The 57,671-nt window shown below is 63.1% G+C and carries 52 protein-coding genes (1 of these 52 running past the window's edge); 27 read left to right on the plus strand and 25 right to left on the minus strand.

Annotated elements, in window-relative coordinates:
* A partial coding sequence (locus tag G8767_RS14770; protein ID WP_166810575.1) for an Hsp70 family protein occupies positions 1 to 1,494 on the minus strand: 1,494 nt, incomplete at its 3' end.
* Positions 1,495 to 1,828: 334 nt separating this feature from the next.
* On the opposite strand from G8767_RS14770, the gene G8767_RS14775 reads away from it, so the two are divergent.
* The 5 genes from G8767_RS14775 to G8767_RS14795 all read left to right on the plus strand — a co-directional run bounded on the left by G8767_RS14775 (position 1,829) and on the right by G8767_RS14795 (position 9,967).
* A complete protein-coding gene (locus tag G8767_RS14775) occupies positions 1,829 to 4,138 on the plus strand; it encodes an IniB N-terminal domain-containing protein (RefSeq protein ID WP_166810576.1) in 2,310 nt (769 codons plus the stop codon).
* A 123-nt stretch (positions 4,139 to 4,261) separates the two neighbouring features.
* A complete protein-coding gene (locus G8767_RS14780; protein ID WP_095972480.1) occupies positions 4,262 to 6,130 on the plus strand; it encodes a dynamin family protein in 1,869 nt (622 codons plus the stop codon).
* Positions 6,127 to 7,611 carry a dynamin family protein gene (locus G8767_RS14785; RefSeq protein ID WP_206029390.1) on the plus strand — a complete coding sequence of 495 codons (1,485 nt, stop codon included), beginning with the start codon at positions 6,127 to 6,129 and terminating at the stop codon, positions 7,609 to 7,611. The genes G8767_RS14780 and G8767_RS14785 overlap by 4 nt, the downstream gene beginning before the upstream one ends.
* 104 nt (positions 7,612 to 7,715) lie before the next feature.
* Positions 7,716 to 9,299 (plus strand): MFS transporter, encoded by a 1,584-nt coding sequence (locus G8767_RS14790; RefSeq protein WP_166810577.1) that lies wholly within the window; start codon positions 7,716 to 7,718, stop codon positions 9,297 to 9,299.
* Between the two features lie 23 nt (positions 9,300 to 9,322).
* Positions 9,323 to 9,967, plus strand: a complete 645-nt coding sequence (locus tag G8767_RS14795) for an NAD(P)H-dependent oxidoreductase (protein ID WP_124567338.1) — start codon at positions 9,323 to 9,325, stop codon at positions 9,965 to 9,967.
* A 5-nt stretch (positions 9,968 to 9,972) separates the two neighbouring features.
* On the opposite strand, the gene G8767_RS14800 is transcribed toward G8767_RS14795, so the two are convergent.
* Positions 9,973 to 10,977 carry a TIGR03617 family F420-dependent LLM class oxidoreductase gene (locus tag G8767_RS14800; RefSeq protein ID WP_166810578.1) on the minus strand — a complete coding sequence of 335 codons (1,005 nt, stop codon included), beginning with the start codon at positions 10,975 to 10,977 and terminating at the stop codon, positions 9,973 to 9,975.
* Complete coding sequence (locus G8767_RS14805) at positions 10,974 to 11,549, minus strand: hypothetical protein (protein ID WP_240952327.1); 576 nt, start codon at positions 11,547 to 11,549, stop codon at positions 10,974 to 10,976. Before G8767_RS14805 ends, G8767_RS14800 begins: the two co-directional genes overlap by 4 nt.
* Before the next feature lie 262 nt (positions 11,550 to 11,811).
* On the opposite strand from G8767_RS14805, the gene dnaK reads away from it, so the two are divergent.
* From dnaK to G8767_RS14850, 9 genes are all read left to right on the plus strand, one after another.
* Positions 11,812 to 13,665: a molecular chaperone DnaK gene (dnaK, locus tag G8767_RS14810; RefSeq protein ID WP_003944365.1), complete on the plus strand. Its 1,854-nt coding sequence runs from the start codon at positions 11,812 to 11,814 to the stop codon at positions 13,663 to 13,665.
* A complete protein-coding gene (gene grpE / locus G8767_RS14815; RefSeq protein ID WP_095972475.1) occupies positions 13,662 to 14,258 on the plus strand; it encodes a nucleotide exchange factor GrpE in 597 nt (198 codons plus the stop codon). The genes dnaK and grpE overlap by 4 nt, the downstream gene beginning before the upstream one ends.
* Positions 14,259 to 14,280: 22 nt before the next feature.
* Positions 14,281 to 15,453: a molecular chaperone DnaJ gene (gene dnaJ / locus G8767_RS14820; RefSeq protein ID WP_095972474.1), complete on the plus strand. Its 1,173-nt coding sequence runs from the start codon at positions 14,281 to 14,283 to the stop codon at positions 15,451 to 15,453.
* A complete protein-coding gene (locus G8767_RS14825) occupies positions 15,453 to 15,860 on the plus strand; it encodes a helix-turn-helix domain-containing protein (protein ID WP_020906601.1) in 408 nt (135 codons plus the stop codon). Before dnaJ ends, G8767_RS14825 begins: the two co-directional genes overlap by 1 nt.
* A gap of 332 nt (positions 15,861 to 16,192) precedes the next feature.
* Positions 16,193 to 17,407: an ABC transporter substrate-binding protein gene (locus G8767_RS14830; protein ID WP_095972473.1), complete on the plus strand. Its 1,215-nt coding sequence runs from the start codon at positions 16,193 to 16,195 to the stop codon at positions 17,405 to 17,407.
* Positions 17,404 to 18,261 (plus strand): branched-chain amino acid ABC transporter permease, encoded by an 858-nt coding sequence (locus G8767_RS14835; protein WP_166810579.1) that lies wholly within the window; start codon positions 17,404 to 17,406, stop codon positions 18,259 to 18,261. The genes G8767_RS14830 and G8767_RS14835 overlap by 4 nt, the downstream gene beginning before the upstream one ends.
* Position 18,262: 1 nt before the next feature.
* A complete protein-coding gene (locus G8767_RS14840; RefSeq protein ID WP_166810580.1) occupies positions 18,263 to 20,113 on the plus strand; it encodes a branched-chain amino acid ABC transporter ATP-binding protein/permease in 1,851 nt (616 codons plus the stop codon).
* Complete coding sequence (locus G8767_RS14845; protein ID WP_050656301.1) at positions 20,113 to 20,832, plus strand: ABC transporter ATP-binding protein; 720 nt, start codon at positions 20,113 to 20,115, stop codon at positions 20,830 to 20,832. The genes G8767_RS14840 and G8767_RS14845 overlap by 1 nt, the downstream gene beginning before the upstream one ends.
* A 132-nt stretch (positions 20,833 to 20,964) precedes the next feature.
* Positions 20,965 to 22,140 carry an NADH:flavin oxidoreductase gene (locus tag G8767_RS14850; RefSeq protein ID WP_124567335.1) on the plus strand — a complete coding sequence of 392 codons (1,176 nt, stop codon included), beginning with the start codon at positions 20,965 to 20,967 and terminating at the stop codon, positions 22,138 to 22,140.
* A 91-nt stretch (positions 22,141 to 22,231) separates the two neighbouring features.
* Here the strand turns inward: G8767_RS14850 and G8767_RS14855 are convergent, their stop codons facing one another.
* Positions 22,232 to 22,693 (minus strand): hypothetical protein, encoded by a 462-nt coding sequence (locus G8767_RS14855; protein WP_095972469.1) that lies wholly within the window; start codon positions 22,691 to 22,693, stop codon positions 22,232 to 22,234.
* Between the two features lie 176 nt (positions 22,694 to 22,869).
* On the opposite strand from G8767_RS14855, the gene G8767_RS14860 reads away from it, so the two are divergent.
* A complete protein-coding gene (locus G8767_RS14860) occupies positions 22,870 to 23,529 on the plus strand; it encodes a response regulator transcription factor (protein ID WP_166810581.1) in 660 nt (219 codons plus the stop codon).
* 7 nt (positions 23,530 to 23,536) lie between these two features.
* Here G8767_RS14860 and G8767_RS14865 read toward each other — a convergent pair whose 3' ends face one another.
* A complete protein-coding gene (locus tag G8767_RS14865; protein ID WP_166810582.1) occupies positions 23,537 to 23,977 on the minus strand; it encodes a hypothetical protein in 441 nt (146 codons plus the stop codon).
* Positions 23,978 to 24,285: 308 nt separating this feature from the next.
* Here G8767_RS14865 and G8767_RS14870 point away from each other — a divergent pair, with 308 nt between their 5' ends.
* The 4 genes from G8767_RS14870 to G8767_RS14885 all read left to right on the plus strand — a co-directional run bounded on the left by G8767_RS14870 (position 24,286) and on the right by G8767_RS14885 (position 27,973).
* The gene (locus G8767_RS14870) at positions 24,286 to 25,911 is read left to right on the plus strand and encodes an NAD(P)/FAD-dependent oxidoreductase (protein WP_166810583.1); all 1,626 of its coding nucleotides are present in this window, start codon (positions 24,286 to 24,288) and stop codon (positions 25,909 to 25,911) included.
* Entirely contained in the window at positions 25,908 to 26,705 is a 798-nt protein-coding gene (locus G8767_RS14875; RefSeq protein ID WP_166810584.1) for a mycofactocin-coupled SDR family oxidoreductase, read from the plus strand. The genes G8767_RS14870 and G8767_RS14875 overlap by 4 nt, the downstream gene beginning before the upstream one ends.
* Positions 26,706 to 26,709: 4 nt before the next feature.
* Entirely contained in the window at positions 26,710 to 27,540 is an 831-nt protein-coding gene (locus tag G8767_RS14880) for a mycofactocin-coupled SDR family oxidoreductase (RefSeq protein WP_029538560.1), read from the plus strand.
* Between the two features lie 130 nt (positions 27,541 to 27,670).
* Positions 27,671 to 27,973 (plus strand): hypothetical protein, encoded by a 303-nt coding sequence (locus G8767_RS14885; RefSeq protein ID WP_166810585.1) that lies wholly within the window; start codon positions 27,671 to 27,673, stop codon positions 27,971 to 27,973.
* Positions 27,974 to 28,170: 197 nt separating this feature from the next.
* Here G8767_RS14885 and G8767_RS14890 read toward each other — a convergent pair whose 3' ends face one another.
* Positions 28,171 to 28,821 carry a hypothetical protein gene (locus G8767_RS14890; protein WP_166810586.1) on the minus strand — a complete coding sequence of 217 codons (651 nt, stop codon included), beginning with the start codon at positions 28,819 to 28,821 and terminating at the stop codon, positions 28,171 to 28,173.
* A gap of 170 nt (positions 28,822 to 28,991) precedes the next feature.
* On the opposite strand from G8767_RS14890, the gene G8767_RS14895 reads away from it, so the two are divergent.
* Entirely contained in the window at positions 28,992 to 29,978 is a 987-nt protein-coding gene (locus G8767_RS14895) for a tellurite resistance/C4-dicarboxylate transporter family protein (RefSeq protein ID WP_166810587.1), read from the plus strand.
* On the opposite strand, the gene narI is transcribed toward G8767_RS14895, so the two are convergent.
* From narI to G8767_RS14925, 6 genes are all read right to left on the minus strand, one after another.
* Entirely contained in the window at positions 29,952 to 30,683 is a 732-nt protein-coding gene (narI, locus tag G8767_RS14900) for a respiratory nitrate reductase subunit gamma (protein ID WP_019749403.1), read from the minus strand. The genes G8767_RS14895 and narI overlap by 27 nt on opposite strands.
* A 1-nt stretch (position 30,684) precedes the next feature.
* Positions 30,685 to 31,356 carry a nitrate reductase molybdenum cofactor assembly chaperone gene (narJ, locus tag G8767_RS14905; protein WP_166810588.1) on the minus strand — a complete coding sequence of 224 codons (672 nt, stop codon included), beginning with the start codon at positions 31,354 to 31,356 and terminating at the stop codon, positions 30,685 to 30,687.
* Complete coding sequence (gene narH / locus G8767_RS14910; RefSeq protein WP_019749405.1) at positions 31,353 to 33,011, minus strand: nitrate reductase subunit beta; 1,659 nt, start codon at positions 33,009 to 33,011, stop codon at positions 31,353 to 31,355. Before narH ends, narJ begins: the two co-directional genes overlap by 4 nt.
* Positions 33,011 to 36,688, minus strand: coding sequence for a nitrate reductase subunit alpha (locus G8767_RS14915; RefSeq protein ID WP_166810589.1), 3,678 nt, complete (start codon positions 36,686 to 36,688; stop codon positions 33,011 to 33,013). Before G8767_RS14915 ends, narH begins: the two co-directional genes overlap by 1 nt.
* 170 nt (positions 36,689 to 36,858) lie before the next feature.
* The gene (locus G8767_RS14920; protein ID WP_124567328.1) at positions 36,859 to 37,470 is read right to left on the minus strand and encodes a uridine kinase; all 612 of its coding nucleotides are present in this window, start codon (positions 37,468 to 37,470) and stop codon (positions 36,859 to 36,861) included.
* Positions 37,467 to 37,901: a nucleotidyltransferase domain-containing protein gene (locus tag G8767_RS14925; protein WP_166810590.1), complete on the minus strand. Its 435-nt coding sequence runs from the start codon at positions 37,899 to 37,901 to the stop codon at positions 37,467 to 37,469. Before G8767_RS14925 ends, G8767_RS14920 begins: the two co-directional genes overlap by 4 nt.
* Before the next feature lie 119 nt (positions 37,902 to 38,020).
* Between G8767_RS14925 and G8767_RS14930 the strand changes: the two genes are divergently transcribed.
* Positions 38,021 to 38,506: a flavodoxin family protein gene (locus tag G8767_RS14930; protein WP_019749410.1), complete on the plus strand. Its 486-nt coding sequence runs from the start codon at positions 38,021 to 38,023 to the stop codon at positions 38,504 to 38,506.
* Here G8767_RS14930 and G8767_RS14935 read toward each other — a convergent pair.
* The 3 genes from G8767_RS14935 to G8767_RS14945 form a co-directional block, all read right to left on the minus strand.
* Complete coding sequence (locus tag G8767_RS14935) at positions 38,479 to 38,724, minus strand: hypothetical protein (protein WP_019749411.1); 246 nt, start codon at positions 38,722 to 38,724, stop codon at positions 38,479 to 38,481. The two genes, G8767_RS14930 and G8767_RS14935, sit on opposite strands and share 28 nt — an antisense overlap.
* Positions 38,724 to 39,110, minus strand: coding sequence for a nuclear transport factor 2 family protein (locus tag G8767_RS14940; RefSeq protein WP_095972459.1), 387 nt, complete (start codon positions 39,108 to 39,110; stop codon positions 38,724 to 38,726). The genes G8767_RS14935 and G8767_RS14940 overlap by 1 nt, the downstream gene beginning before the upstream one ends.
* Positions 39,111 to 39,222: 112 nt before the next feature.
* Entirely contained in the window at positions 39,223 to 39,723 is a 501-nt protein-coding gene (locus tag G8767_RS14945; RefSeq protein ID WP_019749413.1) for a flavin reductase family protein, read from the minus strand.
* A 226-nt stretch (positions 39,724 to 39,949) separates the two neighbouring features.
* Between G8767_RS14945 and G8767_RS14950 the strand changes: the two genes are divergently transcribed.
* Positions 39,950 to 40,651 (plus strand): PadR family transcriptional regulator, encoded by a 702-nt coding sequence (locus G8767_RS14950; protein WP_019749414.1) that lies wholly within the window; start codon positions 39,950 to 39,952, stop codon positions 40,649 to 40,651.
* A gap of 1 nt (position 40,652) precedes the next feature.
* On the opposite strand, the gene G8767_RS14955 is transcribed toward G8767_RS14950, so the two are convergent.
* The 5 genes from G8767_RS14955 to G8767_RS14975 all read right to left on the minus strand — a co-directional run bounded on the left by G8767_RS14955 (position 40,653) and on the right by G8767_RS14975 (position 45,680).
* A complete protein-coding gene (locus G8767_RS14955; RefSeq protein WP_206029392.1) occupies positions 40,653 to 41,435 on the minus strand; it encodes an IclR family transcriptional regulator in 783 nt (260 codons plus the stop codon).
* 192 nt (positions 41,436 to 41,627) lie between these two features.
* A complete protein-coding gene (gene bphC, locus G8767_RS14960) occupies positions 41,628 to 42,539 on the minus strand; it encodes a biphenyl-2,3-diol 1,2-dioxygenase (RefSeq protein WP_019749416.1) in 912 nt (303 codons plus the stop codon).
* A 39-nt stretch (positions 42,540 to 42,578) separates the two neighbouring features.
* A complete protein-coding gene (locus tag G8767_RS14965; protein WP_019749417.1) occupies positions 42,579 to 43,760 on the minus strand; it encodes an acyl-CoA dehydrogenase family protein in 1,182 nt (393 codons plus the stop codon).
* 51 nt (positions 43,761 to 43,811) lie between these two features.
* Positions 43,812 to 45,008, minus strand: a complete 1,197-nt coding sequence (locus G8767_RS14970; RefSeq protein ID WP_166810591.1) for a Rieske 2Fe-2S domain-containing protein — start codon at positions 45,006 to 45,008, stop codon at positions 43,812 to 43,814.
* Positions 45,009 to 45,134: 126 nt separating this feature from the next.
* Positions 45,135 to 45,680: a hypothetical protein gene (locus G8767_RS14975; RefSeq protein WP_019749419.1), complete on the minus strand. Its 546-nt coding sequence runs from the start codon at positions 45,678 to 45,680 to the stop codon at positions 45,135 to 45,137.
* Between the two features lie 222 nt (positions 45,681 to 45,902).
* On the opposite strand from G8767_RS14975, the gene G8767_RS14980 reads away from it, so the two are divergent.
* Positions 45,903 to 47,477 carry an AMP-binding protein gene (locus G8767_RS14980; RefSeq protein WP_166810675.1) on the plus strand — a complete coding sequence of 525 codons (1,575 nt, stop codon included), beginning with the start codon at positions 45,903 to 45,905 and terminating at the stop codon, positions 47,475 to 47,477.
* A gap of 23 nt (positions 47,478 to 47,500) precedes the next feature.
* Here the strand turns inward: G8767_RS14980 and G8767_RS14985 are convergent, their stop codons facing one another.
* Together G8767_RS14985 and G8767_RS14990 are read right to left on the minus strand one after the other, a co-directional pair.
* Positions 47,501 to 48,184 (minus strand): response regulator, encoded by a 684-nt coding sequence (locus tag G8767_RS14985; protein WP_166810592.1) that lies wholly within the window; start codon positions 48,182 to 48,184, stop codon positions 47,501 to 47,503.
* Complete coding sequence (locus tag G8767_RS14990; RefSeq protein WP_234036708.1) at positions 48,181 to 49,863, minus strand: ATP-binding protein; 1,683 nt, start codon at positions 49,861 to 49,863, stop codon at positions 48,181 to 48,183. The genes G8767_RS14985 and G8767_RS14990 overlap by 4 nt, the downstream gene beginning before the upstream one ends.
* Positions 49,864 to 50,031: 168 nt before the next feature.
* On the opposite strand from G8767_RS14990, the gene G8767_RS14995 reads away from it, so the two are divergent.
* Complete coding sequence (locus tag G8767_RS14995) at positions 50,032 to 51,039, plus strand: tripartite tricarboxylate transporter substrate-binding protein (RefSeq protein ID WP_124567322.1); 1,008 nt, start codon at positions 50,032 to 50,034, stop codon at positions 51,037 to 51,039.
* Positions 50,936 to 52,519 (plus strand): CitMHS family transporter, encoded by a 1,584-nt coding sequence (locus G8767_RS15000; RefSeq protein ID WP_206029393.1) that lies wholly within the window; start codon positions 50,936 to 50,938, stop codon positions 52,517 to 52,519. Before G8767_RS14995 ends, G8767_RS15000 begins: the two co-directional genes overlap by 104 nt.
* A gap of 6 nt (positions 52,520 to 52,525) precedes the next feature.
* On the opposite strand, the gene G8767_RS15005 is transcribed toward G8767_RS15000, so the two are convergent.
* A complete protein-coding gene (locus G8767_RS15005) occupies positions 52,526 to 53,713 on the minus strand; it encodes a nitric oxide synthase oxygenase (RefSeq protein WP_019749425.1) in 1,188 nt (395 codons plus the stop codon).
* 235 nt (positions 53,714 to 53,948) lie between these two features.
* Here G8767_RS15005 and G8767_RS15010 point away from each other — a divergent pair, with 235 nt between their 5' ends.
* The gene (locus G8767_RS15010; RefSeq protein WP_029538575.1) at positions 53,949 to 55,109 is read left to right on the plus strand and encodes a globin domain-containing protein; all 1,161 of its coding nucleotides are present in this window, start codon (positions 53,949 to 53,951) and stop codon (positions 55,107 to 55,109) included.
* A gap of 3 nt (positions 55,110 to 55,112) precedes the next feature.
* On the opposite strand, the gene G8767_RS15015 is transcribed toward G8767_RS15010, so the two are convergent.
* Positions 55,113 to 55,859, minus strand: a complete 747-nt coding sequence (locus G8767_RS15015; RefSeq protein WP_003944435.1) for an FAD-binding oxidoreductase — start codon at positions 55,857 to 55,859, stop codon at positions 55,113 to 55,115.
* Positions 55,860 to 55,875: 16 nt separating this feature from the next.
* Positions 55,876 to 57,072, minus strand: a complete 1,197-nt coding sequence (locus G8767_RS15020; RefSeq protein ID WP_200314233.1) for an FAD-binding oxidoreductase — start codon at positions 57,070 to 57,072, stop codon at positions 55,876 to 55,878.
* A gap of 182 nt (positions 57,073 to 57,254) precedes the next feature.
* Between G8767_RS15020 and clpB the strand changes: the two genes are divergently transcribed.
* Positions 57,255 to 57,671, plus strand: the 5' portion of a protein-coding gene (gene clpB / locus G8767_RS15025; protein ID WP_095972451.1) for an ATP-dependent chaperone ClpB. It continues 2,136 nt past the right edge of the window; the window shows 417 of its 2,553 coding nt (coding positions 1–417); the start codon lies at positions 57,255 to 57,257; its stop codon lies off the right edge, out of view.

Consider the following 57,671-nt stretch of genomic DNA (forward strand, 5'->3'; position numbering starts at 1 on the left):
GGCGCCGGGTGCGGCAGGTGCAGGCGCCGACTGGGCGGTCTCGCCCGGTGCGGGCGCGGATCCAGCCGGTGCGCCGGCAACCGGCACTGCCCCTGGCGCCGTCGTCGAACCCGCTGCGGCAGAGGGAGATCCGGGCTGATTGTTCTGAGTACCGTTGTTCGCAGTCGTGGATCCGGTGCCTGCTGCTTCGGCTGCCGTGGTGCTGCCGGGAGTAGAGCCCGGTGTGGTCGAAGCGGTGGACGAGGTGGAATCGTTGGTGGTGTTCGCCGAACTGGACGGAATGTTGATCTTGTCCATGGCTGTTCCGATTCCGAGTCCGCCTGCGGCGAGCACGATGAATGCTCCCACCACTGCAGCAACGACACCCACTCTCGACGAGCGTCGAGTCGCCGTGTTCTCTTCTTCGGTCGGCTCGGCAATCAACGGCGTGGAGAAGGTGGGAACCGGTGCGGGCTTGCGCGACGGCTCGACGGGAATCACTGCAGTGGCGGCGGCCGGCACGTGCGAGTCTCTGGCGTCGAGTGCGAGGGCCGCGGCGCCGGACGCCGCGCACGACGCTGGATCGGCGTCGGCGATCACCGGGACACGAAGCTCCGCAGACAACAGTTCGGCGACTAGGGGAATGGACGAGCTTCCTCCGGCCAGAACAACCTGATTTACGTCACTGGACTCGACGCCGGCAGATCGCAGGCTTTCACGCACCAAAGCCACCGATTCGGTGAGGGCGGGCCGGATCAGATCCTCGAGCTCGGAACGGACGAGTCGGATGTCGCTCAGGGCGCCGGGAAGCGCCACTCGGGCAACGGTTTCCGTCTCGGTGGAAAGCTCCTCCTTGGCTGCGCGGGCATTCTCGCGCAGAGTTTCCAGCGCGGCAATCGTCTCGGGAGCAAACGGATCAAGGGTTGCGAAGTGGTCGGAAACCGCATCGAGCAGGTGCACGGTGACGAGGTGATCGAATTCGTCGCCGCCGATGTCCTCGCTGCGCAGTGGCTTTCCGAAGATTTCGCTCCGTCCGCCGGTCGTGGACATCATCGTGACGTCGAGCGAGCGAGCGCCGAGGTCGTAGACGACGGTCAGACCGTCGTTGACAGCGGTTCCGGAAGCGGCAAGCCACGCCATGACGGCCGCAGGTTCGGCGACGAGAGTAGCCCCGTGCACCCCGGCATCGTCCAGCGCGGACTCCATGGTGCGTGTTGTGTGGCGGTTCCACGCCACCGGGTGAGCCAGGACAACGGTTGTCGCTTCATCGCCGTCCGCCTGGCCCACGAGCGCGCCTACCGCTGTTGCCGCGAGAGCCTCGCCACGGTACTCGGTACCGTCGGCGGCAAGTATCGGAATGGGGTCGCCGACGCGCTCGACAAATCCGGTGACGACGGATCCGTCGTCCAATTGCAGTGCACTGGGTAAGCGGACCTGTTGCGTTTCACCGGTCGAGCCGTCGGTGACAGCTACGAGAGTGGCCGAACCGATGCTGATGCCGAGCCCTGCCGCCATGAACGAACTCCCCTGGTCGTGGGCGACAGAAGGACTGTCGCGGTTGTCTGCGATGTCGGTTTCAGGACCAAGATCGTTACCGGATCGGAGGCGTCGCGAAGAAGTAGGGGGCCGATCCCCTAATCGGGGCAAATCCCCTAATCCGACCGGGCGTAGCCCATAGGGGACTTCCCCGTCCGCCCCTGCAGATGAGGGGGGTGCACCCCGTTGGCCCCCACCGCAAAAGTTCTTAGCGTTGATTCCACTCGCTACCTCTGGCAGCGCACCAGTTTCCGGATCACCGGCAACAACCCACCGGCAACAACCCGGTCAACGAACTTCAGGAGAACCCGCCATGGCAACGAACGCCGTACTCGAATTCATCCTCGGGCTACTTCGTGACGACGAGGCAGCTGCCAACTACTGCGCCAACCCGACTGCGGCCCTCAATGCTGCCGGTCTGTGCGATGTCAGCCCCGCCGACATCGTCGCGGTCGCTCCGCTGGTCGCCGAGTCCGGCCTCTTTGCCGGTGGCGGCGCCGACCTGTCCGCGATCGTCAACGCCGGCGCGTCCGCTGCCGGTGCAATCGGCGGCGGACTCGGAATCGGCGGCGGCCTCACCGGTGGTCTCGGTGGCGGTCTGGGCGGCAGCCTGGGTCTCGGCGCCGGCGCGGGCCTCGGAGTCGGAGGAGCCCTCGGCGGCCAGTTCGACCTGGTCGGCGACTTCGCAGCAGCCCTCAGTGCTGCGCTTGCCATCGGCGGCGAGATCAGTGCCGACCTCGGTGCAGCCTTCGGCGCTGTCATCGAAGCCGGTCTCGGTCTGGGCGGTGCACTCGATCTCGAGGGAGCTCTCGATCTGGGCGCACAGCTCAGCGCGGCTCTGAGCGGTGCCCTCGGGGTGACCGGCGGCCTGACCGCGGAACTGGGAGCAGCCCTCGACGCCGCGATCGGCGCGGTCGGCGGACTCGACCTGACGGCAGGGCTCAACGGAGCTCTCGCACCCGTCTTCGCCATCGGTGGCGATCTCGGAGCCGATCTCGGACTGGCTCTCGGTGGACTCCTCGGCGGCGCAGCAGACCTCAGTGGTCTTCTCGACATCGGCGGCGAACTGGGGGCGAGCCTGACCGGCGCTCTGGAATCCGCCCTTGCCTTCGGCGGCGGCCTGGATCTGGCCGGCGCTCTGACGGGCGACCTCAGCACGGCATTGTCCGGCGCGCTCTCCGGTGTCCTGGGAGCCGGCGGCACGATCGGCGCCGATCTGGGTGCATCGCTCGGCGGCGTCCTCGGAGCGATCACGGATGTCGGCGTCCTCACCGATATCGCAGGCGGCCTCGACCTCGGTGCTGCCCTGAGCGGCGCACTCGGCGGCGCACTCGGCGTCGGTGGCGGATTGGAAACTGCACTCGGCGGCGCACTCGACGCAGCACTGGGCCTCGGCGGAGGACTCGACCTTGACGCCGTACTCGGCGGCGGCGCGGACCTCGGCGCTCAGCTCAGCGCAGCACTCTCCGGTGCCCTCGGCGCCGGCGGAACGGTCGGAGCCGACCTGGGCGGCGCACTGGGCGGATTGCTCGGGGGAGCACTCGACATCGAAGGCGGTCTCGGAGCAGACCTCGCAGCGGCTCTGGGCGGCGGCGCGAATCTGTCGACGGCTCTCGAAGGCGTCCTCGGTTCGGCGCTCGGCGTCGATGCCGGGCTCGCAGGTGGACTCGGCGGCGCCCTCGACGCGGCGCTGGGCGCAGGTGGACTTACCGGAATCGACCTCGGTGGTGCACTCGGCCTGGGCGGCGAAGCAGGCTTGGCCGCCGGTGTGGCTGCGGCTCTCGACACCGCTCTCGCAGGTGCAGGTGGCTTGGGTGCTGTCGGTTCCGTGGGCACGGACCTCACCGGCGCGCTGGACGGTGCGCTGGGCGCCGGCCTCGGGCTGGGGGGCTCACTCGACAGCGTTCTCGGTGCCGAAGGTGCACTCGGTGGAGCGCTGGACACGGCACTGAACCTCGGCGGAATCGACACCGGTTCGATCGGCGCCGACCTGCCTTCCGTCGACCTCGGCGCAGTGAACCTTGGCCCGATCTCCGCTGAACTGCCTTCCGTCGACCTCGGAGGTATCGCGGCGGACGGACTGAACCTCGGTGCTGTGACCGGCGATCTCGGAGCGACGGTGGGCGGTGCTCTGGACGCAACAGCAGGGCTCGACGCAACCGCAGGTCTCGACGCAGCCACGAACGCGGCAGCCGGTTTGGGAGGGTCGCTCGGCGGAGCATTGAGCGGGTCGCTCGGCGGAGCACTGAACGGCGTCACCGATCTCGGTGGATCGCTCGGCGGGGCTGTCGGAGCAGCTACCGACGTGACGGGTTCGATCGGTGCCGACGCAGCCGCGGCTGCTGGTGGCACCGTCGACGGTGGCGGTACCGTTGGCGGCGGCGGCGTCGCTGACCTGGGTGGATCACTCGGTGGAGCAGTCAGCGGAGTGTCCGACCTGACGAGTTCGTTGACCGGTGCGCTGAACCCGTGGTCGTCGATCGATGCGACCGATGCTTTCGGTTCGGGCTCCGATTCGGGACTGAGCGCCGATACCGGGCACTCGCTCTTCGCCGAGGATTCGGTTGCAGCGCCGGTCGATCACATCGACCCGGTTGCGGTTGTCGATCACCTGCATCCCTGATCTGCTGACGCAGGAACTGAAATCGGTCAAAATGACCTGATGTAACAAATCCGGCCCTGCGCGCGCTATGCGTTCGCAGGGCCGGATATTCGAGTCGGGAAGAATTGCGGGTCAACGAAGCTCATGAGTGATTCAGCGAGTCAGGTAAGCAGTCGGAAGGCGCGCGTCGCGTCGTCGACGGCGTCGTTGCTCGAACGAACAGCAGTCGTGGCGAAGGATTTCGGGCGAACGGATCTGGTGCGCCGACTCGAGAATGCGCAGGTCAGAGTCAATGATCCGCGTATTCGTATCGTGGTGGTCGGACCCCTCAAGCAGGGCAAGAGCCAGTTCGTCAATTCTCTGCTCGGCATCGACGTGTGCTCGGTCGGTGACGACGAGACCACTGCCGTGGCGACGGTCGTTCAGCACGCGGAGACCGCGGTCGCCGAACTGATTCTCGCCGATCCGGGTGCGGCGCCCATTCGGGTGCCCCTCCCGCTCGAAGAACTGATGGGGATCACCCCGGCCACGCCTCGCGCCGAAGGGCGTGAAGTTCTGCGTGTGGAAGTGGGTGTTCCCAGTCCTCTGTTGGCCGACGGTTTGGTTCTGATCGACACCCCCGGTGTCGGTGGTCATGGAAATCCTCATGCTGCAGGAACATTGGGATTGATCACTGCGGCTGATGCAGTGTTGGTTCTGTCGGACTCCAGCCAGGAGTTCACCGAACCGGAGCTGGGATTCATCCGCCAGGTCGTCAATCTGTGTCCTGCGGTAGCCGGGTTGATCAGCAAGACCGATCTGTACCCGCACTGGCGGCAGATCCTCGACGCCGATCGCGGACATCTCCAGCGAGCCGGGTTGGACTTGCCGGTCATTCCGATCTCCTCGGTACTGCGGTCGCACGCTCTGAGGCTGGGGGACAAGGAACTCGAAGCGGAATCCGGATTTTTGGACCTCTATCAGTTCTTGCGGGACAACGTCGTTGCGCGTGCCGAGTCGAACACTCGACGCGCCGTTGCGATGGACGTCCGTTCCGCGGCAGCGCATCTGACGTTGGAGATGGGCAGTGAGCTTGCGGCGTTGAAGGATCCGTCGACAGCTCAGGCAGCGGTTGCCGGCCTGCAGCGTGCTCGGGCAGCGGCCGAGGAACTGCACAAGAAGACCTCACTCTGGCAACAGAGCCTCGGCGACGGCATCGCAGACCTCGCCGCCGACATCGATCACGACCTCCGGGACCGGTTGCGCCGGGTCACCCGCCAGGCCGAGGAGACTGTCGACGAAGGCGATCCCGGTAAGGACTGGGACGTAGTAGGGGAGTGGCTCGAACAGGAGATTGCCACCGCCATCGGAGACAACTTCGTGTGGGCTCACGATCGAGCTCAATGGTTGGCAGAGGTTGTGGCGCAGCACTTTGCAGAGACCGGCGACGTCGCGCTCCCGCATCTCGACGTTGCCGACACCGACGGTTTCCTGGAACCGGTTGGCGCGTTGTCGGACCTCGAATCCGGCCGAATCGGGATCACTCAGAAGGTCCTGGTCGGCATGCGCGGCTCGTACGGCGGCGTCCTGATGTTCGGCTTGATCACCACGATGATGGGCATGGCACTGGTCAACCCGATCTCGATCGGAGCCGGGGTTCTGCTGGGTACCAAGGCTTATCGCGAAGACAAGCAAGCGCAGGTGCTCAAGCGTCGGGCCGAGGCGAAAGCGGCTATCCGACGGTTTGCCGACGACGTCAGCTTCCAGGTGGGCAAGGAGTCGAAGGATCGCCTCCGCCTGGTGCAGCGGCTTCTGCGGGATCATTTCACCGACATCGCCGAGCAGGCGCTGCGCTCGATCAACGAATCCCTCCGCGCCACGCAGGAAGCCGCGCAGTTGGAGTCGAGTGAACATGCAGCTCGTATCAAGCGTCTGGAGACCGACATGCGCGTCGTCGCAGAGCTTGATGCCGTTGCCGCAACGCTGATCGGCGAAACTCCCGCTCCTGCTTCGGCAAAGGTGACCAACGCATGAATGCCGCGACTGCGCTGACCGCCGTGGAGTCGGCACACGCACTGATCGACCACGCCAGACGGGTCTACGCGGACCAACCGCAGACGCGAGCCCAGTTGGAAGAATGTGCGGCCAGGCTCGACGAGCCACTCCGAGTGGCGCTCGCCGGCTCCCTCAAGGCGGGTAAGTCGACGCTGCTCAATTCGCTTGTCGGACAGGATATAGCGCCGACCGACGCGACGGAGTGCACGCGCGTCGTCACCTGGTATCGGAACGGGACAACGCCGCAGGTGACCGCGACGGCCGAGAACGGTGCCGAGTTCAACGTGCCGGTTACGCGCCGCGACGGCAGGCTCACGTTCGATCTGGGGGAGTACACCGCAGACTCGGTGGACCGCATCGACGTCGACTGGCCGTCTTCGGCATTGGCTCGCACGACGATCATCGACACCCCTGGTACCTCGTCGCTCTCGACCGAGGTTTCGGCCAGAACGTGGGACATGCTTGTTCCCGACGGCGGGGCACCGGGCGCGGATGCAGTGGTCTATCTGCTGCGCGCCCTGAACGCCAGCGACATGCAGTTCCTCGGGAAGATCGCTGATCATGTCGGCGGAGAATCCGGCCCGCTCGGAGTGATCGGTGTTCTCTCGCGCGCTGACGAGGTCGGCGCAGGCAGACTCGACGCGTTGTCCTCGGCGAAGGACGTCGCGGCACGATTTGCCGAGGAGTTGGAGCGAACCGGCCTGTGCCAGTCGGTGGTTCCGGTGGCAGGTTTGCTCGCCCTCGCTGCTCGGACGATGCGGCAGAGTGAGTTCGCGGCCTTCTCGGCGCTCGCGCAGGTTCCGGCCGAGGATCTGAGCCTGGCCTTGCTTTCCGCGGATCGTTTTGCCAGGCAGGACAGTCCGCTCCCGGTCGAGGCGGCCATGCGGGCGCAGTTGGCCGATCGGTTCGGGCTCTTCGGAATTCGTCTCGCCGTGACGTCGATCAAGCTGGGCGCCACTGATTCCCCGTCCCTGGCCGCGGAATTGTTGGAGCGAAGCGGATTGGACGAACTGCGTCAGGTGATCGACGTTCAATTCGGGCAGCGCGCGGATCAACTGAAATCGCACACAGCTCTGGTGACGTTGGGCAGGATCCTCGAAGCCGATCCGAGTGAGGAAGGCGATCAGATCGCGGCAGAGGCACAACGGTTGCTCGCCGACGTTCACGGTTTCCACGAACTTCGACTGCTCGGGCGACTTCGTTCGGTACACACGGATCTGCCACCCGACGACCTGGCACAACTGCAAAGACTGATCGGTGGCTACGGAATCCGGGCCAGTGACCGTCTGGGCTGCGAACCGGAAGAATCGCCGGAGGTGCAGCGTGCGCGGGCTACGGCGGCTGTCCGGCGATGGCGCGAGTTGTCCAGGCATCCGCTCTTCGACAGGTTTACCTCGCGCGCGTGCCTGGTTGCTGCCCGCAGCGCCGAGGGCGTCTTGGCTGAAATTGTGCCCGAATAGGGACCCGTTCACTGTGCGAGCGCTTGGAGAGGGTTCTATCTTGAGTTCGGGATGATCCGGGCATAACTCCCAGGTCCGGGTCCCACCTCGATGGGAGCACGCGCATGGCGAGTGACATCAAGTCCGCTTCACCGGATCGAGCCACCCTCGTCCTGGGGACGCTCATCCTGGTCGCTGCGGTCGCGAACCTCAACCTCTCGGTCGCGAATGTCGCGCTGCCGGACATCGGGCGGGCCTTCGACGCCAGCCAGACGCAACTGAACCTGATCGCGGTCGGGTACTCGCTCGGCCTGGCCGGAACGGTGCTCTACCTGGGGGCCTTGGGAGACCGATACGGCCGCAAGATGTTGCTGGTCACCGGTATGGCGCTGTCCATTCCGGCGTCGATCGTGGCGGGATTCGCCGGGAACTTCGAAGTGCTGTTCCTCGCTCGGATAGTCGGGGGCGTGTCGGCAGGTCTGGCATTCCCGACGACGCTGGCGATCATCACGGCGCTGTGGGCCGGGCCGGCACGAACCAAGGCGATTGCCATGTGGTCGGCAATCGGTGGCGCGATTTCAGCACTCGGTCCGATCGTCTCGGGGGCGCTGCTCGAGCAGTTTCACTGGGGTTCGGTCTTCTTCGTCACCCTTCCGTTGGCTCTCGTGGCCCTGATCTGTTCGCTGGTGTTGGTGCCCGCTCACGTCAACGAGACGACCGAGCGGGTCGATCACCTCGGCGGCACAGTGTCGATCGTCTTCATCGGGGCGCTGGTGTTGTCCATCAACTTCGCGCCGGTGAAGGGTTCGGGCACGTTGGCTCTCGTGCTCGGGGCGATAGCGGTCGTCGCGGGTATCGGGTTCTTCCTGCAACAGCGACGTGCGGTCAATCCGTTGTTCGATCTTCACGTAGCCGCGCGCCCGACCTTCTGGGTCGCGGCGGTGGGCGGTTTGGTCGTGTTCGGTTCGCTCATGGGTGCGATGTTCATCGGCCAGCAGTTCCTGCAGAACGTCCTCGGCTACTCGACGCTGGCAGCCGGTGCGGCCATCATTCCGGCTGCGCTGGCGATGGTGATCGTTGCGCCGCGCTCGGCGACCATGATCGAAAGGTACGGCGCCCGCGTCACGCTGCTCTCCGGCTACTTGTTCGTCGTTCTGGGGTTGTTCGTCGCGCTGTTCCTGTGGAACGAAAGCACCCAGTACTGGCAGGTCGCGCTGGCCTACGCACTGGTCGGCATCGGCGTCGGCCTGGCCGGCACACCGGCATCTCGTTCTCTCACAGGATCCGTTCCCGTGCATCGCGCGGGTATGGCGTCGGGAACGTCGGACCTGCAACGCGACCTGGGCGGGGCCATCATGCAGTCGATTCTCGGCGGAATACTCACGGCCGGGTACGCAAAATCGTTGGGTAATGCGATCTCGTCATCACCGAACGCATCGGAGGTGACTCCCGAAACTCAGGCCGCGCTCACCAAATCTTTCTCCAGCGCCGAAGTTCTGGCGGAACGCTACCCGCAATACGCGGACCAAATCATGACCGCCGCCAAAAACGCCTTCCTGGACGGGGATACAAACGCCTACATCGCGGCGATCATCATCGTGTGCGCCGGGGCCGCGGTGGTGACGTTCTTCTATCCGCATCGCGAGCGCGAACGTGTTCTGCTGGCGCAGTACGCGGCAGAATCCGATCTCGCCGCGGAGAAGAGTTGAGCGCGCTCTGGTAGTGATGAGGGATGCCACAGCTACTTCACATCGATTCGTCTGCCGAACTCCACAACTCGACCTCGCGTGATCTGACTGCCCTGTTCGCTCAGCAGTGGTCGAAGAACAGCCCGGATCACACGACGGTGACGGTGGACCTGCATCGGGATCCGTTGCCGCACCTCGCGGATGCGGCCCTGCACTACGCACCACGCTTGCGAGTCGATGGGGAGATTCCGGATCCCGCCGCGGAAGCACTGCAGGCTCGGATCATCGAGCAACTCATCGCTGCGGACGCAGTCGTGATCGGTGCACCGATGTACAACTGGTCGATCCCGTCCACGTTGAAGGCATGGATCGATTACGTACACGTCCTGGGGACGACGGTGCCTTTCGACACGCGCACTCAGCCGCTGGCCGGTAAGCCGGTGGTGATCGTGTCCAGCCGTGGGAACACCTATGGGCCGGGTTCGGGGAACGAGGCCAACGATCACACCGTCCCGCCACTCGTGCAGGTGCTCGGGGTGTCGATGGGAATGGATGTCTCCGTCATCACCGCGGAACTGACGTTGGCGCACCGTATTCCGGCGATGGCACCTCTGATCGAGCAGGGTGACGAAAGCCTGCGCGCTGCCCGGGAATCGCTCGTCGAGTTGGCACGCACTCTGCGAGCCTGAGCAGTTCAGGCGAGAGACGAGATCAGCGACGCCACGTCGGCCGGTTCTGCGTCGTAACCGGGGAAGTAGCAGCACACCTCGTCGGCATGCTCGCCGAACCGCCGCCGAATCTCGGCCGCACACTCTTCGGGGGTGCCGACGACGGCGAGTGTGGTCAGCATCGGATCGGTGATCAGTGACGCCATGTCGGCGTAGCCGCCTCGCTTGGACAGGGCATTGAGTTCCGGTTGGACCTCGCCCCACCCTTCGACGTCGAGCACCGGACGGTATGCGGGCGTCGAACCGTAGAACGAGAGTAGGGCTCGGACGCCTCGTGCAGCCGCGGCGAGTTGTTCGTCGCCGCGGCCGACGCCGACGATGACCTGCGGGATGATCGTGAATTCTTCTCGGGTGCGGCCGGATTCACGAAGACCGGCATCGACGGCCGGAAGTGTTCGTTCGAGGAAATGGCGGTGCGTGTGGAACGGCATGACCAGTAGTCCGTCGGCCACCTCCGCCGCCGTTCGGGTCATCACCGGCCCGAGTGCCCCCATCAGGATGGGCGGCGGCCCATAGGGATTGGGGCCGGGATCGAACGTCGGTGGCATCAGTGTGTGGGTGTAGAACTCGCCGCGGAAGTTCAGCGTCGAAGTGTTCTCCCATGCCGTGAAGATCGCCTTGACCGCGGCGACCGTCTCCTTCATGCGGGCCGCTGGACGCGACCACGTTGCGCTGTAGCGTTTTTCGATGTGCGGTTTGATCTGCGATCCGAGACCCAGGCGAAAGTGCCCGCGACTGAGCAACTGCAGGTCGTTGGCCGAATGCGCCAGATGCATGGGACTGCGGGGGAACGCGATGGCGACGTTGGTCATCAGGTCGAGGTCGACGGCCGATGCCGCTTCGACGAGTGGGAAGAACACGTCGTGTGGTCCCTCGAAGGTGAACAGGCCGCCGGCGCCGGTCTCCGCGAGTTCACGGCTGCGAGCAGCGCCCGCGCCCGGCGCGGAGTCGAGTTGTACGTGAACCTTCATCGGCGTACTCGCAACCAGGTGCTGACACCGGGAGTGAACGGAGCGATCGCCGCCACTGCGACAAGGACGCAGTAGAGAATCGGACCCCATCTCAGAACTCCAGCGCCGATATCCGCAGCGCCGTCGACCAGAGACATGAAGCCGAGTCCGGCCGCGATGCTCACGACTCCCACGATCGCCGTCATCGCCCGCCCGGCGTTCTTGCGGGCACGGAGGAGTTGAAGGCTCATGAGTGCGAGCAGGACCAGGACGAGACCGCCGCCGCCGCTGCCCACCAGGACGACCGTCACGGCATCGGAGATGTCGGTGGACGAGTATCCGGGATTGTCGCGCGCAGTCGATTCCTCGAGGGCTGACCGGACGTCGTCGAGGCTGGTGACTACCACTCCGGCGATACCGGCCAGGACGACGAACGAGCCTTTCCAGGCAGAGGTGGACAAGGTCACGGCCTTGGGCATCTCGTCGTTCGCTGCAGGTCGGAGCGGCCGAACCGAGACGTCGGGTCGCTCGGGTGCGGGGCGCGCCGGCGCCGGTCGAGCAGGTCGAACGGGAGGATTGTCGGGATCGGTCACCGGCCGATCGTAGCCATTCGTACAGATCTGGAAGTGATGTGGCGCACTTTTTCGGCTTTTCGGGGAAGGCGGGAACAAATCTACGTGGGCTGTAGTTGACCATTTCGACAAGCTTGAGCGCCCTCGGCTCAACTTCGAGTTGACTCCCGGCTACGGTCGGAGGCAAACTTGAGCGGAGGACGCTCACCAAGCGAAAAACTCGCGGTCATGTTCGAGATCAACCACTCGGGCAGAGAACCGCAGAACGAAAGGTAGGAACACTATGGCTCGTGCAGTCGGTATCGATCTCGGTACGACCAACTCGGTAGTTGCAGTGCTGGAGGGCGGCGAGCCCGTAGTGGTCGCCAACGCCGAAGGCTCACGTACCACCCCCTCGGTGGTCGCATTTGCCAAGAACGGCGAGGTTCTCGTCGGTCAGCCCGCGAAGAACCAGGCAGTCACGAACGTCGACCGCACCCTCCGCTCCGTCAAGCGCCACATCGGCACTGACTGGAACGTGGAAATCGACGGCAAGAAGTACACGCCGCAGGAAATCAGCGCCCGCACGCTCATGAAGCTCAAGCGTGACGCGGAGGCTTACCTCGGCGAAGACATCACCGACGCCGTCATCACCGTCCCCGCGTACTTCGAGGACGCACAGCGTCAGGCAACCAAGGAAGCCGGCCAGATCGCCGGCCTCAACGTCCTTCGTATCGTCAACGAGCCCACCGCGGCTGCACTGGCATACGGACTGGACAAGGGTGACACCGAGCAGACCATTCTGGTCTTCGACCTCGGTGGCGGCACCTTCGACGTCTCCTTGCTCGAAATCGGCGACGGCGTCGTCGAGGTTCGCGCAACCTCCGGTGACAACCACCTCGGTGGCGACGACTGGGACGAGCGCGTCGTCGCTTGGCTGGTCGACAAGTTCAAGGCTCAGAACGGCATCGATCTGACCAAGGACAAGATGGCGCTGCAGCGTCTGCGTGAGGCTGCGGAGAAGGCGAAGATCGAGCTCTCCAGCTCGCAGAGCACCTCCATCAACCTCCCGTACATCACGGTCGACGCGGACAAGAACCCGCTCTTCCTGGACGAGCAGCTCACCCGCAGCGAGTTCCAGAAGATCACCTCGGACCTGCTCGATCGCACTCGTGCGCCGTTCCAGGCAGTGATCAAGGACAGCGGAATCGCCGTCAAGGACATCGACCATGTCGTGCTCGTCGGTGGCTCCACCCGTATGCCGGCCGTCTCCGATCTGGTTCGTGAACTGACCGGTGGCCGTGAGCCCAACAAGGGCGTCAACCCGGACGAGGTCGTCGCAGTCGGCGCCGCACTCCAGGCCGGCGTGCTCAAGGGTGAGGTCAAGGACGTTCTGCTCCTCGACGTCACGCCGCTTTCCCTCGGTATCGAAACCAAGGGTGGCGTGATGACCAAGCTCATCGAGCGCAACACCACGATCCCCACGAAGCGTTCCGAAACCTTCACCACCGCTGACGACAATCAGCCTTCGGTGCAGATCCAGGTCTTCCAGGGTGAGCGCGAAATCGCTTCGCACAACAAGCTGCTCGGTTCCTTCGAGCTCACCGATCTGCCGCCCGCCCCGCGTGGCGTTCCGCAGATCGAGGTCACCTTCGACATCGACGCCAACGGCATCGTGCACGTGACGGCGAAGGACAAGGGCACCGGCAAGGAAAACACGATCAAGATCCAGGACGGCTCCGGTCTGTCCAAGGAAGAGATCGAGCGCATGGTCAAGGACGCCGAGGCTCACGCCGAGGAAGACAAGGCCCGTCGCGAAGAGGCAGAGGTTCGCAACCAGGCCGAGTCGCTGGTCCACCAGACGGAGAAGTTCGTCAAGGAGCAGCGTGAAGGTGAGAACGCGGGCAAGGTCTCCGAGGAGATCCTGACCAAGGTCGAGGCAGCGGTCAAGGACGTCAACGACGCCCTGGCAGGCACCGACATCGCTGCAGTGAAGACCGCAGTGGAGAAGCTGGGCACCGAGTCGCAGGCTCTGGGCCAGGCCATCTACGAGGCTTCCGCTGCAAACGAGGCCGGAAACACCGACGGCGCAGGCAATGACGACGACGTCGTCGACGCCGAGGTTGTCGACGAGCCCACCGACTCGGACAAGAAGTGACCTCGGACAACCCCGAGAACAACCCGGTCGACCCCGAGACCGGTGCACAGGGAGAGGCGGCGGGGGAATCCCTGCCGCCGCTCGACTCGGAAGACACAGGGGTAGTTCAGGAAGCAGAGTCGATCGTGGAGGAAGCATCCGCCACCGATCAGCTCGCCGAACGAACTGCGGATCTGCAGCGACTTCAGGCGGAGTTCACCAACTACCGTCGTCGCGTCGAGCGTGACAAGCAGGTCATCAAGGAAACCGCGCGGGCTTCGGTCATCACCGAGCTCATCGGAATCCTCGACGACCTGGATCGCGCTCGGGCACACGGTGACCTCGAATCGGGTCCACTGCGTGCACTCGCGGACAAGCTCAACACGACCCTGACGGGTCTGGGTTTGACCGACTTCGGTAACGAGGGTGACGATTTCGATCCCGCACTCCACGAAGCGGTGCAGCATGAAGGCGAAGGCCACGACCCCGTACTCGGGACGGTCATGCGCAAGGGTTACAAGCTCGGCGACCGGGTCCTTCGGACCGCGATGGTGGCCGTGACGGACCGGGTAGGCGACAAGCCTGCAGACGGTTCAGAACAAGAAGCGAAGTAAGAGTGAGAGGAGGAGACGCCCAGTGAGTCAACGGGAGTGGATCGAGAAGGACTTCTACAAGGAGCTGGGCGTCTCGTCCACCGCGACGGCCGACGAAATCAAGAAGGCGTATCGCAAGCTGGCTCGGGATCTTCATCCCGACGCCAACCCTGACGATGCGAAGGCCGAAGAGCGTTTCAAGTCCGTCAGTGAAGCTCATGCCGTTCTGTCCGATCCGGACAAGCGCAAGGAGTACGACGAGGCCAGGCGCCTCTTTGCCAGCGGAGGCTTCGGCCCCCGCGCCCAAGGCGGCGGCGGATTCAACCCCGGCGCCGGCGGTTTCGACATCAACGATCTGTTCGGCGGCGGTGCCGGCGCGCAGGACTCGGGTCTCGGCGACATCTTCGGCGGATTGTTCAACCGCGGGGGAGCGGGCCAGCGCACAGCCGCACCCAACCGCCCGCGTCGAGGCAAGGATCTCGAGACCGAGACGACGCTCGCCTTCCGTGAAGCAGCGCTCGGTGTCACCGTCCCACTTCGTCTGACAAGTCCGACGTCGTGCACCACGTGCCACGGCAGCGGCGCGAAGCCAGGCACCAGCCCGCGAGTGTGCCCGCATTGCAACGGAACCGGCGTTGTCAGCCGGAACCAGGGCGCCTTCGGATTCAGTGAGCCGTGCGACGATTGCCGGGGAACCGGCTCGATCATCGACTCGCCGTGCGAGGACTGCCACGGTAGCGGCGTCACCAACCGGACACGGACCATCACGGTTCGCGTGCCCGCCGGCGTGAGTGACGGTCAGAAGATCAGGCTCAAGGGCAAGGGCGAAGCGGGCCTCCGCGGAGCACCGGCCGGTGACCTGTTCGTCAACATCCGCGTCAAGCCCGACAGCGTCTTCGGCCGCAACGGTGACGACCTGACTCTGACGGTTCCGGTGAGCTACGGCGAACTGGTGCTCGGCACGACACTGTCCGTGCCGACCCTGGAGGGCCGTGTCGGAGTGAAGGTTCCGGCCGGGACGGTGGACGGACGCATTCTGCGAGTTCGCGGACGCGGTATCCCCAAGCGTCCCGATGGTGCCGGTGATCTCCTGGTCACCGTCAAGGTATCCGTCCCGCAGAAGTTGGACGACCCGGCGATCGAAGCGCTGAAGACCTATCTCGAAGCCGAGAAGGCGAGCGGGTTCGATCCACGGGCCGGGTGGGCCGGTGCATGATGACCGAACGACCGCAGAATCAATGGGATGCGACGGTCGATCCTGATGCCCAGATCTTCGTGATCTCGGTGGCAGCCGAGTTGGCCGGAATGCATGCGCAGACCTTGCGCAACTACGATCGACTCGGTTTGGTCACCCCTCACCGAACCACTGGTGGAGGACGACGCTACTCCCCGCGTGATGTTGCGCTTCTTCGTGAGGTGCAACGGCTTTCGCAGGACGAGGGCGTCAACCTTGCCGGAATCAAACGGATCATCGAACTGACCAACCAGGTCGAGGCTTTGCAGCATCGCGTCCGCGAATTGGCCGAGGAAATCGCGAAAGTCCATGCGGGCTACCGCCGGGACCTCGTTCCGATTCCGCGCAACAACGCGTTGGTGGTCTGGAAACCCCGCAACCAGCGGTAGTCGGACCTAGTCACAAACGGCTCCACGCCCTGTCGGATTCATTTCATCGAATCCCGCAGGGCGTGGGGCCGTTTTGGCGTTTCCACCCAGCGGGAATCGGTCTGTCGAGGCGACCTGAATGTGCATAGCGTCCGCTTCCATGAATCCTCTTTTACGCGTTTGACGTTATCCAGATCACATTCTATGCTCCAACCCAAGCAACTGCTTGCTAGATCATCAAGCGGGTGCTTGGTCGGCTGGTGCTCCAAATCAGGCGCGTCCACCGGTCGACCCTTCTTTCGTCAGGTATTCGCCTGACGTTCGGTGCATACATGTGTTCTAGGAGTGCAGACATGAATCGTCGGCCCATTCTTGTTGCGGCAGTAGCCGTGACGGCTCTGGCTCTCGCGGGGTGTAGTGGTTCTTCGGAGTCCGAAGGTGGCGCGGATTCGCCGTACCGAGTGCTGTTGACCGGCGGGATCAGTGCACAGGGCGTTCTCGCGGCGAACTCGCAGACCTCGCTGCTGGCCACCAAGGCCGGCGTTCAGGTCCAGAACGAGGCCGGGGGAATCGGTGGCCGTCAGATCGAGCTCACCACTGTCGACGACGCGGGTGATGCAACCATCGCCGTCACCAAGCTGCGCGAAGCCATCAACTCGGGGAACAAGCCTGACCTCTATCTCAACTCGGGTCCTTCGTCGATTGCGGCTGCGGTTCTCCCGATCCTCAAGCAGAACAACATCCTCTCGCTGAGCATGGCGCCTTCTCCCGATTCGACGGACCCCTCGAAGTTCCCGCTGAACTTCGACCTGGCTCCGGGTGCGACCGACACCGCTCGCGGCATCTCCGAGTATGCAAAGACCAAGGGCTACAGCAGCGTCGGAGTCCTGCACGGCAGTACCGCCTACGGTGAACTCTTCGGCGAGGAGATGACCAGTGCGCTCGAGAAGGTCGGCTTGAAGGCTGCGGGCAACGAGGAGTACGACGCCGCCGCGCTGGACATGACGGCTCAGTTGCAGTCGCTGAAGAATGCCGGTGCAACGGCAATCGCGTTGGACGCGTACGGCGCCCCGCTCGGATACGTGTTGCAGAGCCTGGAGCGACTCGGCTGGGACGTGCCGTTGATCGGCAACACGTCGGTCTCGGCTACCAACCTGATCGCCAACGATCCGCCCGCCGGTGTGCTCGGCACCCCACAGGTGAAGAACCTCGTGACGCAGGTGTTCACCAGCACGGTGTTCGATCCGAACAACGCGCTCGTCACCACGATGGTGGACACGATGGCGTCGCTGGGCTCGATCCCGTCGACGCTGATCCTCGCGGACAACTACGACGCATTCCCCCTCGTCGCGGCGGCAGCGGAGAAGGTCGGCAGTTCGACCGATCCGAAGAAGCTCGCCGAAGCACTGGAAACCGCAGAGGTCCAGGAGAATGCCAAGACCGCATTCCTCTCGCGCTACAACTTCAGCTCCGACAACCACGGCCCGAACCCGGATACCAGTGAGCTGAAGTTCATCAGCCCGACGAAGATCCTCAACGGTCAGTTCGGAAACCCGGCTGCGTCATGACCATTCTGTGGTCCGGATTGGCGCTCGGCGCGGTCTACGTGCTGGTTGCCATCGGGTACAACATCGTTTTCGTTTCGTCCAACACTTTCAACTTCGCTCAAGCTCAGCTGATGATGGTGGGCACCTTCGTCGCCTACACGGGTCTGGTAACCCTGAAACTCCCCGTTCTCGTGGTGGCCGTCATGGCAACCGTGACCGTGATGCTCCTCGCCTCGGTCGAGGAGATCGTCGCGATCAGACCGGTGGCCGATCACCAGAACCAGTTGGTTACCACGCTTGGTGTTGCCACTCTGCTCAATGGTGCAACTCAATTGATTTGGGGTAGTGAACCTCTCACGGTTCCGTTCTTCGGATCGAACGAACCGATCACCCTACTCGGCGGCCGCACCTACCCGGTCGAGATCGCTCTGCTTGTTGCGGCGATCGCACTGGTCATCGGGTTGAGTTACGTCTCCAAGAAAACCATGACGGGTCTGGCTCTGATCGGTATCTCCGAGGATCGTGAAGCGGCGATGCTGCGCGGAGTCAACGTCCGACGTTTGGCGCTGGGTGCGTTTGCCTTCTCGGGTGCATTTGCCGGTGTCCTCGGACTGCTGGTCGGCCCCAAGACGTTTGCAGTTGCGACATTGGGGGCCGCGCTCGCCCTCAAGGGATTCGTGGCGTTGGCGATCGGCGGGTTCGGCTCTCTGCCAGGCGCTTTGATCGGCGGACTGACCGTCGGCCTGGTGGAATCGTTCACCGCTCTGTGGGCGGGAAGTCAGTACAGCAATATCGCCGTCTTCACGGTGCTGATCGTCATCTTGATGGTCAAACCTGCCGGCTTGTTCGGCAACGTCCGAGAACGGGTGGTGTGAGATGGTAAGCGCGTGGCGGACTTTCCGTTCCCTTCCGAGCTGGATCATCCCGCTGGTCCTGGCGGTAGTGATCTTGCTGCTCCCGGTCCTCGGGCTGGATCTGTCGACATCACGGCAGATTCAATTGGCCTGCATCCTGGCACTGGTGGTCAGTGGCCTGAACCTGAGCCTCGGCTTCGCCGGTGAACTGGCGCTCGGCCAGGCCGCGATGTACGCGGCCGGTGCTTACACCGCGGGTCTGATGTCCCAGGCCGGTCACACCGACATTCTGCTCCAGCTCGCTGCCTCCGGAGCTGTGGCGCTGGCGGTCGGTATCTTGACCGGTGTTCCCGGTCTGCGCCTGGGCAACTGGTCCCTGGCGATGACGTCGTTCTTCCTGGTCCTGCTGGTACCGGACGTACTGGCGATCTTCGGCGGTAAGACCGGCGGCCGAAACGGCCTCACCGGTATGGAACCGCCGACGCTCTTCGGTTCCGAACTCGATACTCAGCAGTACTACATGGTGGTCGTCGTCGTGACCGTCCTCTGGTTCGCGGTGATGCGCAACCTCGTGGTCTCACGCCACGGCATCGCGTTCCGCACGCTCAAGCAGTCGCCGGTTCTGGCGTCGTCGCAGGGTGTGTCGGTGTTCCGGATGAAGCTGCTCGGCTATGCGATCGGTGCGTTCCCGGCGGGTCTGGCGGGTGCGCTGTTCGCCAACACCGACCTGTTCATCTCGCCGGAGGCCTTCGGGTTCACCTTTGCCACAGCAGTTCTGGCGGCGTCGATCCTGGGCGGGGCGGCAAGTGTGTACGGCGCCGTTGTCGGTGCCGCGATCATGCAGCTCGGCCCCAACCAGTCGACGGCGTTCCAGGAGTACTCGCTGATCTTCTACGGCGGCTTCCTGATCATCGGCGGCGTGCTGCTCTCCGGTGGTTTGACCAAGGTCGGACGAGCGATCGTCTCGAGACTCGATCGCAAGGCCGGCATGGGCGTAGTCACTGCAAAGGAAAACGGCGGTGGGACACCGGAACTTGCGGCGATCAACGGTGCTCGGTTGGTGGTCGACGGAGTGTCCAAGGCATTCGGTGGTAACCAGGCACTCAATGCGGCAACGTTGACGGCCGAGGCCGGTAAGGTCACCGCGTTGATCGGACCCAACGGTTCAGGCAAGACGACCATGCTCAACATGATCTGCGGGTTCTACACCGCCGATGCGGGTGTGATCACGATCGGTGACACGGTGGTCTCGCAGTCGTCGCCGCACAAGGTGGCCCGTGTGGGTGTGGCGCGGACATTCCAGACTCCGACGATTCCGGAGAACATCACGGTTCTGGAAGCTGTTGCATCCGGACGCTATTCGGTGCACCGCGCGTCGATGGCGTCGGCCGTGCTTCGTCTGCCCAGCTTCCGCAGGATCGCAAAGGCCGACATCGTCGAGGCCGAGCGTGTCCTCGAACTCGTGGGGATGTCGCACCTACGCAACGAGATCGCGACGTCGCTGCCCCTGGGGATGCGACGCATGCTCGAGGTTGCTCGCGCCGTCATCGCCGAGCCGAGGGTCGTCCTCTTCGACGAGGTGGCATCCGGACTCGACGAGGACGAACTCGAACGCCTGGCAGACCTGATCCGGGTGCTGCGTGATGCCGGGGCCACAGTGGTGTTGGTGGAGCACAACTTCCGCCTCGTCCTCTCGTTGGCCGACGAGATCGTGGTACTGGCTCAGGGACAGGTGATCGCTACCGGTGACGCCGCGACGATCGAACATCACCCACGCGTGTTGAGCGAGTATCTCGGAGTGAAGTCCGGCGATGAGGAAGCGCTTCTCGAAGAAATCGGCGCGGTGGACCATCAGACCAGTGAGGTGAAGTGATGGAACCGATTCTGAAGGTCCGCAACCTGCAGACCGGGTACGGCGATCTGCGCGTCGTCTGGGACGTCTCGTTCGACGTCTATCCCGGTCAGGTGACAGCCCTCCTCGGACGCAACGGAGCCGGCAAGACGAGCACGCTGCGTGCCCTGTCCGGCCTCAACAAGGTGGCTTCTGGAACCGTCGAAATGGACGGCGCCGACATCACCGGAGTTCCCGCGCACAAGCGGGTGCGGCAGGGAATGGCATACGTGCAGGAGGGCAAGCGGGTCTTTCACAAGCAGACCGTCGAACAAAACCTCCTGCTCGGTGGCTATACCCGCAAGGTGAAGCGCAGCGAACTCATGGAGTCCGTCGAGTCCATGTACGAGATGTTCCCGATCCTGGGGGAGAAGCGTTCGCTTCCCGCCGGTTCCATGTCGGGCGGTCAGCAGCAGATGCTCGCGATCGGCGCAGCGCTGATGGCGCAGCCGAGGTTACTCCTTCTCGACGAACCTTCGGGCGGTCTCGCTCCCGTGATCGTCGGTGAGGTGATGGACCGCGTCCAACAACTCAAGGAAACCGGCCTGGCTGTTCTGCTGGTCGAGCAGGCAGTCGAGGCCGCGATGAGCGTCGCCGATCACGTGACGGTCCTCGACATCGGCAAGGTGGTTCTCGACGCCGACGCCAAGGACATCGACGACCTGGCAGTGCTCAAGGATGCGTACTTCGGACGAGTCTGAACGGCACTGACGACTTCAGCCCGGCCACCTCGGCCGGGCTGAAGTCGTTTCCCGCTCCGTGGCACGGGCGCTGGCCATCTCTCGGCCGTGGATTTACCGTCCTGGACACAACTCCCGCGAGAGGCAAACTTGATGACCGCTGCTCCCGACGTACTCGCCCCGGCAAAGCTCGGCCCGGTGACCCTTCGAAATCGAATCATCAAGTCCGCGACATTCGAAGGCAAAACTCCCGACGCCCTGGTCACGGATGAGCTGATCGAATTCCATCGACGCCCGGCAGCCGGTGGGGTCGGGATGTCCACCGTCGCGTACTGCGCCGTCGCACCGGAGGGACGCACCGAATACGGTCAGCTGTGGATGCGGCCCGATGCCCTCCCCGGGCTACGGCGGCTCACCGATGCCATTCACGCCGAAGGTGCTGCTGCGTCGGCGCAGCTCGGGCATGCCGGTCCCGTGGCGAACCAGAAGTCGACCGGACTGCCCGCGCTGGCACCGTCGAGTTCGTTCAATCCGTTGAGCATGAGGATGATTCGCAGCGCCACCACAGCGGACATCACCAGAATTGCGGCGGCGCACGGGAGCGCTGCGCGACTTGCCGTCGAGGCAGGATTCGACGCCGTCGAGATCCACTTCGGTCACAACTATTTCGCGAGCTCGTTCCTGAGCCCGAAACTCAACCGTCGTAAGGACTCCTACGGCGGATCGCTGGAGAACCGGGCTCGCGTCGTACTCGACACCGCGCGCAGTGTGCGCGATGCAGTCGGCGACAAGATCGCCATCCTGGCCAAGCTGAACATGGACGACGGTGTGCCAGGAGGATTCTGGGTCGACGAAGCAATCCAGGTGGCGCAGTGGCTCGAAGCATCCGGAAGCGTCGATGCGCTCGAGTTGACGATGGGTAGCTCACTGCTCAACCCGATGTACCTGTTCAAGGGCGATGCGCCGATCCGCGAGTTTGCCGCCGCGATGCCGCAACCTGTTCGACTCGGTGTGCAGTTGGTGGGTAAGAGCATGTTGCATACCTATCCGTACAAGCCGCTGTTCATGTTGGAAGAGGCTCGGCAGATCCGTGCTGCGGTGAAGCTGCCGCTCGTGCTGCTCGGCGGTGTCACGGACAAGGCTGGAATGGATACGGCAATGGCGGAGGGATTCGAGTTCGTCGCCATGGCACGGGCGCTGCTCAGAGAACCGGATCTGATCAATCGGATCGCAGCCGAATCCGATACCCATTCACTGTGCATCCACTGCAACAAGTGCATGCCCACTATCTTCAGTGGTGCCCGCTGCGTGTTGGTCGAACGCGTCTGAGCTGGTCAGCGCACACCACGTCCCGACATCCATGCGGATACCGGGTCGTGGGCCGTAGCGGATCAAGTTCGTGGGTGCTTCGACGCTTGGTTCAGTTCTGCGTGAAGACGTCGTAGGAGGCATTCATCGTGGGGTAGCCGGTGGCCATGTAGTCGGTGAGGATGACGTGCGTCGGGTCGCCGATGATGCGGGTGCCGTCGAGGGTGGGGTTGCCGGCGTAGTTGTTGGCCGCCATCACGGTCTGGACGCCGTCGGCCACGTTGTAGGTGACGTCGACACCGATGCCTCGGGGATCGCTGCTGTACGCGGTGACGATCTCGGTGGTGTGCGGGGCGAGGTAGGAGCGGGGGCCGTTGATCCACTGTCCGTAGGGGTTGGACGCGCTGTCCAGCAGCATCGGGTTGTCGGTGTTGTTGGTGATGGTCATGGCAACCGTCGGGCCGTCGGTCGGCATGGTGCCGGCGTTGGCGATCGCTGCGGTTCCCAGAGCGGTTCCGCCGAGAGCGAGGGCAATTGCGGTGACTGCTACGAAGCGAGTGGTGTTGGTACGCATGATGTCTGCTCCTGGGATGGTGTGTGGTTGCCGTTCTCGGCGATGAATCAATCTTGTCGCGAATGAGTGCTGCTGTATGTCCGCCGACGGGGCCGCGGCGGGGTTGAATCGTCTGTCCCCCGATCGGGGGAGGCGCAAGTGCTCGCATTGCTGATACGGGCGTGAGAAAGTGAGCAATGCGAGAAGGCACGAAGCCGGTGGTCGGCAAGGTTTCCGTGGTGGTCGGCGACGATCACCCGCTGTTCCGTGAGGGCGTGGTTCGGGCTCTGACCGGCAGTGACAGCATCGACGTCCTGGGCGAGGCCGACGACGGCGCAGCAGCGCTCGCAATGATCCGCGAACTACGCCCGAAGGTGGCGCTGCTCGATTTCCGGATGCCGCACCTGGACGGAACTCAGGTCGCCGCCGCAGTGGCCAGAGACGAGCTTCCGACCAGGGTGCTACTGCTCAGCGCTCACGACGAGTCGTCCGTCGTCTATCAGGCTCTGCAAGCCGGCGCTGCCGGGTTCCTGCCGAAGGAATCCACTCGCGCCGAGATCGTGAGCGCCGTACTCGACTGTGCCGCGGGCCGAGACGTGTTGCCGCCCAGCATCGCCGCCGGATTGGTGGGGGAGGTCCGGCGTCGCAGTGAACCTTCCGGTCCGACGCTCAGTGCCCGCGAACGTGAGGTTCTCGGATTGATCGCGCAGGGCGCAAGCATCCCGGCCATCGCCGCACAGCTCTTTCTCGCGCCCTCCACTGTCAAGACCCACGTACAGCGCCTCTACGAGAAACTCGGAGTCAACGATCGAGGCGCCGCCGTCGCCGCTGCGATGCGACAGGGTCTGTTGGAGTGAGCAAGCGTCACCGGATCACGTAGGTGACATTCATGGCCGGGTAACCCGAGGTCATCGTCACCGTGACGTCGTGGCCGTCGGTGGCGTACGTACCGCCGACATCTGCCCTGGTCTTCGAATTGGTGGCACTGAAGACGAACACTCCACCGTCGTCGGAGCGGTACGTGAGCACGATGGGGAAGTCGTTCTGGTTCTTACTGGTAGCGACTACGTTGACGTTCGTGTTGGGGAGGATGTAATCCGCCGGCGGGACGACCCAGTCGCCGTTCGGATTGGACGCGTCGACCAGATACAGGGCCCCGCGACCCGAATTGCTGATCATCGCCGTCGTGACAGATGTGTCGGTTATCGACTTCACCGTGTTCGCACCGGCGGCGCGGGCAACCAGAGCTGCCATGCTGAGGCCGGAGAAGGAAATTGCTTCGGGTCGAATTGTGTTGGTGCTCATCATGTTCTCCTCGATTTGTCGGTCTCGGTGACCGTGTGTTTCGGTGATGAGACAACTATGGCCCCCAATTCCCTTCAGGTCTGTCCGCCTACCGGTCCCAGTGCCGGACGACATCGGTGTCCTCCGATCGGTGGACAAACCCGCCTCGCCCGACCGCCCGCCCACCCAGTGTCATGGGGTGGAGGCTCCGCCCACCCAGTGTCATGGGGTGGAGGCTCCGCCCACCCAGTGTCATGGGGTGGAGGCTCCGCCCACCCAGCGGGAGAACCCGTTCCTCTACCAACCAACCCACTCGTAGCGTGACCACCATGACCGATCCTGACTTCTCCACCGCACCACTCGACGTCGTAGTCATCGGCGCCGGCGTCGCCGGCATGTACGCCATGCACCGACTTCGCGAGCAGGGGTTGCGTGTCCACGGCTTCGAAGCGGGCTCCGGAGTGGGCGGCACGTGGTATTTCAACCGCTACCCGGGCGCACGCTGCGACGTCGAGAGTTTCGACTACTCCTACTCGTTCTCCGAAGAGCTGCAACAGGAGTGGGACTGGAGCGAGAAGTACGCCGCGCAACCGGAGATCCTGTCCTACCTCGATCACGTTGCCGATCGTTTCGACCTACGCAGTGGGTTCACGTTCGATACCCGTGTTCAGAGCGCACAGTTCGACGAGGCTTCGTCGACGTGGCGAGTGCGCACCGACGGTGGTCATGACGTCACCTCACGCTTCGTGGTGTGCGCCACTGGCAGCCTCTCGACCGCGAACATTCCGAACATTGCAGGTCGGGAGACTTTCGGCGGTGAGGTCTTCCACACCGGCTTCTGGCCGCACGAGGGCGTCGATTTCACCGGCAAGCGAGTGGGAGTGATTGGTACCGGATCGTCGGGCATCCAGTCCGTTCCCTTGATCGCCGAGCAAGCCGAGCACCTCTTCGTGTTCCAGCGGTCCGCGAATTACAGTGTGCCGGCGGGAAACACGCCGCTCGACGACAAGCGGCGCGCCGAGATCAAGGCCGACTACGCCGAGCGTCGAGCACTGTCCAAGCGCAGCGGCGGTGGATCACCGTTCGTCTCGGACCCTCGCAGTGCGCTCGAGGTGTCCGAGGCCGAGAGAAACGCGGCCTACGAAGAGCGGTGGAAGCTCGGCGGTGTCCTGTTCGCCAAAACCTTCGCCGACCAGACCAGCAACATCGACGCCAACGCAACGGCAGCAGCGTTTGCCGAGGCCAAGATCAGATCGGTGGTCGAAGATCAGGCCATCGCAGACTTGCTGATCCCGAACGATCATCCCATCGGGACCAAGCGGATCGTGACGGACACCGACTACTACCAGAGCTACAACCGCGACAACGTGAGCCTGGTCGATCTCAAGAGTGCACCGATCGAGGCAATCGACGAGGCCGGGATCAAGACGGCCGACGCCCACTACGAACTCGACGCATTGGTGTTCGCCACCGGTTTCGATGCGATGACCGGGGCACTCGATCGCATCGAGATCCGTGGCCGCAGCGGCGAGACCTTGCGAGAGAACTGGCATGCGGGTCCGCGAACCTATCTGGGATTGGGAGTGCACGGCTTCCCGAACCTGTTCATCGTCACCGGACCCGGTAGCCCGAGTGTGCTGTCGAACATGATCCTCGCTGCCGAGCAGCACGTCGACTGGATCGCCGGCGCGATCGACCATCTCGATTCCAACGGCATCGACACCATCGAGCCGAGCGCCGAAGCCGTGGACACCTGGCTCGAGGAGTGCTCGCGTCGGGCGTCGGCAACATTGTTTCCATCCGCGAACTCCTGGTACATGGGAGCCAACATCCCGGGAAAGCCGAGGATCTTCATGCCCTTCATCGGAGGCTTCGGTGTCTACTCCGACATCTGTGCAGACGTGGCAGCAGCGGGATACCGAGGCTTCGAGCTGAACAGCGCGGTGCACGCATGAGTCGTCTCGAGGGCAGGCGGGTGCTCGTAACGGGTGCTGCCGGCGGAATGGGACGTTCACACTGCGAGCGGCTCGCCGAAGAAGGCGCGTCCGTGATCGCGTTGGACGTCGAACAAGCACAATCGGGGTTGGCGGAAACCGCTCAGGCAGTGCGTGATCGAGGCGGTGTCGCGGTCACCGGTGTGGCGGACATTCGGGACTTCGACGGCTTGGCCGCAGTAGTGGCCGAGTGCGTTACCGAACTCGGGGGTCTGGACGTCGTGGTCGCCAACGCCGGCGTCTACGACACACCCGGACCGTCGTGGACCATCGAACCGGCAGTGTGGAACCGATCGCTGGACGTCAATCTCACCGGGGCGTGGCACACCGTCAAGGCCTGTGTTCCGCACTTCGGCGACGGTGGATCCGTCGTTCTGGTCAGCTCGACCGCCGGAATCAAAGGTATTGCCGGAGCAGGTCATTACAGCGCCGCCAAGCACGCTGTGGTGGGTCTGGCCAGAACGCTGGCCAACGAGTTGGGGGCGGAGGGCGTTCGCGTCAACTCCGTGCATCCGGGTTCGGTACGTACCCCGATGATCATCAACGAGCGAGTGTTCGCGAACCTGTGCCCGGACATCGAGAATCCCACCGAAGCAGATGCTGCTGCAGTACTGAGCGCACGCAACCTGTTGCCCGTTCCCTGGGTCGATCCGGTGGATGTCAGCAATGCCGTCCTGTTTCTCGCATCCGCGGAGTCCCGTTACATGACCGGCTGTCAGTTGGTCGTCGACGCCGGCCTGACCCAGAAAGTGTGAATTGATGACTTCTCGATTGGAAGGCAAGATCGCGCTGATCACGGGTGCGGCTCGGGGAATCGGGCGGGCTCAGGCCGTGCGTTTTGCCGAAGAGGGCGCGGACATCATCGCGGTCGACGTGTGCACGTCGGTGGAAACGACAGTCACGCCGCCCGCAACAGAGGCCGATCTCGACGAGACCGTTGCGCAGATCCGGGCGATGGGGCGAAAGGTCGAATCTGCGGTAGTGGACGTTCGGGATCTCGAGGCACTACGCAGTGCGGTCGACGCGGGGGTCGAAGCGCTCGGCGGACTCGACATCGTGTGCGCTACAGCCGGTATCACGTCCTCCGACGCGGCACTGACCATGTCGGAAACGATGTGGCAGACCATGCTGGACGTGAACCTGACCGGGGTGTGGCACACCACGACGGTCGCGGCTCCGCACTTGATCGAGCGAGGTGGGGGATCGATGACTCTCACGAGCTCCATCGCCGGACTTCGGGGGCTGGTCGGGGTTGCGCATTACACCGCAGCCAAGCACGGTGTAGTCGGTCTGATGCGTTCGCTGGCAAAGGAACTGGCGCCGTACAACGTGCGGGTCAACACGGTCCATCCCACCAACGTCGACACCCCGATGATTCAGAACCCGTTGGTGCGCGGCAAGTTCCGCCCCGATCTCGAGAACCCGACGCGGGAGGAATTCGCTGCGGCCGCGATGACGATGAACATGCTCGCCATTCCGTGGATCGAACCGGTGGACGTAGCGAACGCTGCTCTATTCCTGTCTTCCGACGAGGCCCGCTACATCACGTCGGTCGCCCTGCCGGTGGATGCGGGTAGTTCATCCCGCTGAAGTTCTGAACAACAGAAGTTCTGAACAACAGAAGTTCTGAACAGCTGAAGTTTTGAATAGCGGAGTTATGTCACGCTGAGATCTGCCACGGTGTGTAGCGTCGGGTTCAACTGACCGAAAGGCGCACACCGTGGCGGAACGACGCTATCTGGAAGTTACCGTCGGGACCAACATCGTCATGGTCCTCGACCACCGCACGGTGGAGGTCTTCGACCGCACCGCTGCGAGCACGAGCGAAGTGGCTCGCTGGCATGTCGAACACATTGCGGTGAAGGCGAAACCGTCGAAGTCGGGACTGAAGCTCACCATTGGAAACCGGCTCGCCGACGACTCCATCGCGGTAGCGGGTCCACGGGCGTCAATGACGGTCCCGCCGGAGAATGAAGCCGCCGTCATCGCGTTCTTCGACGAGGTCAAGGCCGCTCGTGCGTGACTCAGTCCTTCGCAGCGCTGCACGTGCGCGCCTCGTTGTAGCGTCGCACGCTCGTTTCCACTGTCTCGGCAACGCGATTCAGAGTTGTGGGCATGGAGATTCAGTGTCGCGGGGATGAAATCGTACGGTGATCGCGAGCCGGAATCCTGACATCCAGGCGTTATTGCCGGCAGTTTCGAGGTTGTCGGCTTGGGGAATCATGCGGTCCAGGTTTTGAGGTGCTTGGCGGCGGTGCCGTTGTTGCCGAGCTGGTAGATGCTGATTGCGGAAGGTGAGAAGGAAAGCGGGTCGAAGGGTTCGGCCTCGATAGTCGTCAGATCGCTCAGCCTGGCCATTCCGACGGTGATGTGGGCGAGGAAGTTTGCTCCGCTGTGTTCGGGAACGTAACGGTCGATGTAATCGACCGTTTGCTCGTTGATGTCGGGTTCGGTTTCCGTGCGCACATATGCTTGGGCGGTGCCGCCGTTTTCGGTGAAGGGGCGGATCGTTTCGATGAGATTCGCTTGGAAGTCGAGGATCTCCGGTCCGGGTGTCGCGATGATCGCTGCAAGCCCGGCGTCGGGAGAATCGTTGACGTCCATGTGTGCCAGGCTCACGGCGGTCAACCTGAGCGCGCTCAGATCCACCTTCTCCAGCAGCAGCTGTACCTCTTCGAAGACGCGGCCGAGGTCGCCGGTGCGCACGTATCGCTGAAGCACCGTGATGTGGGGACGGTGATTCTCGTCGAGAGCGAATCCTGGGGGTGACGGGATGCTTGTGAGCATGAAGTCATTGATCGACTTTGCCCGTGCGAGCATCGCTCCATCGGGTTCGAGGAGAATGTCGATGGCCGTCAGGTTGTTACTCATGAATCCGTCCTTCCGTCAACGGTTGATCTCGTCGGCACCGGGTGTCGTCTCGTCGATCGAAGGATACTGGGCGGACAATGTCAGCGGCGGTGAACGATTCGGGGCGGACCAATTCGAATTGCCGGGTCGAAATCACCGCACCCGGCTGCACCGTCACGCATCATGGATGTGTGTCCGGCGATCACCGCGCTAGATCGACAGCAGGCCGCACGCTCGAGGTCATCCCTCCGGGCGCGGGAGCGGCCGCGATGTCCTCTGGAATCGTGTCCGTAGCGTTGCATCTGATCGGGCTCGAGGCGTTTTCGCTGGTATGGCTGGTGATCGGGACGGCAATCTGGCTCGTTCTCACTGTGGTGTTCGCATCGAGGTTGGTCGATGATCGAGCACGGTGGATCGACGAGGCGGATACCCCTCCGGCACTCACGGGCGTAGCGGCGACGACAGTCCTGGGCACGCGATTCGCCCTGTTCGATTGGAGTCTTGTCGGATTCACTGCGCTCGCGATCGCAGTGCTCGCGTGGATCGTGCTCATACCGGCGGTGATTCGACACTGGACTTCGCCGACCGTCGGCGTGCATTTTCTGTTGTGTGTGGCCACCCAGGGCCTGGCTGTGTTGGGAGCAACGCTGGCGGCCACAACCACGGCGCATTGGATCGCGATTCCGTCGGCCGTTGCTTTCGTCCTCGGCCTGGCGTTCTATGTCCTGGTGCTCGTCAGGTTCTCGTTCAACCAGCTCCGCGTCGGTGCCGGAGATCATTGGGTCTTCGGTGGGGCGCTGGCGATTTCGACGCTTGCGGCCGGAAAACTGTCCGCAGCAGCGCAGGCTGTCGGTTGGCCGCAAGGACTGCATCATTTCTGCCAATGGTTGAGCGTGGGGCTCATGGTCATCGTGCTCGGATGTTATGCGGTGTTGCTTGTCTGCGAATTGGTCTGGCCGCGACTCGACTACGACGTCAGACGCTGGTCGACCGCGTTCCCGATGGGCATGACCTCGGCCGCGTCACTGACCGTTGCAGCGACGGCGTCAGCTACCTGGTTGAAGCCGGTAGGTGAAGTGTTGGTGTGGCCGGCGGTAGCGCTGTGCACAGTCCTGCTGATCGCTTCGCTGCGACGATTGCGGGCGGTGAGTTCACCAACCCCGACGGTGGGGACGTGAGCCGACCAGCTCGTTCTTACGAGCGTCGTCGCGGCTGCGGTAGACGATGTACGGCCGAAACAGGTACGCGACCGGTGCACTGAAGACATGCACGAGGCGCGTGAACGGCCACAATGCGAACAGCACCATGGCAATCGAGACGTGGATGTGGAAATCGAGCGAGGCCTGAGCCATCAGGTCACCTCGGGGCTGCAGGATCCAGATCGAACGAAACCATGGGGAAACGGTTGTGCGGTAGTTGGTTTCCTCACCGAACGCACCGGAGCCGAGCACTGTTGTTGCCAGACCGGCGACGATTGCGGCGATCAGCACCACGTACATCAATTTGTCGTTCCACGTCGTTGCCATGAAGACGGGTCCGCGGGTGCGCCTGCGGTACACGAGAATCCCGGCTCCGACCAATGTGGAAACACCCGCAATCGAGCCCAGTACAAGGGCTTGCACGTGATAAACGTGCTCGCTCATCCCGATCGCGTCGGTCCACGACTGCGGTATCACCAACCCGATGAAGTGCCCGACGATCACGACCAGGATCCCGAAATGGAACAGTGGGCTGCCGATGCGGAGCAATCGGTGTTCGTACAATTGGGATGATCGTGTCGTCCAACCGAACTTGTCGTAGCGATAGCGCCACCACGTACCGATCACGAAGATCGCCAAGACCACGTACGGAACTACATCCCAATAGATTTCACCGGCAGACATCTCACGTCACTCCTTCACGGCGGGGTGGGACGGTCAAGGTGAAGAGTTCGAGTCCGACTGCTTCGGCCGGCGGACCCGACGCCGCTAGATGCTGGGCTCGAAGCACGTCCTGATTCGACACGGACGGCAGTGTTCCGCACACCGCCGCGAGAACCGGCGCGTACGGTGAGCTCGAGTCGGTCAGTGCAGACCAGATGGTCTCCAGCGGAACACGATGCGCTGAGAGCAGTTTCGATCCGGCTTCGGGATCGACGCATGCGGCGAACTCGAGTACGACGGTCAGGTGGTCTGCCGATTCGCTCTTCGGAGGCTCGACTCCGGCCCCGCGGTACGCGTCGGCGAACGACAATATCTCGCGCCCTCGATTGCGTGTATCGCCCGCAGTCCAGTACGTCAGGTAGAGGGTGCTGCGCCGCCGGAGGTCGAATGTCTCGACGTACTGTGTGGCCGCGACGTATTCGTCGCAGCCGCGCAGAAAGCGACAGGTCTCGGCGAGCTGATCTCGCGAATTCGGCGGCAGATGGCCGAGGATGTCCTCGACGACGCCGAGTCGCTCGCCTTGCCCCGCGTCGGGATAGGCCAACAGCAATCCGGCGGCATGCCACACCAGTCGGTGTTGCGCGACCGCGCTGCGGCGACCGCTTCTGCGATTGCCTCGGCCGAACCCGATCATCGACGCGCACCTCGATCGGGAAAGAGCCCAGTGGGTTTGCCCTTGCCGTCCCAGTTCAGGAGATTGACCCGGGACGGGTCAGCGGAGTTGGCGGACAATTCCTCCGTCGTCTGACGCTCACGCAAGGCGTGAAAGGTCTCGACTGCCACCGGGACCGGGCCACCGCTGGCCTCGCCGAACGGTCCGGACTCGTGCATACCGGGGCCGCCGTCGAAATCCAGAGCGCACTCGGTTGCCGTCTCCTCGAGTCTGTGCCCGTCGACCGCGTAGGCAGTGGGAATGATGTAGCGCTCCTCGTACTTGGCCAAAGCCAGAAGGCGGTACATCTCGTAGATGTCTTCCTCCGTCATTCCTACTGCCTCGGGGATATGGGGCTGAGGTTCACGTCCGAGGTTGATGTCGCGCATGTACGAACGCATCGCGGCCAGTCGTCGCAGAACTCCGTCGACGATGTCGGTATCGCCGGCCGTGAACAGTCCGGCCAGATATTCGATCGGAATCCGCAACGAGTCGAGAGCACCGAAAAGATTGCCGACGTCCTCCCCGTCGTGGCCGTCGCGGCTCACGGCATCGACCACGGGAGACAGGGGCGGGACGTACCAGACCATCGGCATGGTGCGAAACTCCGGATGAAGGGGCAGTGCGACGCGATAGTCCTTGATCAAAGCGTGGATGGGTGACCTCTGTGCCGCCTCGATCCACTCGTCCGAGATACCCTCTGCACGAGCACCTTCGACGACCTCGGGATCATTCGGATCCAGCAGGACATCGAGTTGAGCCTCGTACAGATCCTTCTCGTCGGGTACGGTCGCCGCCTCGAGTACCTTGTCGACGTCGTAGAAGATGAGGCCGATGTATCGCAAGCGGCCGACGCAGGTCTCCGCACACACGGTCGGCAGCCCCACTTCGACGCGCGGGTAGCAGAACGTGCATTTCTCGGCCTTGCCCGTCTTGTGGTTGAAATACACCTTCTTGTAAGGACATCCGGAGACACACATCCGCCAGCCGCGGCACTTGTCCTGGTCGACGAGAACGATCCCGTCTTCGGTTCGCTTGTACATCGCCCCTGACGGGCAGGATGCGACACACGACGGATTCAGGCAATGCTCACAGATCCGCGGTAGATAGAACATGAAGGTGTCTTCGAGTTGGAGTTTGACCTCCTCGTTGATCTTCTTCAGCACGGGGTCGTTCGGCACGATCTCAGGCGAACCGGCCAGATCGTCGTCCCAGTTCGCCGACCACTCCACCTTCATCGGTTTGCCGCTGATCAGGCTTCGTGGTGCTGCCACCGGCATGTGCTCGCCCAAGGGCGCCTGCGTGAGATTTTCGTAGTCGTACGTCCAGGGTTCGTAATAGTCTTCGATGGACGGCATTTTCGGATTCGCAAAGATGCGTGAGAGCTTCTTCAGTCGGCCACCGTCACGCAGGCGGAGTCGGCCGTTCTTGTCGCGGACCCAACCGCCGTTCCATTTCTCCTGATCCTCGTAGGTTCGCGGATAACCCTGCCCTGGTCGCGTTTCCACGTTGTTGAACCACACGTACTCTGTGCCGGATCGGTTGGTCCACGCCTGTTTACACGTCACCGAACAGGTGTGACAGCCGATGCACTTGTCCAGATTCATCACCATCGCCAGCTGCGCCATGACTCGCATCAGTACGTCACCTCCTGCGAGCGACGTCGTACGACCGTCACTTCGTCACGTTGATTTCCGGTCGGACCGAGGTAGTTGAAAGCAAACGACGTCTGTGCGTAACCGCCGGCGAGGTGGGAAGGTTTGATCAACAGTCTGGTCAGCGAATTGTGGATTCCGCCACGCTTTCCCGTCGTTTCGGTAAGTGGCACGTCGATGGTCCGCTCCTGAGCGTGATAGACGTACACCACCCCGTCCGGCATCCGGTGCGAGACGATCGCTCGACACACGACCACACCGTTGCGATTGACCGCTTCAACCCAGTCGTTGTCCGACACCGCGATCTTGTCAGCGTCTCCTGGGCTCATCCACATTGTCGGACCGCCACGCGAGAGCGAGAGCATGAACAGGTTGTCCTGGTACTCGGAATGGATGGACCACTTCGAGTGAGGGGTCAGATACCGGACGCTCAAACCGATTCCACCGTTCCGATCACCGAGCGCAGGCTCGCCGAAGAGGCTTGCCATGTCGAGCGGTGGCCGGTAGATCGGTAGCTGCTCGCCCAACTCCTCGATCCAGTCGTGATCGAGGTAGAAATGCATTCGACCGGTCAGGGTGTGGAAGGGTTTGAGTTCTTCGATGTTGACAGTGAATGGTGCGTATCGGCGACCACCGGTTTCACTACCGGACCATTCCGGACTGGTGATGACCGGAACCGGGCGAGCTTGAGTGTCGGCGAACGTGATTCGCCGTTCCTCGCTACCGGATGCCAGGTGAGTCAGTGGTCGACCAGTTCGCTTTTCCAGCTGGGCGAACCCTTCGACGGCCAATCGTCCGTTGGAGGTGCCGGACAGCGCCAGAATTGTCTCGGCCATCTTCTCGGCAGTGTCGAGCGCCGGTCGACCGGCGGCAACACCTGAATCGAAGACCCCGTGTTTGGCCGCCAACTCTTCAACTTCGCGTGTCGGATGCGTCGTGACGCCCTTGGTGGTGAGTCCGGCCTTTTCGACGAGTGGACCCAACGCAGCCCATTGTTCGGCGACTGCTGGGTAGTCTCGCTCGACGACTACGAGCGGGCCCATGGTCTTTCCCGGGACAGGTGTCTCGCCGCGAGCGCGCCAATCGTGTTCTTTGCCTGCACGATAGGCCATTGCGCCAGGTGTGTCGTGTTGGAGTGTGCCCATCACGACATCTCGGCGCTTCCCGAGGTGCTTGCGCGCCAGGACACTGAATGTCTTGGCGATGGAGCCGAAAGCGTCGAAATCGGAACGTGTTTCCCACGGCGGGTCGATGGCGGGGGTGAAAGCATGAATGAACGGGTGCATGTCCGTGCTCGACAGGTCGGCCTTCTCGTACCAGGTCGCGGCCGGCAGAACCACATCCGACAGCAAAGTGGTGGACGTCATCCGGAAGTCGATCGACATGAGCAGATCGAGTTTGCCCTCGGGGATGTCGTCGCTCCACGTCACTTCGCTCGGGCGCAGGTCTTCCGGTGTCGGCTCCGCCTGCAGATTCGAGTCCGTGCCGAGGAGGTGACGAAGGAAGTACTCGTTGCCTTTGCTCGACGAACCCAGAAGATTTGCCCGCCACACACTCAGAACCCGGGGCCAATTCTTGGGATTGTCTGGATCAGTGACCGCGAAATTGAGCTCTCCCGAAGCTAATTGGCTTGTGACGTGTTCGACGACATCGCGATCGTGAGTGTCTGCTTCGTCGGCGAGATCGAGACTGGAGCGATCGAACTGCGGGTAGAACGGCGTCCATCCCATCGACACGGCTGAGGTCAGCACGTCCATGGTGTGACGATCACGGAAATTGCCGCGGCCGGTGGGGCTGGACAAGGCGTCGGCCTGGTAGCCGTCGTATCGCCATTGGTCGGTGTGGACGTACCAGTAGGAGGTGCCGGCCATCTGGCGAGGCGGTCGGAGCCAATCGGTGCCCATCGCGACGGCTGTCCAGCCGGTGACAGGGCGGCACTTTTCCTGCCCGACGTAGTGCGCCCAACCCCCGCCGTTCCGGCCCATCGATCCGGTGAGTATCAGCAGGCTGAGGACAGCTCGATACGTCGCGTCGCCATGGAACCACTGACAGATCCCGGCACCCATGATGATCATCGAACGGCCACCCGAGTCGACGGCATTGGTGGCGAATTCACGCGCAATTCGAATCACCTGCGACGCACTGACACCCGTGATCGATTCCTGCCAGGCGGGGGTGTACGGCGCGCTCGCGTCGTCGAAGCCGGTGGGCCAGAGGCCGGGCAAACCGTCGCGCCGCACCCCGTACTGCGCGAGCATGAGGTCGAAGACAGTGCACACCAGACGGTCTCCGATGCGGCGCACCGGCACTCCCCGAATCATGCTCTCGCCGTGACCGTCTGGGGTGTCGAAACGAGGAAGATGGATTTCGGCGGTCTCGCCTCCGTCGGCGGCGACGGTCAATGCCGGTACCACGTCACCGAGATCGAGATTCCACTTCCCGACACCTTCGTCGCCGTAACGGAAGCCGAGTGAGCCGTTCGGTACGACCACGGTGTCGGTGACGCTGTCGACGAGAACCGGTTTGAACGCGGCGTTCTCACTCGATTCGCCGAGATCTGCGGCCGTCAGATTCTTTCCCGCGACCAGGCGCCCGTCGCGTTCCTCGACGGTGACGAGGAACGGCAGGTCGGTGAACTGCCGTACGTAGTCGACGAAGAACGGTTCGCTCTTCTCGACGAAGAAGTCGGAGAGGATGACGTGTCCCATCGCCATGGCCATCGCGCCGTCGGTCCCGGCGGCGCACGGCATCCACTCGTCCGCGAACTTGGTGTTGTCGGCGTAGTCAGGGCTGATCGAAACGACTTTGGTTCCGCGGTAGCGAACTTCGGCCATCCAGTGTGCATCGGGTGTGCGAGTCACCGGGACGTTCGATCCCCACATCATCAGATAGGACGCGTCCCACCAGTCCCCGGATTCCGGCACGTCGGTCTGATCGCCGAAAACCTGAGGTGAGGCGACCGGCAAGTCCGCGTACCAGTCGTAGAAGGACGTCATCACGCCACCGAGAAGTTCGATGAACCTCGATCCGGCAGCGAACGAAACCATGGACATCGCCGGAATCGGGGAGAAACCTGCAACGCGATCGGGGCCGTATTCCTTGATGGTGTGCACGTGCGCGGCCGCGATCATTTCGGTGGCTTCCGCCCACGTCACTCGTACCAATCCGCCTTTTCCCCTGGCCTGCTGGTACTTTCGGCGACGCTGCGGATCGGCTTGAATGTCAGCCCAGGCATCCACCGGATCGCCGAGTCGCGTTCGCGCCTCGCGGTACATCTCGACGAGCACGCCGCGTGCGTACGGGTACCGGACGCGGGTGGGGGAGTAGGTGTACCAGGAAAAGGCGGCCCCGCGTGGACACCCTCGCGGTTCGTATTCGGGCCGGTCAGGTCCCACCGTCGGATAATCGGTCTCCTGGGTCTCCCAGGTGATGATGCCGTCCTTGACGTAGATCTTCCACGAACACGAACCGGTGCAATTGACTCCGTGCGTCGACCGCACAACCTTGTCGTGACTCCAGCGATCCCGGTAGAAGATGTCGCCGTCGCGTCCCCCTCGACGATTCACAGTTCTGAGGTCGGCGGAGAACTCGCCAGGAGTGAAGAAGCGGCCGCCGCGAAGGAGAGCGTCTTCGGCCCTGCTGCCGATGTGTTCGACCACTGTGGCACTTCCTTCACATCCCCACGATCACCTCGAGTGATCGAGAATCTGACGAACGAGCATGCGTGTCCATAGAACCGTAAAAACGGACTTGTCGCGACCGTTCGGGAGAAGTCCCAGGCAGGGAGGGATGGCGAAATACGAGTATCGCTTGCGATCTTGACGCGGTACTAGGAGAGGATGCGCGGTAGGGCAGGGTCGGAGTTGTCGATGACGCAGTCCGCTCGGCTCCAGGGTCGTGCGGCCGCGAAGTAGAGCCGTTGGCCACCGACATATCTGTTCATCGACGGATGTTCCGGATCTGCGTTCGTTCCGTCGCGAAGGTGCATTCGCTGCGCGGTGACCTCGAAGGGCACGTCGAGGAAAATCGAGTAGTCCCATCTTTCGGCGAGTTCGTCACGATGCAGGAACAGGCCCTCGACGAGGACTATCGCTCCATCGGCTGCATGCAGGTACGCGGCGCTGTCCCGTCGTAGCAGGTACTCGCGGGTTCCTCCCGGTGTCAGTGGGTCGAGAACATGGCGTTCGAGGGCGTCGTAGTCGTAGCTGTCGAGCCAGAAGCCTTCCGGCGATTGCCGACCTCTGCGATGACGAATCTCCGGCGGATTGAGGAAGTCGTCGACGTGAATTACGATGACGGGGCGTGCATTCTGCTGTGCTGCAAGAGTTTTCGCGAATGTCGTCTTGCCGCTCCCATCGACACCGTCGATCGCGACGAGGGGAGAGCCGCGCAAGGCGGAGATTTCGGCGGCCAGGATTTCGAAGGCCGTCGCGGTGCTCATCGAGGAGTTCTTGCCGCGCCCGTGGCGACATCGAGAGGTCCCGTGTCGTACAGGATTCGGTGGCCGTCCGCGAGAACGCGTCGAGTGCCCTCGTCGAGGGGAACGTCCGCCCAGCTTTCGGTGGCGAAGTTCAGTTCGACGAGGAGCCCGGACCGCAGGCGGAGACGCCGCTCTCGGACCGGCCCCCAGTTCGCGGCGCCGACGAACCGCGCGTTGGGACGGATTTGCATGAACCAATCCCCGTTCACAACCGCGTCTGGATCTTCGGCCAGGATCATCAGATCGACATCACTCGCCATACGCTCCGCGCCGCGCGCGTAGGACCCGACCAGGGCTACAGCTTTGACGTCATCGTGCTCGGCGGCCCATCGTTCGACGTCGACGATCAACGCGTTCACCGCTCGTCTTCGCCCCTTCAATCGTGCTGACATGCCGGGTATCTTTCCTCACCAATGGGCAATCGATCCTATTCCTGCCCATATCCTTGGGGGAGTTCCGTGACCAACCCTGGGGAGAAAATGCATATGTCCACGACGAATGAAGGCAGTCGATGAAGGCAATCATCGTGTGCACCTCTGTCTCCCACGGCAATACGCGGCGGATCGCCGACGTCATCGCAGAGGTTCTCGATGCTCGCGTGGTCGAACCGGGCGAGATCGACTCCGCGGAGCTCGCCGGCTACGACCTCGTGGGCTTCGGGTCCGGAATCTATCTGCGCTCGTACCACGAAGATCTACGCTCGTTCATCGACTCGCTCGCCGTAGAACGACGATCCAAGGCTTTTGTCTTTGCTACCAGTGGATTTCCCGACAAGGGGATTCATCGCTTCTCGCGTCCGCTGGTTCAGCTGCTCGAACAGAAGGGCTTCGATGTGGTCGCCGCCTTCTCGTCCCGTGCGTGGGATACGTATTTTCCGTTCAAGCTGTTCGGCGGAATCCGCAAGGGGCGGCCGAACGCCGACGACCTGGAATCGGCGCGCACGTTCGCCGAAGTGCTACGCGGAAGCGTTCAGGACAGCTTGCCCGGCACTGGATAGCTGCGCAGGCTCATCTCGAGCTCTCCGGCGTCGGCGAGATCGTTGATCGTCTGGCGCAGAGCACCACACGTCCGTTGAGCGTTGGCACGGCCGTTCTCGCGCCCCAGTTCCGGGCACACCTCTTGCGACTCTTCGAGCCATTGGACGCTGGTGTGCGCGTCGCTGTACTTCTCCACCAGGACACGATTTCCGCAGTTGCGGCAACTGACCTGACGCATCAGCGTGCGATCAGATCGGCCGGTGACCAGAAGGCACGCATGCTCGTGATCTTGGCGTCCGCGTCGAAAGTCATGACGTCGATCGGTTCGACCTCGTAGATCTGGTCGCCGACCGGCGTGACGACGCGGAAGTGGAAGGCCGCGCTGGATCCGCTCACCCGCAGGGTCAGCAGTTCCGTCTCTTGCGAACCGCCCTCGAGAGCGCCGTAGAACTCGGTGATCGCTGCCTTGCCGACTCGGGGTTCACTGCCGACCGGGTCTTCGAGTGTCGCGTTCTCGGCGTAGAGGGCGGCGATGTCCGCCGACGATCCGCGAGCCACGGCATCGAGGTAGGTGGTAACCGTCGCCGTGATCGCGGCCGTGGTGTCTGGTTCGAGAGTGGTCATCGAGTTAGTCCGATCAGTCGAGAAGTTCAGGGTCTGACAACTACTTCGGACGCTATCGGTGCTGTCTCGATTCGGCGCCGGCATCTCCCACGCAGCGGGACAGCCTGAGCACTCAGGCGTCGAAGCGTCCGAACCCACCGCGGTAGAACAGAAGCGGACCGTCGTGGCGCAGCACGTTCAGATCGGTGATGCGTGCGACGACGATGGTGTGATCACCGGCGTCGTGCTCCTGCTCGACCGTTGCTTCGATGCGGGCGAGCGCGCCGCTCAGCGCCGGAGCGCCGTTGCCGGCGGCATCCCATTCGACGCCGAGGAACTTGTCCGTCCCGCCGCGTGCGAACGCCGAACACATGTCCTGCTGATCGTGTGCCAAGACGTTGATGCAGAGAGTCCCCGTTTCGCGAAGCTTCGGCCAACTCGTCGACGTCTTCGCCGGGCAGAAGGAGAGCAGCGGGGGATCGAGAGAGACCGAGACCAGAGACTGGCAGGTGAAGCCGAGGGGTGACTCTCCATCGTGAGCGGTGATGACGGTGACGCCGGTGCAGAAATTGCTCATCACGTTGCGAAGTGTGCGTCCGTCCAGAACTGGCGGCTCGGCGTTTTCCACGGTCATGTCGTCTCCTTGTTCAAACTCTGCAAACAGCTTCGGAAACAACGATGTGTGGCGGCGCGGCGGTAATCCAGCGGCAGTCCCACTCAATGGCAGCAATGGCTTCTCGGCACGGGTCCGGGCCGACCGAGTGCCAGGTGGAGGGGCCTCACGCAAATTTGATCCCGCTCAGCGGTCCGTTCGGATTCTACGAAACCAGCAAATCACCAGTGATTGTTAGACTTCGGGCATGTCCGAACCTGATGACGTGTCCCGAGGACTTCCCGCTACCAGCTGGGCAGTGCTCGGGATGCTGACGTTCGGGGAGGAACTGACCGGAAACGATTTGAAGAAGTGGGCCGACTGGAGTGTCGGCTTCTTCTACTGGAGCCCGTCCATCAGCCAGGTCTACGCAGAGCTGAAGAAGCTCGAAAGCATCGGATTCGTGGAGTCCCGGGTCGTCTCCGAGCCGGGGGTGCGGGGCAAGCGCCTCTACTCGATCACCCAGTCGGGAACTGACGCCGTCCGGACGTGGTCACGCGAGGCGCCGGTGGAAGTTCCGGTGCTCAAGCACGGCGTGATGTTGCGTCTGTGGATGGGACACCTCAACGAGCCTGAACGACTGAAGGCCCTGGTGGAAGCCCACATCGCCAATGTCGAAGAGCAGATTCGACGCGCGAAACTTCACGCAGATCATGCCGAGAACGAGCCGGCGTGGTCGTTCCCGGTCATGACACTGCGCTGGTCGGAACGGTACTTCCGCGCAGAGATCGAACTTGCTCGCGAACTACTCGAAGACATCGACCGTGCGTCCGCCGAGTTCGCGAACGTTGCCGAGCACGACCGACTGGGATCACCGTTGCCCTCGACACCCGGCAGATGGAAGAACGTCGAGGAATACGTGTTGGCACTCGAGCAGGCCGGGCTCACCGGCAACGGCTCGAATATCTGAGTCAGGCTCCGGCTGCGGTCGGCATGTTGCGCAACAGGTGACGACGCTGCAACGTCGGAGTGACACTCAGCGATCCGCCGTCGATGCCTCGCCAAATGGCAGCGGCTGCCATACGGACCGGCGCTGCGCTGACGTGGTCGAGGCGGAGGGCCTTCGACGGCGCGCAGATGGATACCGCGGCAACCGCGCGGCCGATGGGGCCGATCGGTGCCGCAAGACAGCTGAATCCCGGTAGGCCGTTTCCGGATTCGAATGCAACGCCTGACTCGCGGATTCTGGCGAGGTGGGGCAGTGCGTAACCCGAGGACTTCGGCGAACCGAACGCGAGCAGTGCCTGACCGATCGCAGTGGTCTCGGCGCGGCGTCGACCACCCACACGCGTCGGCACCGCGGCGGCGAGGCGTCCGCCGATCTTCTCCATGTAGACCACGTCGGGCCCGTCGAGGATGCCGAGGTGGACCACGAAACCGGTGACGCGGTAGAGCTCGTGAAGAAGCGGCATGGCTGCAGCGTGGAGGCGGTCCTGATGAACCGCGAGCGATCCCAGTTCGACGAGGCGCATACCGAGTTCGTAGTCGCGGCCGTCACGACGCAGCCAACGCATCGAGACGAGACGTTCGAGCATGCGGTGGGCAGACGAGCGGGGAAGGCCGGTGCTCCGAACGACCTGAGCGAGCGTCAACCTGCCGGGACCGTCGAAGGCGTCGAGAACCAGCGAGACGCGATCGAGAATTGCTGTCGGGGCCGAATCTCCGCCTAAAGCATCCACAGCCTGCAGTGTCATCGTGTACCTCACTTCTCTTAGAGCTCCACAACCAGTGAACTGGCTATTTCAATTAGAAATAGTGTCATAGAGTTTCGGATTTGTGAAGTGGATCACCGGTCTGTTTTCGGGCGCGTCATGGTGGAAACGACGAAGGGGGCTTGCGCGAGCATTCGCACAAGCCCCCTTCGTCGGTTTACTACCGGGCGGGTACTACATAGCTGCCAGTGGTTCGCTTCCGGACCAGTCGTGGCCCCAGTAGCTGTCAGCGGTGATCTCCTCGGAGGAGTACGAGTCCTGATCCACCTTCGCGCCCTCGGTGCCGAACTCGATGTCCCAGCCGCCGGGTGCGCGGACGTAGAAGGAGATCATCTTGTCGTTGGTGTGACGACCCAGGGTCGACGACACGGAGAATCCGTCCTTCATCACTCGGTCGAGTGCCTGGCCGACGGCGTCGAGGGTGTCCACCTCGACCATGATGTGAATCAGGCCAGGTGCGCCGCCGTGCGGTGCCGGGCACAGGGCCAAGCTGTGGTGACGCTCGTTGACGCCCATGAAACGGATTCGCAGCGGCCCGAATTCGGGCGGTGCCGGCAGACGGAACGCGCCGCGTGGGTAGAAGCCGAGCACCTCGGTGTAGAAGTCGAAGCTCGCGGCACTGTCCATCACCGGGAGCACGACGTGGCCGAGACCCTGTGAGCCGGTGACGAATCGAGCGCCGAAGGGCGTCACCACGGGGCTGTGGTCGAGGATCGCTCCGTGAAAGACCTCGATGGCTGCTCCACCGGGATCGGTGAAGGCGATGACCTCTTCGACCCGTCGAGCATCTGCTTCGGCAAGCGAAAGCTGCTCGACCTCGGTGCCGTTCTTCTCGAGGGCCTCCTGAACGCGGCGCAGTGCGGCGTGATCGGCGACCTCCCAACCGATGTTGACGATCTCGTCGCGCTCACCCTCGACGACGACGATGCGAGCAGCACGCTCGTCGAGTCGTAGGTAGAGGGCGTTCTCGTCCGGCCCACTGCCCTTGGCGAATCCGAGAACATCGAAAGCGAAAGTGCGCCAACGTGCCATGTCGTTGGTCGAGATCTTGACGTAGCCAAGTCCCTTGATGTCGGTGTGTGTCATCGTGTTCTGTTCCTGTCGATTTCTCGTGTCGAAGTCTGATCAGATCATCGCCCGCAGCGGACCCTGCGGATCTGCGCCGAGACGGCTCAGTGAGGCGGCGTGGAATACGGTGCCCGGAACGTGAATTGCGTGGTGCTGTCCCGCGTGAGCGTCGCGCCAGAATCGCTGGAGCGGCTTGTCCATCCGTAGTGCGTTGCCACCGCAACGCGGGTAGACCTGATCGATTGCATTGATTGCGCGCCAGGCGGCCTGCACCTGAGTCTGACGTCCCTCGGCGCGCTGCTCGAAAGTCACTTCCTTACCGGCGTCCACCCGATCCCACATGCGGTCGACGTTGGCAAGCAGGGTGTCGCGGGCGGCCCGGATGTCGGCAGTTGCCTGACCGATGGCAAACAAGGTGTACGGGTCGTCCTTGACCGCCGTGCCCTGCGCGTTGATGCGATCGGCCTGGTACTCGTTGGCGTGGAAGAGCATTCCCTCACAGATCCCGATCGTGGCGGCAGTGATGCCGAGAGGGAACATGTTCGACCACGGCATCAGGTACAGCGTCTCGGTGCGCCCGTACTTGCGTACTGCCGTTCCGTCGATGACCTCGTCGCAGTCCATGACGCGGTAATCCGGGACATAGGCATCCTTGACCACCAGGTCCTTGGAACCGGTGCCGCGAAGTCCCATGACATCCCACGAGTCTTCGATGATCTCGTAGTCGGTGCGCGGAATGATCACATGGAGCATGCGCGGCGGCATCTCCATGTTGCCGTCCTTGTCGCACGCCATCGCGCCGAGGAATGCCCAGTCGCAATGGTCGGTGCCGGAGGAGAACTGCCAGCGGCCGGAGAACTTGTAACCGCCGTCGGTCGGGATACACATTCCGCCGGGCATGTACGGCGAAGCCATCCAGGTATCGGGATCCGATCCCCAGATCTCCTGCTGCACCTTGGGATCCGCGAACGCAAGCTGCCACGGGTGAACTCCGACGATCCCGTGGACCCAGCCGGCCGAGGGATTGAGCGAAGCCATGCGCATGACGGTCTCGGCGAACTCGCGAGGGTGCGCTTCCATGCCGCCGTGTTCCTTGGGCTGCAGCATGCGGATGGAACCGATTGCCTTCATCTTCTTGGCGGTGTCGTCGGCCACCCGGCCGATCCGCTCGGCCTCGATACCTTCGGCGAAGATGTCGTCGGCCATCGCATTGATCTGTTCGAGCACTTCGTACGTCATGTTGTTCCTTGCATCCAGTCAGGTTGTTTCAGCAGTGCTTTCGACTGCGGATCAGGAGGTTGTCTCGAGCGCCTGGGCGTCACGTGCGGCAACGTTTTCGGCGACTTCCCGCTTCCAGCTCTCCACGGCGCGGGTGGTGTCGATCTCGAATTCGAAGCGCTTCGTCATGTCTTCCGTGACGTTCTCGACGTCGGTGTAGAACTGGTTGTACCAGCGCCGCAACTGGTAAACCGGGCCGTCCTCCTCGGAGAGCAGCGGGTTGTCGATCGGAGCCTTGTTCTTCCAGATCTCCACGTCCTGAAGGAATCCCATCTCGACGCCCTCGGTGAACTGCGCAGCCATCGCGGCAGTGGACTCGTCGTCCATACCGGGAAGTTTCTTGACCATCGCGCCGTACTGCAACACGAACGCATTGTTCGAGATGGGGTAGTGGCAATTGATCAAAACGGTTTCGATGATCTGCCCGTTGGCTTCACTCTTGATCCAGTCGATCATGTACGACGGACCGAAATACGAAGCATCCGAACGGAGCACAGCGTTGGGGTCGCCGTAGTTGGTGCCGCTGATGATGTCCTCACGTCCCACCGATTCCATGTACTGGCTCGCGACGTGACCTTCGAAGATGTTCTTGAAGTACTTGGGGAAGGAGTAGTGAACGTAGAAGAAGTGGGCCATGTCCACGACGTTGTCCACGATCTCGCGGCAATGAGAGCCTTCGATGGTGAGCGTGTTCCAGCTCCAGTCGCTCCACTCATCGCTTCCGAAGCCCTCGATGTCGGGAATCGTGACCTCGGCGGGCGGGGGATTTCCCTGGGGATCGTGCCAGACGAACAGCTGACCGTTCTTCTCGAGTGTGGTCCACGCCCGCGTCTTGGCCAGCGGCGGAACGCGTCGTGCGTAGGGGATCGCCGTACATTTTCCGTTACCGCCCCAACGCCAGTCGTGGAACGGGCAGGCGATCGAATCGCCCTTGACGGTTCCATGGGCGAGGTTGCCACCCATGTGGCGGCAGTAGGCGTCGAGAATCTTGATGTCGCCCTTGCTGTCGGCGAAGACGACAAGGCTGGTGCCGAATGCCTCGATCTGGTGGGGCTGACCGTCGCGATAGGTCCTACTGAGTCCGAGGCAGTGCCATCCACGTGCGAACCGCGCGGGAGGCGCTGCCGCTTCGATTTCTCGAATTTCCTCGCCGGCGCCCGACTGCGTCGGGGCGTCCGTAGTGGTGAGTGGGCCGGTTCCGAGTGCCATGTCTTCCTCCGAGCCGCGTCTTGCGACGCTCCAGTGATGTGATCCGTCTCATACAACGACGAAGCGTCCGCTGGAGATACGGCAGTTCCCGCTGGATGGAACACCCACTCGGTGACCTGCAGGGATTCAGCCGGCGAGAGTCGCGGCATTGTCGACGGCGAGAGTCGCCCAGGCCCGGGCAGTGACAACCCCGGTGGGATCGGTGGCGACCAGAGCTACGTCGGTGACGCTCTCGTGGTCCTTCTCGTACGTGGCGAGCACCGTCACGGAGCAGTTCAGGTCTGCTCCCGAGGAGGTCGCGGTGCACCGTCCGCGGAACCGCCGTAGCGATGCGGATCCGTAACGCCGAGCGGCGAAATCAGCAAGGGCAGCAACGGAATCGGCGCCGGCGTCAGTGGACGGGGCTTCCCGCACGAAGACCTCGGCCACCAGATGCCCGGTCTGATCGTGGTATTCGGTGATTCGCTCGAGTGTCGAACCCAGTGGCCTCACGGATCCGGTGAGCCGTGCGCCGGGGTCGGGGCGTCCGAAGAACACCACATCCTGCTCGACGACGGACCCGTCGCGTGCGGAGCGCACGGTGCCGTACAACGAGTCGAAATCGGAGAGGAGCGTGGTGGCGGTACGGGGAGCAGTTGCCGTGAAGTGGGCGGTACCGAGCTTGGTAGTCATGACACTCTCCGTTGGACGCGACCGAGACGCTGTCGTCTCGGTGGGTACATCGACGCTAACCACCGCTCTGGCGGGTGACGACGGGCTTCCCGCTGATCGGGAGCATTCTCGGATTCGATCGAAGAGGTGGAACCTGTTCCAGTTTTGTGCAATTCTGGATATCGTATCCGTGACCGGGAGCACATCTCGATGACTGCACGCGCCGAGCAGAAGGAAGACCAGATGACAGACGAGTTCGCTGACCTGCACCGACCGGTATACGGTCCGGACCTGCTCATCACCGCTCTGGAACGCAATCACGACAAGCCCGCGCTGTACCTCGGCGACGTGATCCTCACCGGCGGTCAGATGCGCGATCAGATCAGCTGCTTCGCCCAGGCGCTCGCGTCACTGGGAATCACTCAGGGCACCAGCACCGCGATGCTGTCGAAGAATCGCCCCGAGGTCCTGATCAGCATGGGCGCAACCATGATCACCGGCTGCCGGGCGAGCGCCTTGAACCCGATGGGATCGCTCGACGACCACAAGTACATCGTCGACGACGCCGAGATCGAGACCCTCATCTTCGATCCCAATGCCTTCGAAGAGCGTGCCGCCGAGTTGAAGGCGTCCTCACCCTCGTTGACCAACGTGCTCTCGATGGGTCCGTCCGAGGTGGGAATCGACATCCTCGCGCTGGCTGCCACGTACGAGCCCGCGCCGCTGAAGGCCGCGCACGTCGACGCCGAAGACGCCAGCAGCATGGTTTACACCGGTGGAACGACCGGCAAGCCCAAAGGTGTTGTCGGATCCTTCCGTTCGGGTGCAGCGCTCAATCAGATCCAGATGTCGGAGTGGCAATGGCCCGAGGACAACCGCTTCCTCATCTGCACGCCACTCTCGCATGCCGGCGCAGCGTTCTTCATCCCGACCTTGCTGCGCGGCGGTGCGTTGATCGTCCTGCCTGCCTTCGAGCCCGGTGCTGTGCTCGAAGCGATCGAGAAGCACAAGATCACGGCAACCATGTTGGTGCCCACCATGATCTACATGCTCATGGACCACCCCGATCTGCCCAAGCGGGACGTCTCCAGTTTGCAGACGCTGTTCTACGGAGCCTCCGCGATGTCTCCTGCCAGGTTGCAGGAGGGCATCAAGAAGTTCGGTCAGATCTTCTTCCAGTTCTACGGTCAGACCGAGTGCGGCATGACAATTTCGGTGCTGCGCAAGGAAGAACACCTCGCCGACGATCCGGCCCGTCTCGCTACCTGTGGGCGCCCGGTGCCGTGGCTCGACGTCCGGTTGCTCGACGACGAACTCAACGAGGTGCCGCAGGGAGAACTCGGTGAGATCTGCGTCCGCGGCCCGCTGATCATGAAGGGCTACTGGAAGAAGCCGGCCGAAACTGCCGAGGCGTTCCGGGGCGGTTGGCTACACACCGGCGACATCGCGCGTAAGGACAAGGACGGGTTCATGTCCATCGTCGATCGCAAGAAGGACATGATCGTGACCGGTGGTTTCAACGTGTTCCCGCGCGAGATCGAAGACGTGATCTCGGCGCATCCGTCCGTCGCGTCGGTCGCGGTAGTCGGTGTGCCGGACGACAAGTGGGGCGAAGCCGTCAAGGCCTGTGTCGTACTTCGAGCCGGACTGACCGTCGACACCGAGGAACTGGTCGAGAAGGTGAAGGCGGCCAAGGGTTCGGTTCACGCGCCAAAGAGCGTCGACTTCGTGGATTCCCTACCGCTGACACCACTGGGCAAGCTCGACAAGAAGGCCCTGCGCGCGCGGTACTGGGAGACCAGCGCCCGCGCAGTCTAGGAACCGGCGTCGACAGCGAAGGGTCAGCGTTTCCAGACGTATCGACGCTCCGGGCGGCCCACCACTCCGTATTTCAGCGAGGTGGTGGACCGCCCGGTTTCGTAGAGATACTCGAGGTAGCGCCTCGCGCTTGCGCGTGAGATGCCGATCCTCTCGGAAATGTCTGTTGCCGAGGCGGGTTCGGTGTCGTCTCGCAGAGCTGTCTCGACCAACTGAAGGGTCTCGGGGCTGAGTCCTTTCGGTAGCCCCTTGAGGGACGACGCCCCCGCTGCGCCGCCGGCCACTCCGAAAGCCTCGTCCACCGCGTCCTGTTCTGCTTCGCCGGTACTGTCGAGGTTCGCGTAGGTCGATCGGTATCGCTCGAGCCGCTCACGGAGAACCTCGAACGTGAAGGGCTTCATCAGGTAATGCACGACGCCGCTGCGCAGTGCCTTCTTGACCGAGCCCGCCTCGCGCTCACTCGTGATGACGAGAACGTCCAGCTCCGGTGCCAGCTCGCGAAACGGGGCGATCAGATCCAGTCCCGTGGTACCGGGCAGGTGCACGTCGAGTAGAACCATGTCGGGTTGCAACTCACCGACCGCGGTCAGCGCGGCCTCGGCCGAATGGGCAACGCCGCACACTTCGAAACCGTCTATCCGCGAGACGAATCCGCTGTGCACCTTCGCCACCATGAAGTCGTCGTCGACCACCAGTACCCGGATCATGCGCCCTCTCCGTCGTGTAGGACCGCAGTGAAGACAGTCCACTCGATGTCCTCTGTCTCGATTCCCGGTATCTCGATTCCTGCTGTCGAATACGTGCTCACGGTGACGTCGCCACCGCGTCGACGACACGTCAGGCGCACCAGTGCCAAGCCGAAACCGTGTCCGTCACTGGACTGTCCCTTGGTGCTCCACCCTTGACCGAAGACCCTGTCGCGATTCTCCGGCGCGATACCAGGGCCGGCGTCCTCGACTCGCACTTCGACGGCTGCACCGCGGTCGCGAATCGACAACCGAACCTTGCGGCGCGAGGCTTCCGTCATCTCACCGACGGCGTCGACGGCATTGTCGACGAGGTTTCCGACCACCGTCGCGAGATCTCGTCCGAGCCTGCGGTCCACCGTCTCCAGATGTGTGTCCTCGGTGAGTTCGACCGTGACCAGTCCCTGTGCAGCGGCACCGATCTTGGCGATCACGAGTGCAGCGGTACCGACGTCGGCGATCTTGTCGGTGACGGATGCACTGACCTGCGCGCGCTCCATGGTCAAGCCCTCGACGTAGCCGACCACCTCGTCGTATTCGCCGAGCTGGACGAGGCCGGAGATGGTGTGCAGTTGATTGTCGAACTCGTGGATGTGTGCGCGTAGTGCGTCGGTGCTGGTTCTGGTCACGTCGAGTTCCTCTTCCACGGAGCGCAATTCGGTGCGGTCGCGGAAAGTGGTGACCGACCCGATAGTGCGGCCTTTGGATTCGATCAAGACGGTGTTGAGGACCAGTAGTCGATCACCGACAAGAACCAACTGATCGGATTCGGTTGTGCCGGAGGTCAGTACACTCTGGAGGCGGTCGTCGAGGCCGAGGTCCCGCACAGATCTACCGGCACTCCCGCGTGGGATGTCGAGGAGTTGGTGAGCACTGTCGCTCATCAGCACCACTTTTCCCTGCGCGTCGAATGCGATGACACCTTCCTTGAGGCCACGCAACATCGCCTCTCGTTGGCGAACCAGGTCCAGGATCTCCCCGGCCTCCATGCCGAGGGTCTGCCGTTTGACCCTGCGGGCCAACAGGATCGAACCGACGCCGCCGAGGAGTGAGGCCACCGCGAGGTACACCAGGAGGTTCGGCGCCGACTGCAGCAGTCGCGCCCAGATCGAGGGATACTCGATGCCGACGATCGCGGTTCCGGTAATCGTGCCTTCGCCTCCGAGGATCGGAACGTGCGCTTCCACGGCCTTGCCGGATGGCGTGTCGACCAAGCCTGTCCACGACCGATCCTGGGTCTGACGTGCATCGATGCCGACATCACCGGGGCGCGTCGAAATGACGACAGTGCCGTCGGCGTCGGCAAGCGAGACGTAGGTGACGCCCGAGATGGCGCGCACCGAGTCGACCGAACCCTGTAGTCCGGAGCGCAGGCGGGTCTGAGCCTGGGGGAGTAGTTCGCGTACCGCGGGATTGGCTGCGAGCGATTCCGCTGCGGAGAGTGCGCGACGGCCCTCCTCGCGTTGAAAACTCGCGGACGATTGAGCGAGGGAGAGGGCAGTGACGCACACGAGAACCGCGACGACGATCAGAAGTTGCAGCTCGAGGAGTTGCGACGCCAGAGTGTGCCGGCGCGGACGCAGGCGCGCACGCAGTGGAGACCTGCGCTCTCGCTCGGCCTGCTCGTTTCCTGAGGACACCAGCCAGACCCTAGCCCGCGGTTCGATGTCGGGAAAGCGGCCGTTCGTGAGCACAATGAGCACAAATCAATTTGCTTTCCCAATGGTGACCCCAGTCACAAAGTGCGTCAGTATGAAACCTGTTCACACAGCGGTACCAGCAGACAACCAGCAGACAAGGGCAGCGACATGAAGGCATCGAAGCGGCTGAGCAGGCATATCGCCCTGCTCGGCGCCTGCGCGATGACTCTCGTGCTCTCGACCGGATGCACTCCGGTCGAGTCCTTCTTCGCCGGTGGCCGAGCGGGTGAGAGTTCCGAAGAACTGCGAGTACTGGTGCCCTCGGTGGCCGGTGGTGGTTACGACCTGACCGCCCGGACCATGGTGCAGGCACTGGCCGACGAGGGAACCGTCGACTCCGACGTCGTTGTACTGCCCGGATCGGGCGGCATCGTCGGACTCAACCGGTTGGCTCTCGAAAGCGGGAATCCCGATCTACTCATGGTCATGGGGCTCGGTGTTCTGGGTTCGCTCGAGATTCTGCCGTCAGAGCACACTCTTGCCGACGTGACGCCGATCGCGAGACTGGTCGAAGAACCGGAAGCCCTATTGGTTCCGGCAGACTCGCCGTACAAAACTCTGACGGATCTGACGCAGGCCTGGGTGGCGGATCCGTCGTCGATCTCGATCGGTGGTGGTTCGAGCGAAGGTGGACCTGACGGGTTGTTCCGCCTTCTGTTCGCACGGGCAGTCGGGATAGATCCGTCGCTGTCTCCCTATCGCATCTTCGACGGCGGCGGAGAACTGCTCCCCGCGCTGCTCACCAGGCAGGTCGACGTCGCTGCAACCGGAATCGGTGAGTACCTGGATCAGATTGCGGCAGGCACGGTTCGGGTTCTTGCGGTCAGCTCGCCGGAGCGCACCCCGGCGGTGGATGCGCCCACCATGGCGGAGTCGGGCGTCGACGTCACGTTCACCAACTGGCGAGGGCTCATGGCGCCGCCGGGTCTGAGCGACGATCAGCGTCAGCGCTTGCAGGATTTGGTGCGGGATCTGGCGGCAAGCCCGCGGTGGAACGAGCTGTCTCGCCGAAATGGTTGGAACAGTGCAGTTCTCACCGAACCAGAGTTCTCTGCCTTCCTTGCCGATCAAGCCCAGTTCGTCGACGCGACGCTCGATCCGCCCGGCGCGAACTGAGCACAACCGAAAGTTTCGTTTCACCTCCACGAAGGTCACCGGCTCGATTTGCCGTGCCGTTTTTCTCGGCAACTCAGCACAAAAGGAGTTCATCATGCTCGTCACACTCGGCTTCCTCATGGTTGCGGTGTTCATGTTCCTGATCCTCACCAAACGCGCGACCCCGGTGGTGGGACTGACCCTGGTTCCGGTGGCCTTCGGACTACTTGCCGGGGCGGGGCTCGGAATCGGCGACATGATCACCGACGGCATCAAGTCGCTCGCACCCACCGCGGCTCTGTTGTTCTTCGCGATCATCTTCTTCGGAATCATGATCGACGTCGGACTGTTCGATCCGCTGGTCAAACTCATCTTGCGGATGGTGCGGGACGATCCGATGCGGCTCGTGGTCGGAACCGCGGTGCTCGCGATGGTGGTGTCCCTGGACGGCGACGGTTCGACGACATTCATCATCGTGACCTCCGCGCTGCTACCGCTCTACCTCAAACTCGGTGTCAGCCCCGTCGTCCTGACGGTGATCGCCGGCCTGTCCAACGCGACGATGAACATCATTCCGTGGGGCGGCCCGACCGTCCGAGCGGCGAGTGCGCTGGGACTCTCACCGTCCGACGTCTTCGTCCCGATGGTGCCGTCGTTGATCGTCGGCCTGATCATGGTGCTCGGATTCGCGATTCACCTCGGGATCATGGAACGCCGCAGGATCGGGACTTTGGTCCTGACTTCTGAGCGCATCCTCGAAAAGGTCGGAAACGGTGGAAGTTCCAGCACCGGTAGCGCCGGCACCGGCGGCTCGAACGACTCCGAAGACGACGGCGGCGATACCGGACGCTTCATCGACGGCCTCGACCCTAAGCGGGACACCTTGCGACCGAAGCTGCTCTGGTTCAACGCCGCGCTGACGACGATCCTTCTCGTGGTGCTCGTGATGGACATCCTGCCCATCCCGGTGCTGTTCATGATCGCGTCGTCGATCGCTCTCGCGGTGAATTTCCCGGCGGTCAAGGATCAGGGCGAAGCGATCGCCCGCCACTCGTCGAGCATCGTCTCGGTCGTCGCGATGGTCCTGGCAGCGGCCGTGCTGACCGGAGTCTTCCAGGGAACCGGCATGGTCGAGGCGATGGCGGAGTGGTTGTTGCAGGTCATACCCGACGCCATGGGCCCGCACCTTGCCGTCATCACGGGCGTCCTGAGCATTCCGCTCACGTTCTTCATGACCAACGACGCGTTCTACTTCGGGGTGCTCCCAGTACTGTCCGAGACTGCAGCGCAGTACGGCATCGAGCCGGTGGAGATGGCGCGCGCGTCGATTACCGGGCAGGCCGTACACATGCAGAGTCCGCTGGTCCCGGCGATCCTGCTCCTCGTCACCCTCGCCGGTGTGTCCCTGGCGGATCACCACAAGAAGGTCCTGTGGCGAGCCGGACTGATCTCGATCACGATGCTCGTGGTCGGCGTCGGATTGGGGCAGATCCCCTTCTGAGCGCGATCAGTTGTGGAAGGGGCACCGGCCTTGGTCGGTGCCCTTCTTCTTTTTCGTGACGAAGTTGGGCCGGATGTCGAGATCTGGCTCGTCGTACAGGCGGTGGAACGTCGGTGTGAGCGAGCTGGACATGGGCGGGTTCACCCAGGACCAGTCGGTCGGGCACTTGCGCCCGGCCTTGTCCTCGCGCGCGATGTGATCGATGAATTGCTTTGCGACAGTGTGATGGTCGACCATGATGACGCCGGCCTTGCGGTAGCTGTGGATAACTGCGCGGTTCAGTTCGACCAGTGCGCGGTCCTTCCACAGCGTGCGGTCGTGGCTCATGTCGAGCTCCATCATCGCTCCGATGGTGGGCAACATGTTGTAGCGATCGGTGTCGCTGAAGTTGCGTGCGCCGACCTCGGTGCTGACGTACCAACCGCTGAACGGTGTGCAGGGATAGACGATTCCGCCGATGTCGAGATTCATGTCCGAGACCGCGGGAACGGCGTGCCATTTAAGCCCCAGATCAGCGAACCAGCTGTATTCGGGATGTTCGATCTCGACCTCGAGTACGAGGTCCGTCGGAACGTCGAAATATTGCAAGGGCTCGTCGGGAACCGAAATCAGTACGGGGAGAACGTCGAACGCCGTACCGGCGCCCTTCCATCCCATCGCGGTGACCTGAGCGGTCAGATCGACGTGCCAGGGGTCGCCCAGGATGCTGCCGTCCGGCTGACGGTAGCCGGCATAGCGGATCAGTTGCGGGCTGAGGATGCGGTACTCCTGGCCGTCCTCGCGGGGAAGGGGGCCGACCGTCACGACGGACTGCAGAGCGCCACCGTTCGTCGACAGACGCAGGTGCTCCCAGCACGCTTCTGCGAGAGCGGAAGCGGTGACGGCATCGCGCGCGTCGATGAGCTTGAGGGTCCGCCAATGGGCGCGACCGACACACCGGGCGTGGTTTCGCCAAGCGAGTTTGGCGCCGACGAGCAATTCCTCCGCTGTGTGCGTGTAGGTGCCGGTCCGATGGAGTTCACGCAAGGCCTCGCGCCGCCGAGACGTCGGGAGGTGGCCCAGTTCCGGAGAGTCGAAAAATTCGACGCACTCGAGTTCCCGACGTTGAAGCTCGGTCAGCGTCGGGGTAGTGGAGGCGATCTGGGACGTAAGCCCGCTATCGGTGGGCAATTCGTCCTGTCGAACAAAATCCACGGCACGACTCCTGTTTGGCTGGTTGAGATTTCGCTGAACGTTAGCTCGGCGATCGAGAGTGTCGAAGCTCTTGTTTATCTTGCACGCAAGAATAAGAAAGGGACGGTCACACCGCGAAATGGGGTCGCATTGTGACACTTGTCCAGAATGATTTACGAGTCAGACATTTGTGACATAAGCTGCAGACGAAATTCCGCGGCGGGTCTTGCCGCGTCTAGTCGGGACGAGGATGAGCGTGGATTCGCAAGCAATCTCTCTGGTCCGGTCGAGCTTCAAATCCGTCGCTGCGGTGGAAGATGGTCCGGAACGGCTCGCCCGTACCTTCTATTCGATCCTGTTCGCTCGATCGCCCGAAACCCGGGAGTTCTTTCCGGCAGCGATGGATGTGCAGCGGGACCGGCTTGTCGGCGCTATCGCCCACGTCGTCGAGCGCCTCGACGAGTCCGACGCGATACTCGAGTACCTCGCGCAGCTCGGCCGCGATCACCGTAAGTACGGCGTCACCGACGAGCACTACACGGCAGTCGGGAACGCGTTGATCGAAGCACTCGAAACTTTCGGTGGCGCAGAAATGTGGACCGACGAGGTGGACAGCGCGTGGCGCAACGCGCTCGCGATCATCTCGGCCGCGATGATGGATGCCGCCAACGCGGAAGACGGACCGCCCGCCTGGAGTGCCACGGTCGTCGAATGCCGTCCGGTCATCAAGGGCGTCGCCGTCGTGCGGCTCCAGCTCGACCAGACGATGGAGTACCGCGCCGGTCAGTACGTCAGCGTGCAGGTCGCCGCGAGGCCGCGGATGTGGCGCTACCTCTCGCCGGCCACGCCGTACGACGGGACCGGAATCCTCGAGTTCCACGTTCGGCAGGTCACCGGTGGGTGGGTCAGCCCGGTCATGGTGAACCAGACCGCTGTCGGTGACACCTGGGTGGTCGGTTCGCCCATCGGCGCCCTGGGGATTCCGGAGAACTCCAAGGACCTCTTGATGATCGCGTCGGGAACCGGAGTGGCTCCGCTGCGCGCTCAGATACTCGAGCTGATCCGACGCGGTAACACCCGCAAGGTCCAACTGTTCTACTCCGGACAGCATCCGTGCGATCTGTACGACCTTCCATACCTGTGGAAGTTGGCAGAGAAGCACCCGTGGCTCACGATTGTCCCGGTCTCCGAAGAAGACGAGAATCCGTGGTGGCACACCGAAGCGGAACCGCTGCCCCCGATCGGCATGGCCAGGCGCATCGTCGGCAAGGTCGGCAAGGTCGTGACCTCGTTCGGTGACTGGGCGGGCTACGACATTCAGGTCGTCGGCAGCGAATCCATGGTCAACAGCACCAAATTCAGGCTGCGCGCAGTGGGCATCGACGTCGACACCGTTCGCAATGATCCGACGTACTGACCGTCAGTAAGGATCGAACTGAATGACTTCGGCCGGCGTTCCGGCCTCGATCAATCGATCACGCGTCGATCGAACCATTGCTGCTGACCCGCACACCAAGACCTGATGTTCGGTGAACGCACCGTACGACGCGACGACGTCGGCGAGCGTTCCCTCGATGAGATGATCGTCGCCGAATCCGATGTCGACGTTCAACCGGTCGAACCATCCGTCGGGCGGGCCGCCGTCGGAGAGATCTTCGACGACAGGAATGGGCTGCAACCACGGAAACTGGTCGGCGAGCAGCCACAGCATGTCCGCTGCGTAGAGATCGCGAAGCGTTCTGCCACCGAAGAAGAGGTACACCTGCGGCGGGTTCGGGGTCTGAGCCAGATCGAGAATGATCGACCGGAGCGGAGCCAAGCCGGTTCCGCCCGCGACCATGATGACGGTGGGTCCGTTCTCGTCGACGGACAGGTTGCCGCGCGGGTCGAGGATCTGCCAGACGTCACCGGGCTGGGTGTCCTTGACTATCGAACCGCTGACCCAACCGCCGGGAACCGTCTTGACGTGAAACTCCAGCTTCCCGTCGTGTGAGGGAGGCAGGGCGGGGGAGAGCCGACGGAGCAACCGCGAATTCTGCGGGACGCTGACATCGACGTACTGGCCGGGGCGGAAGGGGACGACATCGCCGACCAGGCGGACAACCGCCAGATCCTCACGGAGACGGTGATGTTCGACAACTGTGCTCGACCAGGTTCGCTGGGCCATGAAAGTTCTCCTGTAGTCAGTAGAGCGGGTCGTGCCGGATCTGGTCGAGCGGAGTTCCGCCGGCACGCAAGGCGTAGACGGTCGTCTTGATCATCGACGGTGACCCCGAGATCTGCACCTGACGGTCGGCCCACGAGCCGAACTGCGCGACCACTTTTCCGATCGGTCCGATCAGCCGGCTGTGCATTCCGAAGGGCGGTTCGAGCACCGGTCCGTTGTGCCACCAAGGGTTTTCGGGTTCTTCGGAAACCGGTACGACGGTCAACCACGGGTTGCTGAGCGAGATGTGCCAGAGGGTTTCGAGGTCGTAGAGGTCGCACGGGTAGCGGCCGCCGACGAACAGATGCACCCGCGGGTTGTTCGCGCGTTGGGACATTTCCATCACCTGGGCCCGCAGTGGAGCGATGCCGGTGCCGGATCCGATCATGAGAACGTCGCGGTCGCTGGTGAAGTCGACCTCGAGACCGCCGAGGGGAGTTGACATGACCCAGCGGTCACCGACGTTGGTTTCGCTGACGATCGCGGGGCTGACCCATCCTCCCGACACCTTGCGGATGTGGAACTCGAGCTGACCGAAAGGGTTCGTCGGAATCGCCGGTGAGTAGTACCGCCACATTTTCGGGCGCTGCGGAATCTGAACGCCGACGTACTGTCCCGCCCCGTACGGAATGGGTGGGTCGGCTTCGAGGCGCACTATCGCCAGATCGTCGAGGACTCGTTCGTGGCTGACCACGGTTGCGCCCCAGAGCGCCGGGGTCGTATCGGATTCGGCGCCGTCGGCCATCGTGCTCACGACGAGGTCGGTGAACTGCGACCAGGCCTCGTCCAGTTCCGGCGTCCACTTGTAGCGGCTGTGCGCGCTCGTGCCGTACATCGACCGAACCGCGCGCTTCAGAGCAACGCCTGCAGCCTCGTAGTGCTCACGCTCGACACCGTAGCGACGGTGGTCGCGGCCGAGTTGCGTGAGGAACTTTCGGATTCGGCGGTGCTGAGGCAGATTCTTCACGACGAACTCGACGGCTCTGAAGAAACGGTGGCCCTGCGATTCCATCCCGGCGGGGAACAATGAGCGGTACAGAGGATGTTCCGCAAAGAGGCCGGTGTAGAACACTGCCGAGAAGTGCGCGCGGCTCTCTTCGTCGTCGGTCAGAGAATCGAGGCTGGATTGCAGACGGGCGATCACTGTCGGATCCAATCCATCCCCCTTTCGCACCAGCTGCAACTCTCGCCACAATTCTAGTACGGCTGAAAATGTGACCTACGAAACCAACTCGGTCTGGCGAAAACAAACTTGAGCGGAATAGACTCAAGTTTGTCCGCGTTGAGCATAGTGACACAGTCGCAATACCAACCGGTCGCGGCTCTTCCCGTTCGACTTCGCCAGAAAGGTGACAAGTGGACTCGTTCACACCAACAACCAAGACCCAGGCTGCGATGACGGCTGCACTGCAGTCGGCGTCGTCGGCGGGTAATCCCGATATCCGGCCCGCCCATCTGCTGGTCGCATTGCTCGACCAGACCGACGGCATCGCTGCCCCACTACTCAAAGCCGTAGGCGTCGACCCCACGGTCGTACACCGTGAAGCTCAGGCAATCGTCGACCGCCTGCCCAAGACAACCGGCGCAAGCTCCACTCCGCAACTCGGACGCGAGGCACTCGCGGCACTGACCGCTGCTCAGCACCTCGCCACCGAGATGGACGACGAATACGTCTCCACCGAGCACGTCCTCTACGGACTGGCCGGCGGCGACTCCGACGTCGCCCAGTTGCTCGTGCGCCACGGCGCCACCCAGGACGCACTGCGTGAAGCC

The sequence above is a fragment of the Rhodococcus sp. IC4_135 genome (assembly GCF_011602025.1).
Classification (GTDB): Bacteria; Actinomycetota; Actinomycetes; order Mycobacteriales; family Mycobacteriaceae; genus Rhodococcus_F; species Rhodococcus_F baikonurensis.

Coding starts and splice junctions, on each gene's coding strand:
- G8767_RS14775 (WP_166810576.1), top strand. CDS start 1,829: ATGGCAACGAACGCCGTACTCGAATTCATCCTCGGGCTACTTCGTGAC.
- G8767_RS14780 (WP_095972480.1), top strand. CDS start 4,262: ATGAGTGATTCAGCGAGTCAGGTAAGCAGTCGGAAGGCGCGCGTCGCG.
- G8767_RS14785 (WP_206029390.1), top strand. CDS start 6,127: ATGAATGCCGCGACTGCGCTGACCGCCGTGGAGTCGGCACACGCACTG.
- G8767_RS14790 (WP_166810577.1), top strand. CDS start 7,716: ATGGCGAGTGACATCAAGTCCGCTTCACCGGATCGAGCCACCCTCGTC.
- G8767_RS14795 (WP_124567338.1), top strand. CDS start 9,323: ATGCCACAGCTACTTCACATCGATTCGTCTGCCGAACTCCACAACTCG.
- G8767_RS14800 (WP_166810578.1), bottom strand. CDS start 10,977: ATGAAGGTTCACGTACAACTCGACTCCGCGCCGGGCGCGGGCGCTGCT.
- dnaK (WP_003944365.1), top strand. CDS start 11,812: ATGGCTCGTGCAGTCGGTATCGATCTCGGTACGACCAACTCGGTAGTT.
- G8767_RS14825 (WP_020906601.1), top strand. CDS start 15,453: ATGACCGAACGACCGCAGAATCAATGGGATGCGACGGTCGATCCTGAT.
- G8767_RS14830 (WP_095972473.1), top strand. CDS start 16,193: ATGAATCGTCGGCCCATTCTTGTTGCGGCAGTAGCCGTGACGGCTCTG.
- G8767_RS14835 (WP_166810579.1), top strand. CDS start 17,404: ATGACCATTCTGTGGTCCGGATTGGCGCTCGGCGCGGTCTACGTGCTG.
- G8767_RS14840 (WP_166810580.1), top strand. CDS start 18,263: ATGGTAAGCGCGTGGCGGACTTTCCGTTCCCTTCCGAGCTGGATCATC.
- G8767_RS14845 (WP_050656301.1), top strand. CDS start 20,113: ATGGAACCGATTCTGAAGGTCCGCAACCTGCAGACCGGGTACGGCGAT.
- G8767_RS14850 (WP_124567335.1), top strand. CDS start 20,965: ATGACCGCTGCTCCCGACGTACTCGCCCCGGCAAAGCTCGGCCCGGTG.
- G8767_RS14855 (WP_095972469.1), bottom strand. CDS start 22,693: ATGCGTACCAACACCACTCGCTTCGTAGCAGTCACCGCAATTGCCCTC.
- G8767_RS14860 (WP_166810581.1), top strand. CDS start 22,870: ATGCGAGAAGGCACGAAGCCGGTGGTCGGCAAGGTTTCCGTGGTGGTC.
- G8767_RS14865 (WP_166810582.1), bottom strand. CDS start 23,977: ATGAGCACCAACACAATTCGACCCGAAGCAATTTCCTTCTCCGGCCTC.
- G8767_RS14870 (WP_166810583.1), top strand. CDS start 24,286: ATGACCGATCCTGACTTCTCCACCGCACCACTCGACGTCGTAGTCATC.
- G8767_RS14875 (WP_166810584.1), top strand. CDS start 25,908: ATGAGTCGTCTCGAGGGCAGGCGGGTGCTCGTAACGGGTGCTGCCGGC.
- G8767_RS14880 (WP_029538560.1), top strand. CDS start 26,710: ATGACTTCTCGATTGGAAGGCAAGATCGCGCTGATCACGGGTGCGGCT.
- G8767_RS14890 (WP_166810586.1), bottom strand. CDS start 28,821: ATGAGTAACAACCTGACGGCCATCGACATTCTCCTCGAACCCGATGGA.
- narI (WP_019749403.1), bottom strand. CDS start 30,683: ATGTCTGCCGGTGAAATCTATTGGGATGTAGTTCCGTACGTGGTCTTG.
- narJ (WP_166810588.1), bottom strand. CDS start 31,356: ATGATCGGGTTCGGCCGAGGCAATCGCAGAAGCGGTCGCCGCAGCGCG.
- narH (WP_019749405.1), bottom strand. CDS start 33,011: ATGCGAGTCATGGCGCAGCTGGCGATGGTGATGAATCTGGACAAGTGC.
- G8767_RS14920 (WP_124567328.1), bottom strand. CDS start 37,470: ATGAGCACCGCGACGGCCTTCGAAATCCTGGCCGCCGAAATCTCCGCC.
- G8767_RS14925 (WP_166810590.1), bottom strand. CDS start 37,901: ATGTCAGCACGATTGAAGGGGCGAAGACGAGCGGTGAACGCGTTGATC.
- G8767_RS14930 (WP_019749410.1), top strand. CDS start 38,021: ATGAAGGCAATCATCGTGTGCACCTCTGTCTCCCACGGCAATACGCGG.
- G8767_RS14935 (WP_019749411.1), bottom strand. CDS start 38,724: ATGCGTCAGGTCAGTTGCCGCAACTGCGGAAATCGTGTCCTGGTGGAG.
- G8767_RS14940 (WP_095972459.1), bottom strand. CDS start 39,110: ATGACCACTCTCGAACCAGACACCACGGCCGCGATCACGGCGACGGTT.
- G8767_RS14945 (WP_019749413.1), bottom strand. CDS start 39,723: ATGACCGTGGAAAACGCCGAGCCGCCAGTTCTGGACGGACGCACACTT.
- G8767_RS14950 (WP_019749414.1), top strand. CDS start 39,950: ATGTCCGAACCTGATGACGTGTCCCGAGGACTTCCCGCTACCAGCTGG.
- G8767_RS14955 (WP_206029392.1), bottom strand. CDS start 41,435: ATGACACTGCAGGCTGTGGATGCTTTAGGCGGAGATTCGGCCCCGACA.
- bphC (WP_019749416.1), bottom strand. CDS start 42,539: ATGACACACACCGACATCAAGGGACTTGGCTACGTCAAGATCTCGACC.
- G8767_RS14965 (WP_019749417.1), bottom strand. CDS start 43,760: ATGACGTACGAAGTGCTCGAACAGATCAATGCGATGGCCGACGACATC.
- G8767_RS14970 (WP_166810591.1), bottom strand. CDS start 45,008: ATGGCACTCGGAACCGGCCCACTCACCACTACGGACGCCCCGACGCAG.
- G8767_RS14975 (WP_019749419.1), bottom strand. CDS start 45,680: ATGACTACCAAGCTCGGTACCGCCCACTTCACGGCAACTGCTCCCCGT.
- G8767_RS14980 (WP_166810675.1), top strand. CDS start 45,903: ATGACAGACGAGTTCGCTGACCTGCACCGACCGGTATACGGTCCGGAC.
- G8767_RS14985 (WP_166810592.1), bottom strand. CDS start 48,184: ATGATCCGGGTACTGGTGGTCGACGACGACTTCATGGTGGCGAAGGTG.
- G8767_RS14995 (WP_124567322.1), top strand. CDS start 50,032: ATGAAGGCATCGAAGCGGCTGAGCAGGCATATCGCCCTGCTCGGCGCC.
- G8767_RS15000 (WP_206029393.1), top strand. CDS start 50,936: ATGGTTGGAACAGTGCAGTTCTCACCGAACCAGAGTTCTCTGCCTTCC.
- G8767_RS15015 (WP_003944435.1), bottom strand. CDS start 55,859: ATGGCCCAGCGAACCTGGTCGAGCACAGTTGTCGAACATCACCGTCTC.